Consider the following 56452-nt stretch of genomic DNA (forward strand, 5'->3'; position numbering starts at 1 on the left):
ACAGCCCCTCGCCTTCCAGAACGCCACCGGCGATGCGCACCCGATCTTGTTTCGAGACCGCCTCGTACTCCTCCGCCGTCAAGCGCGCGACGGCCAGGGAGCGCTCGAACATGCGCCCGGCGATGAGCGCGCCGAGGGTGAGAACGTCCTCCTCCTCCCTGAACAGCAGGGCGGCGGGCGCATGGCCCTTGAGCGCCAGTTCCAGGAGCACGCCGCTGCCCGTGCAGGAGCCACGGCTGGTCGGCATCAAGACCACCTGTCCGGCCAGCGAACGGCCGTGCTGGTCATGATGGGCGTCGATCACCCGGCCGGTTTCGGGATCGACGCCGCCCCAGAAGGACAGCCCCTCCTCACAAACCAGGACGGGGCCTTCGACGGCCGCGGGAACGACGAGAGCGCCCATGACGGGACCTTCGCTACGCTAGGGTTGCTGGCCGGTCGCGCCTCACGCGCCAAGCGCCACGGGGCGCGCGGCGCTCTGCCCGGTGGAGGCCCAGGAGGCGTACCAGCCCTTGAACAGCCGGTACTGCTCTTCGATATAGCGGCGCTGGCTGTCGGTCAGCGCATCCGTCTCGTTGAAGTGCAGGCGGTAGGCTTCGTCGCCCTGCAGGACCATGAGGTGCTTGTAGAACAGCACCAGGTCCGGCCCCTCGTCGAAGGAGGACAGCACGGCCATGGCCCGGTCGAGCTCCTGTGCCCGGCGCCGCGCTTCGGGATCGCCCTTGGCGGCCTGTTCGCTGAGCGCGACCAGATGCAGCACCTCCTTGGGAAGAGCGTTGCCGACCCCGGTGATCGCGCCGCGCGCACCGCAGTTGACGAAGCCGTGGACGACCTGGGTGTCCACGCCCACCAGAAGAATCAGATCGTCGTCCTTGGAGGTGATGTTCTCCGCGGCGTAGCGCAGATCGGCCGCCCCGCCGAACTCCTTGAAGCCAACCAGGTTGGGATGACGCGCCCGCAATTCGAAGAACAGGTCGGCGCGAGTCGCAAAGCCATAGTAGGGGCTGTTGTAGATGATCGCAGGCAGCTCGGCGGCGGCGTTCAGAATGCCCTCGAAATGCGCGCGCTGCGCTGCCGGGGAAGGACCGCGCGACAGAACCCGCGGGATGACCATCAGGCCCTGCGCCCCGACCTTGGCGGCATGGGCCGCGTGGTCCACCGCGCTCGCCGTGTTCACAGCACCGGTGCCGACGATGGTGGGAATGCCCGCTTCGACCAGATGCCTGACGCCTTCCTGCCGCTGGGCGTCGGTCAGCAGCGGCCAATCGCCCATGGAGCCGCAGTAGACCACCGCCGACATGCCTTCGGCGATCAGCTCTTGCCCGCGCTTCACCAGGGCGGCGAAGTCCGGCGTCCGGTCTTCCCGGCAAGGCGTCATCAGGGCCGGAATGCAGCCCGTGAAAATCTCGTTGTTCATCTTGGACTCCTTTTCTTCTTTCAACTGCGCCCTGTGACGAGGGCCGCATTCAGGGGGGTCGCGCCGCCGCTATCTGATCTTCGAGAGGAAGCGGCGGGTGTTCTCGGATTCCGCGTTCCCGAAAATCTGGCTAGGCGGGCCGATCTCCTCCATCAGGCCTTGATGGAAGTAGGCGACGCGGTCGGACACATCGCGGGCAAAACCCATCTCGTGGGTCACGCAGATCATCGTCATGCCCTCCTCGGCGAGCAGGCGCATGGTGTCGAGCACCTCGCCGACCAACTCGGGATCGAGAGCCGAGGTCGCCTCGTCGAACAGCATGTAGTTCGGCTCCATCGCCAGAGCGCGGGCAATCGCCAGGCGCTGCTGCTGCCCGCCGGAAAGGGCCGCGGGATAGCTCTTGATCTTGTCGCCCAGGCCGACATGCTCGAGCTGCTTGGTCGCCAACTCCTGCGCGTCTTTCTTGGAGAGACCGCGCACGATCCGGGGCGCGAGGGCCACGTTTTCGAGAACCGTCAGGTGTGGAAAGCTGTTCCACTGCTGGAACACCATGCCGAGCTTCTGGCGCAGCTTGTTCAGGTCCGTGCCCTTGGCGTGGACCTCCACGCCGTCCACCTTGACGGAACCCTTCTGGATCGGCTCCAGCCCGTTGATGCAGTAAAGCAGCGTGGACTTCCCGGAGCCCGAGGCGCCGATGACCGAGAGAACCTCGCCCTTCTTGACTTCCAGGTTGATGCCCTTGAGCACCTCCAGGTCGCCAAAGCTTTTGTAAAGGTCGACGATTTCGATCATTGAGCCCACCGTTTTTCGAGCTTCTCGGCATAGAGCGAGAGTGGATAGGAAAGGGCGAAGTAGAACGCGCCCGCGAAGGCCAGGATCAGGAAGGGCTCCTGCGTGCGGGTGATCAGAATCTGGCTGGCCTTCAAGAGCTCGACATAGCCGAGGACCGAGACCAGCGCGCTGTCCTTCATGACGCCCAGGGCTACGCCGACCCAGGAGGGGAAGACCGCCCGCCCGCCGATCGGAAAGACGATGTAGCGAAGGTCCTGCCAATAGGTCATGCCCAGACTGCGCGCCGCACGGCGCATGGGCTCGCCGACCGCCTCGATACCGCCCCGCGCGACGTTCGCGACCAGGGCCGCCGTGTAGATCGAAAGGACGATGACGCCCGAGATGAAGGGATCGAGGTTGAGGCCGATGATCGGAGCGAAGTTGTAGAACAGCACCAGTTGGATGATCAGCGGGACGGAGCGGAAGACGTCGAGGATTGGCGCCAGAAACACCGTCGCCCAGATCCGTCCCTCATAGAGCAGCCATCCGCAAACCACCCCGAAGACCGTCCCGATCCCAATCGAGCAGAGGGAGATCAGCAGGGTGCGCCAGGCCGCCTCGCCCAGAAAGATGAAGTCGTGCGCCGTGAAGCCGCTGAAGAACTGCACTGTCGGTTCCATGGCTGCCCCCTCAGTACCTGAAAAGCTTCATGGCCAGGAGCCGCGAGGCGAGGAGAATGATCTTCACGATCACGTAGTAGATGACGGCGGTGACCGCGAAATACTCGAAAATCCGGTAAGTCCTGGAAGCGAAGAACTGCGTTTCGCCCGACAGCTCCCGGAAGCCGACCAGCATGCCGAGCGAGGAGATGAGGACCGCCCAGACCATCTGGTTGGTGATCGGGTAGTAGACGAGGCGCAGGACCTGCGGGATGACGATGCGGCCATAGGCTTGCGCCGCCGTCATGCCGAGCGAGCGCGCCGCGCGGATCTGTGTCTCCGGGATCGCCTGGAAACCACCGCGGAAGTTCTCCGCCAGATAGCCCGCGCAGTTGAATGTCAGCGCGGAGAGCACGATGGTGTAGGGCGTCAGGTGAATGCCGAAGGCGCCCAGGCCGAAGCCGAAGAAGAACAACTGAAACAGGGCCGGCGTGTTGCGCGCCAGTTCGATCCAGCTCGCCGCGAACCAGCGCAGCGGCCCCTTGCCGTGAAGGCCGATCAGGGCGAGCGCCATCCCAACCAGGATTCCCAGGACCATGGCCAGGGACGCGACCTCCAGAGTCACCAAGCCCGCCTCGAGCAGGTCGGGCAGGTTCTTCATGACCGGTCGCCAGTGGAAATTATATTCGAACATCGCGCGCGTCCGCCGCAACCGCCCCGCCCGCGATGGGCGGGGCGATCGGGCTGGTGGTTAGTACATCACGCCGGGGATGCGCAACTCCGGCGCTTCACCGCCGACGTAGCTGCCCCAGAGCTCCTGATAGCGTCCGGAGCGGACCTGGTGGGTGATGAAGAGATTGAGGTAGTTGAGCCAGCTCACGTCCTTGCGGTTGGCGACGACGGAGGTGTAGTCGGTCGTCCAGGGCATGCGCGGGCCCGCGATGATGGTGTCGTACTGCTCGGTGATCGGCTTCACGGCGGTGTTGGTGGTGATGCCGATGTCAGCCTTGCCCTGGGCGACGGCCAGGAACACTTCGTTCTCCGACTGATAACCCTGATAGAGGTTCTCCTCGCCCCATTCCGCGGCGATCTTCAGCCACTCCTGCTCGGGCACGGTGCCGACGGCGGCGGCGACGCGCTTGCCGCGGATGTCCTCAAAGGTCTCGATCCCGCTGTCCTTGCCGACCACGCCCTGGGCGTAATAGATCGCATAGGGGATGGTGAAGCCGACGGTGCGCGCACGCGCCAGAGAGTCGGAGGTGGCGCCGAAGACCACATCGGCGCGGCCCGTCACGATGACCGGCAGACGCTCCGCCCAGGTGAGCGGCAGGATCTCATATTCGACCTCAAGGGCGGCAGCCAGATCCGCGCAGTAGTCCACGTCGAAGCCGGCCGGCTCGTTATTGGCGTCGCGGTACCCGATCGGCGGGAAATCCAGGACCACGCCGCAGCGCAGCGTGCCGCGGTCGACCACGTCGTCCAAGGTGTCGGCGGAGGCCACACCGCTCGCCATCAGCAGCGCGGCGGTCATGGCAAATAGCTTTGTGAATCGCATTGAACCCTCCCGGTTTGTTGGATCGTCACAAAAGACCGGAACAAGTCTGAGACAGATTGGATCCAATAAGCAATATAAAAGATGCATTCCTATCGGGACGGGGATCCTGTAGATTCTACGCGAAGGGGGATCGGTGGATATGAAACTAAACCCGATTGACATCTCCAAGACGGCATCGGCCTCTTCGATCGTCTTCGAGGAGCTGAGGCGGGCCATAATCAAGGGCGACCTGGAGGTCGGCGAGGCGCTGCGTCAGGACGAGATCGCCAAGCTGTTCAACGTCAGCCGCATTCCTGTCCGCGAGGCGCTCTCGCGCCTGGAGGAGCAGGGCCTTGTCCGCATGCAGCGCTACAAGGGCGCGGTCGTCTCAGGGCTGTCCGAGGAAGAGGCGACCGAGCTCTTCGACTTCCGCCTGCTCGTGGAGCCGGAGGTCATTCGCCGCGCGGTGCCCCTGCTCTCCCCGGAAATCCTGGGCCGCATCCGCAGGCACTGCACCGCCTTCTCCCACTCCGAGGACCCCATGAGCTGGGGTGATCTCAACCGCGACTTCCATTCGGAGATCTACAACGCCAGCAAGCTGAAGTTCCACCTGGAGCTGATCGACAAGGCCATGAACCGCCTGGACCGTTACCTGCGCGCGCAGCTCGTGCTCAGCAACGGCATGGAGCAGGCGAACCGGGAGCATTTCGGCATCCTCGAAGCCTGCGAAGCGGGCGACGCGGAGAAGGCCTCCGAGCTGACGGCCCGCCACATCGAAGGGGTCAAGGCCTCCTTCCTGAAGCACCTCAACATCCTTCAAGCCTGACCGGCAGCCGCGCCCAGGCGCGGACTAGAGCGCCCGGCAGGCCGCGTCCAGCGCGCGCAGCGTATCTTCGAGCTCGTGCTCGCCGTGCGCCGTCGAGAAGAAGCGCCTGACGCCGGGCAGGGCGTAGATCCCGCGCTTCATGCACTCCGCGTCGAGCCTGCGCATGGCGGCGGCGTCGCTGGCCATCATGTCCGCTTGCGTCCTCGGCGGCTTGCGCATGAAGAGGATCTGCCAGAGCGATCCTGTCTGGGCTGCGATCGCCGGAAGCCCGTGCCGGTCCAGCACCTGCTGGCAGGCACGGCAGGCCAGGGCCGCGAAGTCGTTGAGGGCCTCGTGGGTGCCGGGTTTCTTCAGTTCATCCAGCAGCGCCAGGGTCGCCGCGGCGGCGGCCGGATTTCCATGCAGCGTGCCGTTGAAGTAGACGTAGTCCGGCGCGCCCTTTCTGGAGGGGTCGCAGAGATCGAGGATCTCCGCCCGCCCGGCGACCGCCGCCAAGGGCCCGCCGGCGCCCACGACCTTGCCGAAGCTGGCGAGGTCCGGGACCACGCCGTAGTGGCCCTGCGCACCCTGGTAGGACAGGCGGAAGCCGGTCACCACCTCGTCCATGATGAGGAGAACGCCTGTCTCGTCGCAGAGTGTGCGCAAGCCTTGCAGGAACTCCGGCTCGGCCGGAATGATGCGCTGAACCCCCTCCACGATGATCGCCGCCAGTTCCTCCTTGCGGTCCTTTACGATGCGCTCGACCGCCTCCAGGTCGTTGAAGGGCGCCACGCAGATGGTCGCGCGCGTGCCCGCCGGACGGCCCGCGGTGTCGTCCTGTCCCAGCGGGTCGTTGCCCAGGCTCTTGGGGAAGGTCGAGGTCAGCGCGTAGTCGTGGTTGCCGTGGTAGGCCCCCTCGAACTTCAGGATCATGTCCTTGCCGGTGAAGGCGCGCGCCAGCCGCATGGCATAGGCCGTCGCCTCCGAGCCGGTGGTCGCGTAGACCACCTTCTCGGCGCAGGGGATGTCCTCCACCAGCCGCTGGGCCAGACGGATCGCAGGCTCATTCAACGTGCCGAACATGTGCAGGCCCTTGGCCGCCTGCTCCTGGATCGCTCGCACGACGGCTGGATGGGAATGCCCGGCAATCAGCGCGCCGGCCCCGCCCACGTAGTCGATGTACTCCCGCCCATCCACGTCCTTGATGCGCGCGCCCTTGCCTTCGGCGAAGACAAAGCGCAGCTCCTCCGGCAAGGCGTAGCCGCCCAGACCGGCACCCGGCAGAACCCGTTCTGCGATCTCGTAAAGCTCCCGGTTTCGGGTCAACTCCAAGGTGGTCATGCCAGTATTCCTTTTCGGTGATAAACGGCCTGCAGGGTCGCGGAAGGGCTACTCATCGCTCGCTTCCCGGACCCAGTCGTGGAGCGCGGCGATGGAGTGTTCGGAATCGATACCGCCGGCGGCATTGATCACCAGGGGACCGGGATTGTAGCCGCGCGAGCCCAGGCCCCGCTGGATGCGCTTCACCAGCCGCAGATCCTCGGCGAAGGTCGTGTCCCGGTCCAGGTCGATCACCCGCTGCAGGGAATCGTCCACCACCCCGTCCTTGGAGTACCAGGTGCGGTGGACGGTCGTGTCGGCGACGCCGCCGGGCCGCCAGTGGTAGCTGTTGACCAAACCCGAGGGGTAGAGCTGCAAACTGAACGCTGGCCAGAGAAAGAAGGAGGCGTAGTCCGACCCGGAGGTGTCGTACCAGGCGGACTTCCCGGACTGCGCCTTGGCCGTATGGTGCAGGCAGGAGACGCCCGGCGCGAAGACCGCGATGTCGTAGCTCTGGGGGTCCACGACCCCGGCGGAGAAGGTCGGGTGCGCAACGCGGCAGTGATAGCACTCGTTGTAGTTCTCCACCGCGATCAGCCAGTTGCAGTGTTCCTCGGCCTCATGCTCATGGGCGAAGACGCGGTCCTTCGTGTCCGGCAGGAACTTGAGGATCGCCTCCTCCACGCCGGGGAAAGTCTCGGCGAGCGGGACCGCGCCAGGGTCGAGGTTGGCGAAGAGGAAACCGGCCAGACTTTCCAGCCTGACCTCGGTCAGACAGATCTTGGAGCGGTCGAAGCCCTCCTGATCCTTCGTCCCATGCGCGCCCTTCAACTTTCCGTCCAGACCGTAGGACCAGGCGTGATAGGGGCAGACGATGAGCCGGGCCCGGCCTTCCTGCTCCACCAGGGGATGCCCCCTGTGCTGGCAGACGTTGTAGAAACACCGCAGGGAGCCATCCTTCTGACGCACGACGAAAAGGTCCTGATCCAGAATGGAGAAGGCGTAGTAGTCGCCCGTCTCGGGCACCCGGCTTTCATGGCAGGCGAACTGCCAGGTCTTGAAGAAAAGCTGCTCGCGCTGGCGCGCGAAGACCGACGGATCGGTGTAGTAGCGCGCCGCCAGGGCCCGCTTGCCCATAGAGACCATGTCGTCCATGACCGCTTATCCCCTATCAAAGCAAACCTGGGCGCCGGGCCTCAGCCCAGCGCGCCCAGGCGCGGGTTTTCCTCATAGATACCGGCCGCCAGCCGTTGTTCGTGAAAGGCTTCGATGCGCAGGCGCGCCGCTTCGCCCGCCCGGCCCACCAGAACCGCGATCAGCGTCTCCAGCAGCGCGGTGACCGCGGCCTGACTCTGGAAGAACTGCGGCGTGCTGGTCGGGCAAACGAGCACCTCGTCCGCCTCGCGCGCGAGCGGCGAGGTGATGCTGTCGGTGATGCCGATGACCTTTGCGCCCCGGCGCTTGGCGAGCCTTACCGCCGCCATGGTCTCCACCCGGTAGGGCTGGAAGGTGAGCGCGATCAGCAGGTCCTCGGCGCCGACGTGGGCCAGATCGTCGATCGGCTGGGAGCCTTCGCGCGGCACCGGCAGCATGTTGTCGAAGGCCATGCGGGCGACGTACCAGAACTGGTGCGCCAGACTGTATGCCGAGCCGACACCGGCGATGTAGACCAGACGCGCGCCCAGGATCGCATCGCAGACGGCTTCCAGGTGCTTGGGGTCCTGCTTCACGAAACCGCGCTCCAGGTTGTCGCTCACGGCGCCGGCCATCTCGCTCAGGATTCCCGCGGTGCCGCCCTCGGCAGCGAGCTGCTGCAGCCAGCGCGCGCGGTCGCCGAAGCCGCCCAGGTCGTCGGAGACGAGGAAGTCGCGGAAGCGCTCGCGCAGATCGTCGTAGCCCTCGAACCCGATCAGGCGCGCAAGGCGCACGAAGGCGTTGGGATGGACCGATGCCTTGGCCGCCAGGCTGCGCATGGACTGCAAGCCGACCTCGCGCGGGTTGTCGATGATGAAGCGGGCGGCGGCCTGCAAGGCCGGAGGCAGGTCGGGGAAGACCTGCGTCAGCGCCTCCGTCACCTGCTTGGCGGTCTTGAGGTTTTGATCCATTCTGTATCATTCCTATTGACACTGATACATCTGTATCATTATCTACGCCCATCGCAGCGGCTTTGCAAGGGACAAGAAAAGGCCATGGAGATGCAGGCGAAGGTCGTGATCATCGGCGGCGGCGTCATGGGCTGCTCCCTCGCCTACCACCTTTGCAAGGAGGGTTGGACGGACCTGATCCTGCTGGAGAAGGCGGAGCTCACCTCGGGCTCGACCTGGCACGCCGCGGGGCAGATCACCCATTCGGTTTCCCACTACGGTCTCGCCAAGATGGCGGCCTACGGCACCGAGCTCTATCCCAGGCTGGAGGCCGAGACGGGCCAGAACGCCACCTGGCACGGCTGCGGATCGCTGCGCGTCGCCTATGACGATGCCGAAGTGGACTGGCTGAAGTTCACCCTGTCGGTGGGACGCGGTCTCGGCCATCAGATGGAGATCGTCGGGCCGGAGCGCATCCGTGAGCTGCACCCCTTCTATAACCTGGACGGCATACAGTGCGCGCTGCACACGCCGCACGACGGGCATGTCGATCCCGCGGGCGTCTCCTTCGGTCTGGCCGCCGGTGCGCGCCAGATGGGCGGCAAGGTGATCCGCCACAACCGCGCGACCGGACTGACCCGAAGCGCGGACGGCTGGACCGTTCATACCGAGCAAGGCGACATCCGCTGCGAGATCGTGGTCAACGCGGGCGGCACCTATGCGCGCCAGATCGGCAAGTGGGCGGGCCTCGACCTGCCCATCGCCAACCTGCTGCACCACTATCTGATCACCGAGCCCGTGCCCGAGTTCAAGGACCTGGAGCGGGAGTTGCCGGTCGTGCGCGACGACCGCCAGGTCTCCGGCTATATCCGCATGGAGCAGAAGTCAGGGCTGATCGGCATCTACGAGAAGGCGAACGCCGCCACGGTCTGGGACGAAGGCACGCCTTGGGAGGCCGAGAACGAGCTCTTCGAGCCGGACTACGACCGCATCATGCCGTGGCTGGAGAATTCGATGGAGCGCATGCCCATCTTCGCCGAGCTGGGCATCAAGCGGGTGGTGCATGGCGCGATCACACATCCGCCCGACGGCAACATGATGCTCGGCCCCTCGGGCGTGGAGAACTTCTGGCTCTGCTGCGGCTCGCAGGTCGGCATCGCCTGGGGACCGGGTGCGGGCAAGTACCTCGCGCAATGGATGGTGCACGGCTCGGCGGACATCTCCATGGCGAGCTTCGATCCCCGGCGCTTCGGGGCGAAGATCGACGAGACCTACCGGATCGAAAAGGCGAAGGAGGACTACCTGCTGCGCCACGAGATCCCCTTCCCCCACCTGGACCGGCCCGCCTGCCGTCCGTCGAATTCGAAGACCACGCCGCTCTATGAGACCCTGAAGGCGAAGGGTGCGGTTTACCAGGACGTCTACGGCTGGGAGCGGCCCTACTGGTATGCCCTGAACGGCACGCCGCAGGCGCACATCCACGCCTTCCGCCGGTCGGAGCTGCACGACATCATCGGGGCCGAGGTCGCCGGGCTGAGAGAGACCGCGGGCATCGCCGACCTCTCCGCCTTCTCGAAGATCGAGATTTCGGGACGGGATGCAGAGGCCTACCTCTCGCGCATATCCTCCAACCGCCTGCCCAAGAAGCCGGGGTCAGTGTCGCTCACCTATCTGGTGAACCCCAATGGCCGGCTGGAGGGCGAGACGACCCTGCTGCGCCTGTCGGAGGACCGCTTCTACGCCGTCTACGCAGCCGCCAAGGAAGCAGCGCTGCTCGACTGGATGAAGGGTCAGGTCCGCATGGGCGAGGAGGTCGCCTTCGATAACCTTTCCGAGCGCTACGGCGTCATCATGCTGGCCGGCCCGAAGGCGCGGGAGATCTTGAAGGCCGCGACACAGGCGCCACTCGACAACCAGGCCTTCCGCTGGCTTTCCGCACAGGAGATCACGGTGGCGGGCGTCGAAGGCGTGCGGGCGCTGCGCGTGACCTACACCGGGGAGCTGGGCTGGGAGCTGCATGCCCCCATGGCGGGCATGGCGAAGATCTACGAGGCGCTCGTCGCCGCGGGCGAGCCCCTGGGTCTGGTCCACGTCGGCTCCGCCGCGCTCAACGCCCTGCGCATGGAAAAGGCCTATAAGTCCGGCCACGAGATCACCAACGAGGTGACGCTGGCGGAAGCCGGTCTGGAACGCTTCACCCGGACCGAGGGTTTCCAGGGCTCCGAGATCTCGCTGAAGGAGCCCCAAAGATGGGTCGTCGCCTATGTGAAGCTGGAGGAGCCGCAGGGCGAACAGCCCCTGGCCGACCCGCTCGGCTCGGAATCGGTCTGGCAGGAGGGACGCTGCATCGGTTCGATCTCTTCTGGCGGCTATGGCTATGCCGAAGGGGCCTGGCTCGGCTGGGCCTACGTGAGGCCCGAGGCGGCAAGGCCGGGCTCAAGCCTGGAGGTCATGACGCTCGGCTCGCTCCGGCGGGCAACGGTGCTCGACGCCCCGGTGTTCGACCCGGAGAACGCCCGCCCCCGCGCGTGAGCGTCCAAGCCCAATGGTCAAGGACCGTTCGGAAAGCGACGGCGAGGACGGGATCCTCATGACCAAGCCGTGAGCGGCGCCTTTCCGAATCAAGGACATACGGTTTCCCGCCAGGACATAAGCGGTCATAGTGGCCGGACTGTACGTTCGGACCGAGAACCACGAGACCAGCGGGGCGAAGATGACGATTCCTGAGACGATGAGCGGCGTTCAGCTGACCGGTCACGGCGGGCCGGAGAAGCTCGTCTGGAACGAGGCCATCCCAACGCCCTCGCCCGGCCCAGGCGAAGTGTTGGTCAAGGTCCTGGCCGCCGGGGTCAACAACACCGACATCAACACGCGGCTCGGCTGGTATTCGAAGTCGGTCAGCGGCGCGACGGACGCGGTGGACTCAGAGGCTTCGGTCGAAGAGGGCGGATGGTCGGGCGCCCTCCATTTCCCCCGGATTCAAGGGGCTGACCTCTGCGGACGGGTCGTCGCCCTGGGAGAGGGCGTGATGGGCTTTGCGGAAGGCGCGCGCGTCACCTGCCCGACCAACCAGCCGATCCCCACCGAAGAAGAGCCGACCCGCTTCCAGGCGATCGGGTCGGAACTGGACGGCGCCTTCGCGCAATACTGCGTCGTGGCCGCCGAGCATCTCTACGACGTCAGCGCCTCGCCGCTTTCCGACGCCGAGATCGCCGCGGTTCCCTGCAACTACGGTACCGCCCTCAACCTCCTGACCAGGGCCGGCGTCTCCGCGGGCGACCGCGTCCTGATAACCGGGGCTTCCGGCGGCGTCGGCCTCGCCGCCGTGGCGCTGGCGAAGCTCAAAGGGGCCGAGGTGACGGGCGTGGCGGGCAAGGCCAAGCAGGAGGCCGTGCTGGACTTCGGCGCGGACGCGGTTCTGGACCGCGATGAGACCCCGGCGGAGAACAGCGTTACCTGCGTCATCGACGTCGTCGGCGGCGAACACTGGGGCTCGCTGATGGAGGCCCTTTCTGCGGGCGGCCGCTACGCCGTCTCCGGCGCGATCGCGGGCCCCATCGTGGAGGCCGACCTACGGACCCTCTATCTGAAGGACCTGACCATCTTCGGCTGCACCTACACGCCCGCGAAGGTGTTCGAGGAACTGGCGGGCTATGTGACGGCGGGCAGCATCAAGCCGCTGATCGCGAAAAGCTATCCGCTGCAGGAGATCCATCGGGCGCAGGAAGAGTTCGCCGCGAAAAAGACCGTGGGCAAAATCGTCCTGATCCCACCGCAATAGGGGCGGCTGAGCCCGATGTCGCCCCGGTCAATCTATGGGAGGTTATCGTGTTGAAGGTCTTGGCGACGGTAATGGCAGGCGTTCTTCTGGCGCCCCCGGCAATGGCGAGCGAAGACATCCCGGACCAGTATCCGGCCTCCGCGCTTTATTCAAAGCCTGTCGAGTTCATCCCGAACGTCTTCTCGGCCATCGGCGCGACGGCGCCGCCGACCTATGAGAACGGCGGACACAACAACAATCTGAGTTTCATCATCACCGGCGACGGCGTTGTCGTGGTGAACGGCGGGGCCTCCTGGCAGTTGGCCGAAGCCTTGCACGCGGAGATAAAGCAGGTGACGGATCAGCCGGTGCGGCTGGTGGTCAACGAGAACGGTCAGGGCCATGCCATGTTGGGGAACTCCTACTGGCGCGCGCAGGGCGTCAAGATCGTCGCCCAGGAGGACGCGGCCGCCTCGTTCGAGGCCCATGGCTTCCAGAGCTTGGAGGCAGCGCGCAGAATTCAGAAGGAGAAAGCCGACAAGACCGAGATCGTGTCGCCCGACGAGACCTTCACTGACAGCTACTCGGTCGATTTCGGCGACCTGGAAATCCAGGTCCTGAACTTGGGGCCTGCCCACTCACCCGGCGACGTCGTCGTCTGGTTGCCCGAGGAGAGCTTGGTCATTTCCGGCGACATGGCCTTCCACGAACGCCTCCTGCCCATCTTCGAGGAGACCGACACCGCCGCATGGCTGGAGAGTTGGGACGCGGGCTTCGAGCCCTTGGAGGCGACCTACGTGATCCCCGGGCACGGCCATCCGACGAACATGGCGCAGGTTCGCCGCTACACGAAGGACTACCTAATCTACATCCGCGGCAAGATCCGTGAGCATCTGGATTCCGGGGGCGATCTTTCCGAGGCTTATTACGTGGACCAGTCTCCCTACAAGCATCTGGACACCTTCGAGGAGCTGGCGACGCGAAACGCGGGTCAGGTCTTCCGCAAGATGGAATGGGAGTGAGCGCCGCGCTCGATAGGAACGCCGGACGCCGTCTGGAAAGTACGCAGACCACTCCTTTCCAGTTCGCCTGGAACCCTTCCGGCGCGAGGCCCGCGAAGGCGTCGTCGGACCGCAAGCTGAGCCGTCAGTCATCCCAGAGCCGGAGACCGCGATAGGCCCTCGCCCCTTGCATGCCCCTGTGGGCGGACCCCGGCCAAGGGCTCACTGCTGCCGGTCTTCGCGATGAAATCTTCGACAGCCGCGCAGGTGCCGCCGATGTCCTCGTTCAGGATTCCGTGCCGGCCGGAGGGTATCCATCGCAGGGTCTTCTTGTCGGCCTGGAGCCTGTCGAAGATCTGCTGGGCGCTCGAAGGATCGACGACAGGATCGTCATCCCCCTGCAGGACCAAGGTCTCAGCCTTTATCTCCGGCAAGCGCTTCTGCAATTCCGCGGTCATGGCCCTGAGCTGGTGCAGCGCATAGATCGGCACGTTGTGATAGTTGATATCGGGGTGTTCGGCCTCGTACTCCACGAAGGTCGTGGCGCTGTCGACATTGGGTATCCAGCCCGCCAGCCTATTTATTCCCTGCACCAGCGGCACCAGCGCCAGCTTCCGGTTCCGGTAGGCCAGCGGCGCCGACACGGAGGCGACCCCGGCGAGCTTGGCGGGCCGCTCCGCCGCAAGGATCAGGGACAGGGCGGCGCCCGCGGAGAACCCGACGACGACGATCGTGTCGGCAAAGGCGGAAAGGATCCGATAGCCGCCGCGAACCGAGGCGAGCCACTCGCCCCAGTCCCGGTTCTTGAGGTCCCAGGGCGAGGTGCCGTGGCCCGCGATGCGAACGCCCATCACCGCGTAGCCCTGCTCCTTCAGGTGCTGGCCGAACTGGGCGAGCTCGGCCGGCGACGCCAAGAGGCCGTGCACCAGAAGAACGCCTTTCGCCCTGCGCTGCTCGCAGCCCAAGAGGAAGGGGGCGCCGCTTTCGGTTGCCGTCTCCGTCTCGTTGACCGCGCGGTACCGCTCCGCCGAAAAGTGCTGGCGATTCCATTCGTGGGCCCGAAGCTCGTCGTCGAACAGATAAGCCGCCAGATTCTGCTCGGTGATCTCGCCGATCCTCTTCAACGCCCTTTCGGCTCCAACGCGCACGGCGGGAATGGGGGCCGCTTCGTTCGTGTAGACCAGGATCGGGTTTTCGAGGCGGACCTCATGAAATCCCTGCGGATGACGAAGTTTCTCGAGAAACTCGTAAGCCTCTCCGGCTTTCCGCAACAGACCCGCAGCGCTGCAGGTCTCCAGGAACCGCTCCAAGTCGCGGCATTCGCCGTCGAGCAGCCCTCGGTAGCGGTCGGGCCAACTCAGGCTGCGATGCAGGTGCACGCCCTCTATCGCCTGCAGCTCCTTCAGCGCCACGTAGAGCGCCCTATGGAAGTCGGCGACGCCTATCGCCATGTGCCCCTGCGCCAGCCTGGAGGTGATCAACTGCGACGCCAGGTGGCTGAGGTTGATGGAGGTTCCCACGTAGAGGGCGCGCATGGTCAGATCGCGCAAGCGGGTCGCCTCGGCCGAGAGGCTCTTTACCAGCACCCTTTCGGTGAAGGTCTCCGCGTGATCGCGCAGGCTAAAGAACTGTTCGAGCGAGTCGACCTTCAGGAAGTACCTGTTGAGCAGCCATTTCTCCCAGAACGACCATTTGCGGTCCGGGCTGATCGGCGGGTTCAGCCGGATGTCCATGTCCGTGTCGCGGAGCACGAGGTTGCCCTCGATGAGGAGCTCTTCCGCCGCCTTCTGAGGCAAGTCCTTGGCCAGAAGCGAGGCCATGCGGCTGAGGGCGTTCTCTTGAATGCCAAGCGGGTAGAAGGTGATGGTCGAGGGGACGATCAAGGTCGGCTCCCGCGCCCTGGTGAGCAGCTGCTGCTCGTCTTCCAGGCCGAGCGCTTCCACCCAGCGGCCAAGGCGGGCCGTATCACCCTGCTTGTGGAGCTCCAGGATACGTTTCTTGAAGATATCCAGCGTCAGGGCCAGAACGGCAGCGCCCCGATGGTGGCCGCGAGGCTGCGCTGCGCTTGGGAACTGAATGCCGTACTTGTCTTCGCCGATCAGGACCCTCCGGTCCTTGACCATGCCCCCTTCCGGGAATACCGAAACCTTCCGGCCCCGAAGCACTTCCGCGGCGAGGAACGCGAGCAGGCCGGGTTGATTGTTCGGAACCACGCCGAGCCCGCGCAGCAGCTTATCCAGCCACTCGTTGGCCGTGAACAGCCGATGATCGGCGATCGAGCGGGTAAAGGTCCCGGTGTGGCGATAGAGCAGGTAGGGAGGAAAGACGGTCTCGAAGCGGGCGAAATGATTGAACAGGAATATGTGGCCCTGCTGCAGCAACTCGGTGTCCGGATGAACCTTGATGTTCAGTCCAAGCCGGTCCCTCAGGGCTTCATAAAGCCAGCTGCACCATTTGTAGTACTCTTCCCTGATCTCGAACTGGCCAGATTCAGTGTCGAACACCACAGCACCCTCATATCGGCACCCGAAACACAACCTTAGCTTACACTAATATTGTGTCGCCCCTGTCACTTATTCGACAGGTTTCTTGGGATGCAAAGGCGGACCACCGGAATGCGCGGCAGCGCCGCCACAAAGAGGCCGCAGAGGGTCCGTCAAACCGCCCGCGAATGGCGCGTCTGGCTTTCGGCGAGGTAGGCGTCGAAGGCGGCAGCGATGTGCCGAAGGAACCGCCGCGCCTCTCCTGAAATGCTCAGCTTGCGCCCCTGTCTGGTCAGCAGACCGGCAGCCTCCAGCTCCGCCGTCTTGCCAAGAGAGGCGTCCAGGAAGTCTTCGGGAAAGCCCCACTCCCGGCAGAGGGCGGCCACATCCACTTGCCTGGCGGACATGACCCGCTCGATCACCGCCTGGCGGAGCTTGTCTTCCCGGCTGACCGGCAGCCCCCGCCGGCAGGGCAAGCGTCCCGCCTCCAAAGTCTTGATGTACCCGCCGATGTCGGGTTCGTTCTGGACGAAACCCTGGGGCAGGAAGCCGATGGCGGAAGCGCCGATTGGCAGCAGCAGATCCGCGGAGTCCGTCGTGTAGCCCTGAAAGTTGCGGCGCAGCCGCCCTTCCCGCCACGCCTCGGCCATGGGATCGCCGGGCCGCGCGAAGTGGTCCAGGCCGATGGGCAGGTAGCCCGCCGCCTTCAGCAGCTCCGCCGCCAGCTCGGCCTGGGCCAGACGCTCGGTCTCGCCGGGCAGCGCCGCCTCGGGGATCAGCCGCTGGTGCTTTTTCATCCAGGGAACATGGGCATAGCCGAACACGGCCAGACGGTCCGGCTCCATCGCGACCGCGAGCTCCACCGTGCGCCGTAGCTCCGCCTCGCCCTGATAGGGCAGGCCGTACATCAGGTCGAAGTTGATTCCCGATACGCCGGCGGTGCGCAGGCGGCGCAACGCCCCGGCGACCAGTTCAGGGCTCTGTACGCGGTGGATCGCCTCCTGCACGCGGGGCGAAAAGTCCTGTACGCCGAAGGAGGCGCGGTTGATGCCGGTGGCGCCCAGCGCTTCGACCAGATCGTCGGAGAGCTGGCGCGGATCGATCTCAATGGCGAGTTCCGCGCCCGGCGCGACCTCGAAGGCATCGCGAACCGACCCCATGATCGCCGCGAAATCTTCCCCCGACAGGATCGAGGGCGTGCCGCCGCCCCAGTGCAGATGCGTGAGACGGGGCCGCTCCAAGAGCCGTTCGCGCAGGAGCGCCAGCTCCCGCTTCATGGCGGTCACGTAAGGGCGCAGGCGCTCGTACCGGTTCTCCACCTTCATGTGGCAGCCGCAGTACCAGCAGAGGCTGCGGCAGTAGGGCACGTGCAGATAGAGGGAGTGGTCCAGACCCGGCGGAATCGCGCCCAGCCAGGCCTCATAGTCCTCCGCCGCAAGCGGCTTGAAGTGGGGCGCTGTGGGATAGCTCGTGTAGCGCGGCAGGTTCCGCGCCGCCAGCGAGATGAGGGTCTGCGTGTCTTGGGTCCGGGCGTTCATAGCCCTCTTCTAGACCGGATCGCACGCCTCCGGCCTTGAGCCAAGTCAAATAGAGCAGTCCTTCATTTCTTCGTCTGAAGGCAAAACCGTCACTTGATCCAGGTCATGGAGCCCGCGCGCCGGCCGGGGACAATAAGAAGGATCAGCGACAAGCTGGATGCCAGGCCAACCGGCCAGCATCCTTCGGAAGGGAGGCGAGAGGAAGATGCCAAAGCTTGAATGGTCAGAACGGTTGAGCGTAGGCGTCCCCGAACTCGACGAGGACCACAGAACGCTCATTCAGATCATCAACAACTTGCGGGGCTACAAGGAAGGCGAGATGCGGCCCAAGGACATCGACCGCTGCCTGAAGGCGCTGGTGCGCTACGCCGAATGGCACTTCGCGCGCGAAGAGCGCGTCATGGCGGCCTGCGGCTACACGTCCCTGCCCGGGCATCACGAGGAGCATGAGCGCTTCGTTGCGGAGTTGGCGGAGGTCGCCCGCAAGTTCCGGGCCGACCCCGAAGGCGCCAGCGATCTGGTGGGAGAGGAACTGCAGGGCTTCCTGGAGAACTGGCTGATCAAGCACATCCTGGTCGTGGACATGGACTACAAGCCAGTGGTGGCGGGCAAGCGCGCCGCCAGCGACGCCGCCAAGTCGCTCAAGGGCTCGGAAGTGCAGCGCATCACCATCTGAAGCGCTACTTTCCGGTCTTGTTTCACTTCGGTCCGCGCTGATCGATAAGGAGAACGCGATGACAAAGCCACTGAACGAGTTACAGCTCGACCACGCCAACTTCATGAAGCTGCTCGCCGTCCTGGAGCAGGAGCTGTCGGTGTTCGAGCGGGGAGACCATCCCGATTACGAGATCATCCTGAAGATCGCCGACTACTTCGCCGACTATTCCGAGCGCTTTCACCACCCGCTGGAGAACGCCATCTTCGCGCAGCTGAAGGAACGCGACCGGAAAGCATCGGAGAAGGTCGGCGATCTGGAGCGCGAACACGAGCAGGCCACCGAGGAAGTCTCCGCCTTCAAGGAGGCCGCCGAGGCGGTCCTGCGGGAAGCGGAGATGCCCAGGGAGACGTTCGAGCAGCGCGTGAGGCGCTTCATCGACAAGGAGCGCGCGCACATCGCCATGGAAGAGCAGGTCTTCTTCCCCCAAGCGCGCACGCTGCTTCGAGATGAGGACTGGGACAGCATCACCTCCGGATTCAGCATGGGCAAGGATCCGCTCTTCTCAAGCGCGAGGAAGGCCGAGTTCCGCGATCTGGCTGACCTTATCCAGCAGTGGGAGCGCGAGGCGCAGGAGGCGAGAGCGGGCGCCCTCGGCTAGAGAAGACCAGCTCCCTCCCCTCCCAGCTCCGTCTTTTCGGGACGGCCTTGTCGGGGCTCTAGGCCTTCAGGTGAACGCCGATGCGCGGGAGCCCCCTGTTTGCTCCCGCTTGGCCCGCGGTCAGGGGCCGTGCGATGCTGCCCCCTAAGAAGCCTGGAATACCGTGGGAGACAGAAGATGATACGAAAAACCCTGATCTATATCTTCGTTCTAGCCGCAGCTTTTCATGTCGCGCCCGCTCAGGCCCAAAAGGCGGATGACGGGATGCAGGACCTGCTGCGCGATCTCGATGCCCTGATCGAGCGCGGAGAACGGGAGGGCTTGGCCGATCCGTGGTTCCTCGACGACCTGCGCTCGCTCTCGGCACGCTACGGCCAGACCTGGCCGGTCGTGCTCCTCGATCACCGCTTCGATTCCCAGGGCTCTTCGCCCAAGGCGCCCTGGGCGGTCCGCCAAGGCAATATGAAGATGGATTGGTCCCGTGGCCTGCGCTCACAGGTCGAGCGTTCCTCGGGCAACGCGCAGAAGAGCGACGAGGAGCTGGTGGGCGAGATCGTCGGCGGACTTCTGGGCCAGGCCCTGGGCACGCAATCGAACCAGACAAACAATGCGGATCCGAGCGAACCCGCGCTCGCGCTCGCCGAGCTCGGCGTCACCAACGCGTTCCAGATTGAAACCACGATGAGCGCGCGCCCCCTGGCCGGTACAGACGGCGGGGGCATGGATATCGGCGTCTACCAGGGGGCGAACGCCGGCTACCGCCTGGCGCTGGAGCCCTCGCAGGGCGGGGGCGGGAGAGTTGCCCTGCTCGCGGTCTCCTCGCGCGGTTCAGTGCGCAGCCTCGCCTCGGCGAACCTCGAACGCGACCTGCTCACCGATGAGCCCTTCGTGGTTCAGTGGTCGCGCCGGCCCGACGGAAGCATGAGCGTAGAACTGGCCGGTGAGCCCCTGCTGGCTGTCCGCGACAACTCCTTCCGCGATCCTTTCGACGGTCTGCTCATCGGCAATCGCGGCGGGGACTATGCCGTTCGGCAGATGACCGTGCGGGGCAGGTAGGTTGCCGATCCAGGGACCTAGCCGCGTCCTCGATAGGCGGGCACGCCTCGGTCGGGGATCCATAGGCCCTCAGGGGGCTCGCCGGTCTGATAAAAGACGTCGATGGGCATGCCGCCGCGCGGGTACCAGTATCCGCCAATGCGCAGCCATTTCGGTTCGATGGCCTCGATCAGCCGATTTGCGATCATGACGGTGCAGGCCTCGTGAAACGCGCCGTGGTTTCGGAAGGAGCCGAGGAAGAGCTTCAGCGACTTGCTCTCCACCAGCCACCGGTTCGGCAGATAGTCGATCACGAAATGGGCGAAGTCCGGCTGCCCGGTCATGGGGCAAAGCGAGGTGAACTCCGGTGCGGTGAAGCGCACGAGGAAATCCGTTCCGGCGTCCAAGTTCTCGACGCGTTCGAGCCGCGCGGCCTCCGGCGAGGCGGGCAGCTCGCTGCTGCCGCCAAGCTGGGTAAGCCCGCTGTAGATATCCTTATCCGTCATGCAGCCGGACCCCTGGATGCTCTCCTGTCCGCATCCAGGAACGCCGCCTTGGCATGCGCTATGTCCCACGGACGTTCGGAATGCGTCTCCGGGTCCCACTCCAGGCGGGGCGTGGGCGGGTCGAAGAAATCTCCGCCGTAGACGTGAAGCGCGCAGGACCTTTTGCCTGTCGGGTTCACAACCGAATGGATGATGTCCTTGCCGAGCGTGGCGACTTCTCCCACGCCCAGCGATTTGGCCCCGGCCGCCTCGATGCCGTCTTCGCTGCGCCGCCAGAAGATGTTGTCCTCCCGGCCCGAATAGAGGCCGACCACGGAGAACATCTCGTGGTTATGGGGAAAGAGCGTCATGTGGGGCGCCCAAACGAAGGAGATCACGGTCAGGTCCGGTGAGCGGTAGAGCGCCTCTATCCCCGCTTTCGTCGGCTCTCCAAGCTCAGCGAAGATGGCAGAGGGGTCATCAAGGGCTTCCAGGACCTGTTCACGGATCGCCTTCTGTCCCTCCAGGCGGGCCGCTCGGCACTTCTCGATGAAACGTTCCTTGGTGAACTTCATGGCGAACCTCCTGCTCCGGGAGAGGGGGCATGATGATATCCTCAAGAGGCGCGGTCCCGGTAGCTGGAATGATTGGAAGCGTCCGCTTCTATCAGGGCATGACCACCAAAAGCCGAGGACTTTGATGTCGTCCTCTTGCCCCAGATCAATGCGCGCTGCCGGGCGCCCGTGAGACAAACGGGCGAATGTCACAGTCAGAAGGAGCGGCGTCATGTCTATAGCGAGAAGCCTCGCAACCATCGGGACGATGCTTCTGGGGTTCAGGGCCTCTGAGGCACTTGCCCAGCCGACCCAAGCACCCTTCTACGGGCCGCATATGGGGGACGGGCCGTGGCACGCTTGGTTCCTCGGCCCCCTCTTCATGATCGGATTCTTCTTCCTCGCCGCCCTGATCGTCGTGCTTCTCGTCCGCTGGCTTGTCGGGGGGCATGCCAGCGGGGGACAGGGGCACGGCGCGGCCGATAGCCACCGCAAAACCCCGGTTGATATCCTCAAGGAGCGGTTTGCCAAGGGCGAGATCGACAAGGAGGAGTTCGAGGAGCGGCGACGCGTTCTAGAAGACTGACGCGACCGAGGCAGATCAACCCCGACAGCCCTCCGGGCGACCATCGCGGCGAAGCCCTGGAGCGCCGAGGTTGCGGCTCTGTGCCCGCCACCGAACTCTAGTTCTGCATGCGCACGCCGTCGTCCCAGCGGAAGCCGATTCCTCCGCTCTGCCACACCCCTTGCGTGGATGGGCGGGGGCCATGGATGTTCAGATGGAGCGGCAAGCCAAAGTCGGGCGCCAGGTCTTGCACGCCGCGAACCGTGCTGCGGTGCATGATACGCAAGCCCTGCTCTTCCGGCGGCAAATGGGCCTCGGGCGAGGCGCGATGCGCAACGGCCAGATTGTCGATGAAGACGCAATCGTTCTCCTGGTACTCGTAGCCGATGGCGTAGCCGTCCTCCAAGCCGGCGTTGAGGATGTCGTTGTACTGGTGGCAGAGCTGCTTCAGTTCCGTAGCGTCCAGAAGCCGGAACTCATCCTTATCCGGCATCTTCTCAATCACGGCCCCCGTCATTCCGAGGTGCAGCCAGATGCACTTCTCCTGGGATAGGGGATGCCGGTGGACGACCGGATGGACGACGCCGGTGGAGGAGTTCACCGACGACAGGCGGCTCCAGAACTCCTTTCGCTCATCCGGCAAGGCCCTGTAGGCCGCCCCCTGATGGGCAAAATAGGTTCCCCCTCCTCTCTCTGCCGGCCGGACGATGTGGTAACCGGAGTGGGAGAAGGTGTCCGAATTGAAGCTGCCGTCATTGTGCCACTGCGGTCCAACCCCCGGGATGCCGTGGCGGCGATCGTTGGACAGGCGGAAGATATGGCGGTTGCCGCCTGGCGTCGCGGGATGGACGCCGTGGGTGCTGTGCAATTCCTTGCCGCCCCACCAACAACTCGCGCGCAGGAAGTCCTCGGCCTCCAGTTGTTTGTCGCTCTTGAAAACCAGGAAACCGCGGAAAGCCATCTCCTGTTCCAATGCTTCGAGGAGCTCGGCGGGGGGCTCCGTCTGAGACGTCAGATCAACGCCCCGAACCTCTGCCCCTACAGGGTCGATGGCAGAGATTTCGGCACCGAACTTCTCGATGATGGCAACGCGCGTCGGATCCAATGGCGGAAGCTTCGACGTGTAGCTGTTCAAGGCTGACCTCCTTCCCTTGAGTCCAATGTAGGAAGGACCGCAGTCTCGTGAAAGTGCCCCCCCAGACACGGCGGGCTATGGTCCCGCTCCATGAAGACTGGAAGGACATGCATTGCCCGCAGGCGAAAACCATCCCATCTCTTCGGCTATGACGGACGACCTGATCAGACCTAGATCCTTGGACAGAAGGCGCCTGCTTGCGGGCGCGGGATCGCTTGCAAGCTGCGCCTTCCTGCCCGCCTCGCCCAAGACAGCGCGTGCCGCGACGACAGCGCCAGCCCTGCGCAGGATTCCCTCCAGCGGCGCACAGATCCCAGCGGTAGGCATGGGCACCTGGATTACCTTCAACGTGGGTGATGACCCGGTCCTGCGGGACGCCCGGACGGAGGTGATGCAGGCTTTCTTCAAGGCCGGCGGGCGGATGATAGACTCCTCACCGATGTATGGCTCCTCCCAACCGGTGATCGGTCACGGCCTGGAGTCCCTGGGGCGTCCGGCGGACTTTTTCGCCGCCGACAAGGTCTGGACCTCATCGCCCGATGAGGGGCCCGAGCAGATCGAACGGTCACGCAAACTCTGGGGCGTGCCGCAGTTTCAGTTGCTGCAGGTCCATAACCTTGTGGCCTGGGAAGCGCATCTTGAGACCCTTGAGGCGATGAAGGAAGAGGGCCGCCTCCGCTATCTCGGCATCACGACCTCGCACGGCAGGCGTCATTCGGACTTCGCGCGAATCATGGATCGGAAGGAACTGGACTTTGTTCAGTTCACCTACAACCCGGTCGACAGAGAAGCTGAGCAACGCCTGCTGCCCTTGGCCCGCGAAAAGGGCATGGCCGTGATCGTCAACCGGCCCTTCCAGCGCGGAGCGCTCACTCGCCGTTTAAGAAGCGAGCCTTTACCCGATTGGGCGGAAGCGATCGGCGCGGAGAGCTGGGCCCAGATCATCTTGAAGTTCATCCTCTCGCATGAAGCCGTGACCCTCCCCATACCGGCCACGACCAAGCCCGAACATGCAGAAGAGAACTTGCGGGCGAGCGCTGGCCCCTTGCCGGATGGAGCCTTGCGCAGACGCATTGCCGAGACCATTGGGGCGCTGTGATCAATAGGCGTCATGGACCAGATCTGGACCTACAGACCGGAAGATTTCTTGCTCTTTTCGCCGGATGTCTATAGCCGGCTTTTTCTGCTGCACAACGCTGACTTTTGGTGGATCGCGGCTGTCCCCTTGGTCTTCACCGCGATCTTGGGGAGCCTGCTTGGGAGAAGCGGTAAAGAGCGCTCCCCAGCAACGATGCTCGCGCTGGCTCTCGGAACCGGTTGGATCGCCGTGGGCGCGGCCTTCTTTCTGGTCAGCTACCGAAGCATCAACTGGACGGCCCCCTATGTCTTGCCGCTCTTTCTCGCCGCAGGCCTGCTGCTGATGGCAGCCGCCCTTCGAGGGCGGTTTACAGGCAGGGTGTCCCCGGTCAGGCGGGCTGCCGGAGGGGCCCTGCTCCTCTATGGCTTCGTCTTCCACCCCCTGCTGTTGCTGCTCTTGGGCAGGCCCCCCGCCCAGCTCGAATTCGCCTTCTTGGCGCCCGACCCGACAGCCATCGCAAGCTTGGGCCTGTTGCTCTTCGGGACCGGTTGGCTCTGCCGGTCGGCATTTCTGCTGGCGCTGATCTGGTGCGGCCTATCCTGGCTTACCCTGAACACCCTTGGATTGGCGGAGGCGCTCTTGCCGGCCGGCGCGGCCCTTCTCGCCATGGCGTCGGCCGCCTTGGGGCGGCAGGGTTCGTGAGTGGCAAAAAAAGGTGAAACTTTTGCCCTTGGCCCAAGGCTCCCTCTCGAAGGGACCTAAGCCGGCCGCAAATCTGCTAGAGTGGGAGCCGTGCATAAATCCAGGTCCACCGAGGTCTAGAAATTCCATGCGGCTGAGTGCTCTGCGCCTCTTCGCTTTGCGTCTTTATCGCTCAATATGGTTCCTACCAAGCGCTTATGCCGCGGCATCGGTGCTTGTCCTGGCGCTTGCCCCGGTCTTCGGGGAGTTGATGCCCAGGGGGGCCGAACGGCTGCTCACAGCCGAAGCGCTTGAGACAATCCTGAGCATCCTGGCGTCCAGCATGCTGGCCGTGGCGATTTTCTCGCTGGGGACAATGGTGTCTTCCTTGGAGGCAGCGGCAAGTGCCGCAACACCGCGTGCGAGGGTGCTCCTGACCCAGGACCGCACGGCGCAAAGAGCCATCTCCACTTTCATCGGCGCCTTCATTTTCAGCATCCTTGGGATCATCGGTTTGTCCACGGGCATCTACGATGCCCCCAGCGCAGCCTGTATCTTCATCGCCACGATCCTCATGATCATCATCGTGATCGTGATGCTGATTTCCTGGATCAAGCGCCTGTCGGAGATCGGCGGCGTGGGCGAAGTGGTCAAACTCGTGGAAAAGGCAACCAAGGCAAGCCTTGCCGACCTCGCCAACGACCCCTTGTATGGCGGGGTCCCTTGCCGTAAAGCGCCGGAAGAAAGCCATGCGGTGCCCCTCAAAAGACCGGGATACGTCCAATACATCAACGCCGAGTCTCTCACCGCCTTAGCCGAGAAGGAGGCTATCGACCTATATCTGGTGGGCAGGCCGGGCGACTACTACGCGGAAGAGAGCCCGATACTCCATTCGAGCAAACCGCTGGAGGAGGAGGTTCTCGAACGGGCGCGCGCATGCTTCGTGATTGGGGACGAACGCACCTTCGAAGCGGATCCACGCTTTGGTCTACTGACCCTCTCCGAAATCGCCTCTCGGGCGCTTTCCCCGGCGGTGAACGACCCTGGCACCGCCATCCATAGTCTGGATGCGACTGTGCGCGTCTTCCGTAAGTTGGTTCAGTCGACAGATCAAAGGGACGAGAAGGCCGCTCGGCGCTCGGAGCGCCTGCATGTTGTCCCCGCCGACAGCGCAGCCTTCATTCACGATGGTTTCCGCGCGATCGCCCGCGATGGAGCCGCGCATAGAGAGGTTTGCATTCACTTGCAAAAGAGCCTCGCCGAGGTGAAGTCCCTCGACACCAAGACATTCGGCGAGATAGCGGAAGATATGAGCCGGGAGGCGATGAAGCGTGCGGAGCACGGGGGTCTGTTCGCTGAAGATTTGGACGCCTTGGCGAACACCCGCAAGGAGTTGGGGCTGAAGGATTGACGGCGATCCGCCTTTCCTTCGCTGGGCGCCGCTCTGTCGTTGGCCCGGTTCAGCCAAGGCACGCCATTCATTCGGCCATTTCCTTCGGGCTGTGCATGCCTTCCTTCACCCCAAAGCGTATCAGCAGGACGTTGACTGGATAGGCGGCCAACAGACCCAAGCTCAGGGATACCGCCATTGAGGTCCAAAAAAGCACCTGGTCCATGGTCGCCCCCTTGGACAACCAGATGTCACTGCCGATCGCAACCACTTCCATCATCGTTATGCTTGCCGTCTCGCTGGCAAAAGCATCCCAAAGAGCGGTCTTCAAGGGCACGCCGTCTTGCATCAGCGGCCCCACGGTAAGGGCGTAGCCGAAAGCATAAGCCAGGACGAAAGTGACCCCGGCCACCCACCAAGTCGTCAGGCTCAGCATGCCGACCGTGATCATGATCCCGACGACCTCACCCAGACCGCAGCCCGAGTAGCAATGCGCGGTCGAGCGCGCGCCGCGGCGCCAGATGCTGTCGCGTCTGATCTGCTTGCGGCCGGTGGTCCAGTAGAGCGCCAGTCCCAAAGGGCCTGAATAGAAGACCGTCAAGAACCAAACAAGGCGCATCAGCCCCATGATCTCAGGGTTTCTGACCCTCAGGTCGTAAAGCAGCACAGCAAGGCAAACGGCCGTCAACGCCACCCATGCGATCAGCAGCGCTGGATTCGAGAGTGGAGCTGTCAGCGTCTCGTGCATGGAGTAGTTCCTTCCCAAAGACATCTTCAACGGTGGACGGCGAGCACGGCAATGCGTTGGCCCATGGACACTGGCGCAGCCTCCGAACGGCAACCCTCCTAGGCACCCAGAAAGCGCTTACGCCTGATCCCTAGGATAAACGCTCGACAAGTGACGCCTTAGGCAGGCGCCGAAATATCGACTTGTTTTCCAGGGAGGATGAGCCGCTTCTTGTCGTACATGGGCGTCTCGCACAGCATTCCTGAATGAAGCTGCCCGTCGGTGCATTCGACTTCAACCTTGGCGCCAGGCGCCTGTTCGGCAGAGTTCATCCAAACAAAGGCCACCCCGCACTCCAAGAAGGGCAACCAAGCGGTTGTCGTAGAGGCCGAACTCAGGGTCGAAGGGGAGTTCCTGATAGACCAGGGGATGCGGCATCATGGTGCGCATCAACTCCACGCGGTTCGGTCCCTCGGGTGACACCGCCTTCACGGCGAATCGGACTTCCTCGGGGGCGCTGCATGCTTTCTTCCTCCAGACGTTTCCTTTTTCCGTCTCACGATGGGAGGAAGATTTTCCGTCTCCACTCCATCGGGAGACCTGTCTCTCTTAAGGACTCATGTGGAGGCTTAGAGGGCTTGTTGAAACCCCTTCTGGCAGCACCCCGGGGCGCAGCCGCCAATCAAGCCGGCAGGACGGCGACCCCGACCGTATCCCGATCGGGGCCATCCTTGATAAGGAAGGCGAAGGCGATCCTGCAAAGCATCGATCGCCTTCCTTGCCGTCTTGTCGATCAACTTCGCCGCTGGCTCTGCCTCTCAAGGATGGTTCATCCAGAGGGCTCCAATCCGGCGGCAAAGCCTGCTTCCCAGAATTTTGGCGGACTCGCGAATGAGGGAGCGAGGATTGCAGGGTTCAGGAAACGTCTCCGCTGCCGGCGGCGCGCTTGCGTCCTGAGAACATGGCGGCCACGAGATTCTCCCGATGCCTGATGCTGGCGAGGAGCACGCCGCTCAGGTGCAGCAACACAAAGACCAAAAGCAGGTTCGCCAGGGCTTCGTGGCTTTCTTCGAGCCATCCCGCCCCCCAGAAAGCATCGGTCGTGTATAGCCAACCCGTGACGGATACCGCCAGAAGCGTCGCCAGCATCAGGAGGATCATGGCGCTGCCGGCCGGATTGTGGCCCAGAAAGCGCTTCTCACGGCCGCGCAGAACGTCACCCAGATAGCTGAGGACCGCTCCCGGCCGCCTGACGAACTGGCCGAACCGCGCATAGCGTGACCCGACCAATCCCCATAGCAGCCGGAACACGACAAGCCCGGCTGCGGCGTATCCCGCCCAAATATGCAGGCTTTCGATGTCCTCAGCAGTAACCCAGGCCACCAGGAAGCTGGCGGCCAGGGACCAGTGGAAACCCCTTACCAAAGGGTCCCACACCTTTACGGTTTCGGTCATGGAGCGCCCCGTCAGTCTTCCTGCACCACGGTGAAGGTCTTGGGATCGAAGTAGATCTCGGCGCGGCGGCCGTCGGCAGTGCGCCCATAAACCTCGTAGCAGCCATCGTCGACCTTGATCCGCTTTACTTCCTGCCAGCCTTCATCGACCAGCTTCTGGCGGAGCGCCTCTTGGGGCTGCCACTCGGACTGAGGGACGGAGCACTTTTCGCTCGCCAGCACTTCGCCGGATAGGGACGCGCCGGCGATCAAGGCACTTGTGGCGGCCACAGCGGCCAGCAACGCGTAAACTTTGGTTCTGTGAGAGTGCGGAGCCTTCATGGGTCATCCTTCCTTTCCTGTGGAACGTTGTTCGAGACATTGGCAAGAGCTCCGTTTGGAGCGCACACTCGGCTTTCTAGGCGCCCAGCCTGACGAGAGACTGAAGCGAGTCGCGATTCTTCGTCAGCTTGGCGTAAGGCAATGCGGCTAGAATCGAAGTTTCGAGCTGAAACGCTCGCGACGGCGAACGAGGGGTGATGCGCATTCTATTGGTGGAAGACGAGCCGGGACTCGGCTGGGGTGTGCAGGATCACCTGAGCCGCCAGGGCAACGCCGTCGACTGGGTAAAGAGGCTGGACGAGGCGGAATTGGCTTCGCGGGCGGTCGAGTATGGCGTGATCCTGCTCGACCTTCATCTGCCTGACGGACTGGGCCTCTCCTTCCTGCGCACCCTGCGCGAGCGCGGGGACAAGACCCCGGTGGTCATTCTCACCGCGCGCGATCAGGTGCGCGACCGCATCGAAGGGCTCAACGCCGGCGCCGACGACTATCTGGTCAAGCCCTTCGACCTGGACGAACTGACCGCGCGCATAGCCTCCGTGTCCCGGCGCTACGCGGAGAATCCAAGCCCCTTTGTGCAGATCGGTCCCCTCAAGATCGACCAAACGAGCCGCCGGGTCCTGCACGGTGAAGACTCCATCACCCTGACCGCGCGGGAGTGGGCCGTGCTCGAACTGCTGATGCAGAGCCGAGGCGCCGCGGTTCCGAAGGCGCGGATCGAAGAGGCGCTCTACGCCTTCGGCGCCGAAATCGAGAGCAACGCCGTCGAAGTCTACGTAAGCCGCTTGAGGCGCAAGCTGGGAGCCGACTGTATCACGACGCTTCGCGGCATCGGCTACCGCTTGGACGGCGCCTGAAGACCATGGCGCGTTGGAGCATCACCCGGCGATTGATCGGCTTTCTCGCCATTGGTCTTGGCACGCTGTGGCTGATCGCGGTCTCCGCCTCCCTGCTGACGGTCCGGCATGAGATCGACGAGGTATTCGACAGCGCGTTGCAGGAAACCGGCCAGCGGCTGCTCCAACTGGCGTCGCTCCAACTGGCGGAGGACCCGGCGAACCTGCGCGCAGTCGGTGGGGAGCCCGCACGCTTCGCGGAGCATGACGAGTACATCCTCTATCAGATCCTGAGCCCCTCCGGCGAAATCCTGATCCGCTCCCACGACGCGCCCCGTGAACCCCTGTCCGGCCTGGAGGCCGCCGGCTTCTCCGACATCGAGGGTTACCGGCTCTATAGTCTGACGACCGTTGACGGAGCGCTGACGATCCATGTCGCCGAGGACACAGAAGAGCGCAATGAACTGATCTTGGAGAGCCTTGTCTGGCTCGTGACCCCGCTTCTGGCGCTTCTGCCGCTGGCAAGCCTGCTGGTCTGGGGAGCGGCGCGCCGCGCCGCGCGACCGCTGGCCAATGTCCAGCGGGAGATCGGCGTCCGCGACGGGCTCAACCTGACCCCTGTCCCCGATCAGGACCTGCCGCGCGAACTAGCCCCGCTGGTGCAGGACGTGAACCGGCTGCTCGAACGGCTGGAGCACACGCTGCAGGCCGAGCGGAGCCTCGCCGCCAACAGCGCGCATGAACTGCGTACGCCGATCGCCGACGCGTTGGTGCAGGCGGAAGGCCTTCTAAGCTTCATCACGGACGAGAACGCACGCAAACGCGGCCTGCGGCTCCACGACGCCCTCAAGCGCCTTTCACGCCTCGTTGAAAAGCTGCTCCAGCTCTCGAGAGCGGAAGCGGGCATCGGGTTCTCAGCGGAGGCGATGGACGCCATGCCGGTGATAGAGTTGGTCGTGGATGAACGTGCGCGGCGGGTCGATGCGGGCGGGCGGATCGTCTTCGATCGATCCGGACGGACGAGCTTCCCCTTGAAGGCCGACGTCGACGCCCTGGGCATCGCCCTCGGCAACCTGATAGAAAACGCCATGGTCCACGGCGATCCTTCGCTGCCGGTCAAGATCAGCTTGCCGGACCCTGGGCATATTAGGGTCGTCAATGCCGGACCGGCGGTCCCCCGAGACCGGCTGGAAGCACTGAGGCGGCCCTTCGAGAGAGGGCGCGAGAGTGGCCCTGGCACCGGTCTGGGGCTGGCGATCGTGGAAACGATCATGGGTCAATCAGAAGGGCGCCTCACCCTAACTTCGCCTGCCCAAGGCCGGGACGACGGCTTCCAAGCCGATCTGTTCTTCGAGGTTCCCTGAGGGCATCTATAGACGCCGAGTTAGCCTCCCGCACTTTCTCGACCTTGTTCAGCTTGCTGTCAGTTTGGCGCGTTAGCTTCCAATCATTGGAGGGCGTGGCGGTCGCGTTGCGCATTTGCCTTCCCCCCCTTCGCGCGCCGCCCGCCGCTCCAAACTGACAACAGAGGATACCCCTCGCCATGAGACCCAGGACGATCAAACCGCAGTTTCTCCCGCTGTCGGCCGCTCTGCTCGCCGCGTCGGCGGGACTCTTCCTTCTACAGCCTATGGCCCCCGGCTTGGCGGCCGGAGTGCCCAGTTCCCAGGAGTTGAACTTCACCATCCTGCGCGACGGCGACGAAGTCGGAAGTCATGTGATCCGCTTCGATGGGCAGGCGGACAATCTTGAGGTCGACATCGCAACCGATGTGGCCGTGAAGCTGCCCCTGGTCGGCATTACGGTCTATCACTTCAAGCATCGGGGACATGAGCTTTGGACCGATGGAGCCCTCCAGGAGCTTGACTCGACAACCGACGACGACGGCACGGAACACGCGCTCTCGGTGGAGCGGCGCTCCAACGACCTGATCGTCAAGAGCGACGTCACCGACGCCACCTACGAAGGCTCGATCGTGCCCGCCAGCCTCTGGAACGATGCGCTGCTTCAGCGCGCTTCCCTTCTGAATACCCTGGACGGGAGCGAGATGGCGGTCACCGTGTCCGACCTGGGCATGGACAAGATCCAGCGTCATGGAAGGACGGTCGAGGCTCACCACTACAAGATCGATGGCGAGCTGAACCGCGAGGTCTGGTATGACCCCGAGGGTGTCCTGGTGCAGGTGCGGTTCGCGGCCAAGGACGACTCGGAAATCCAGTACGTTCTTGAATGAGCGGCATCCCCTCCACAGCGCCGGCTGCCGTTTCCTCGAAGCTCCTGCGCGTCGAGCAGGTCGGCCCGGACCACCCGCTCCGGCAAGAGGTCGAGGCGATGGTGCGTTCGGTCTATGCCGCCTCCTACGCCGCCAACGTCAGCAGTTTCCCGCACCGGATGCTGGCCGTGCTCTCGCCCTGCGGTCAGCCGCTTTGTGCTGCGGGAATCCGTGACTGTCAGAGCGGATTCTTCTCGGAATGCTATCTGAGCGACAGCGTCGAGACGGAGATATCCAGGCGGCTCTGCCGCCCGGTCGCCAGAGAGCAGGTCATGGAGGTGACGACGCTGGCCGCATGGCGGCCGGGTTTCGCCTTCGGCCTGATCGACTGCGCCATACAGTTGGGGCGCTCGGAAGGCATCCTCTGGGGCCTCTGCACGGCCACCGCCCCCCTTCGGCGCAGCATGGCGCGGATTGGCGCGCCGCTGCTCGAACTCGCCGATGCGCAGCCTGAGAAGGTCAGCGAACCCTGGCTTTGGGGATCCTATTACGACTTGAACCCAAGGGTCTGCTTGCTGCAAGACCCACAGTTGCGGCCTCCCTTCCGGCCAACTCTTCCCGCCCTGGTGGCGGGCAACGACGAACTGCGGGGCCAAGAAGATGCATGAGCTCTTCAATGCCCTGGATCGTCATGCCCGCAGGCATCCTGAAAAGACCGCGTTCGAGGACGATAGCAAGCGCCTGGGCTACGGAGCCCTCGCTTCCGAAGTAACCGCCCTCGCCCGGCTGCTCCCGCCTGGAGCCCGCACCGTGGGGATCGCCGGACTGGCGGGCCTGGAATGGGTCGTTGCCGATCTGGCCACAACCCTCACAGGCCGCAGGGTGGTTCCCCTGCCGCCCTTCTTCTCTCCGGCCCAGACGCGGCATCTCTGCGCCGACGCCGGGGTCGACCTGCTGCTCCTCTGCGGCGAAAGGGAGCCCCCGGGCGCGCCGCCGGAAATCCCGCGTCTGCCGGTGACACTTGGCAGAGCGGGCGGCGGCTTGCGCATGCCCCGCTATCCCGGCGGCGCAGACCGCGTCATCTACACATCCGGCACCACCGGCGCGCCGAAAGGCGTGGTTCATGGCGACCGCCAACTCAGCCATGCCATGAATGCGTTGGCCGCCGCGTCAGGCGCCTCGGAAGCGGACAGACACTGCAGCGCCCTTCCCTATGCCCTGCTGCTGGAGCAGATTGCCGGCGTTTTCCTTCCGATGCTGGTCGGGGGACATGCCTTTGTGTCCGCCCGGGCCATAGGCGCCGCCCTCGCGGGCGACTGCTCGCCGCTTCTCGCTGCTTTGAATCTGCGTCAGGCGACAAGCACGGTGCTGGTTCCCCAGTTGCTCACCGGCCTCCTCGCCACTCTCGCCGCGCAAGGCGGCAAGGCGCCGGCCAGTCTGCGTCTGGCCGCCTTGGGCGGCGCCCCGGCCATGCCCTCGCTGCTCAAGAAGGCCCGCGCCCATGGCTTTCCCCTGCGCTATGGCTACGGTCTTTCCGAAGCCTGCTCGGTTGTCGCGCTTCAAGAGGAAGGGGCGGAAGACGATGGGTCGGTGGGACCGCCGCTTCCCGGCGTTCGGGTGACCGTGGAGGATGGCGAGATCGTCGTTGCTGGGGATGGTGTCATGCAGGGCTACCTGGGCCAGCCGCCGCTTTCGGTTCCCCGTCATCCGACTGGAGACACCGGCTGGATCGACTCGGAAGGCCGCCTCTGGGTCAGCGGCCGCAAGGACCGTGTCATGGTCTTGTCGAACGGTCGGAACCTGTCACCCGAATGGCTTGAGGCGGCGGCTCTCACGGACCCCCTGTTCGCCACCGCGCGCGCGAGCGGCCACGGACAGCACCGCCCCCGTTTGATGCTGGTCGTGCGGCCACAGGTCCTTGGCCGCCTGCACGAAGCCCCTCCGCACAGCCTCCACAGGCGCATCGAGGCTTGCTTCGTTGATCTTCCGGCCTACGCAAGGCCCGGGGAAGTGGAGCTCCGCTGCGACCCGAACGGCCCCAGCATGATGACATTGCGGTTCGACCCTGCCGAAACCCCGCGGGTGCGCGCGGCTTCCTGAAGAGCCTTCCCGCGACCCGCCGAAGACGAGGAAATCATGAGAGAAACCGAAACACCCTATTCCCGGCTGCTGCGCGACACGGCGGCGGCGCGCGCCGATTTTCTGGAAATACCGCTCATCGGACGGACGCTGCGCGGTGAGAGCGACCGAGAACTCTACCTTCGCTTTCTGGAGCAGGCCTATCACCACGTCCGACACACCTGCCCTCTCATGGGGGCGGCCCTGGCCCGCTGCCGGCCTGGCGACGAGCGGCTGCGGGCAGCCTTGATCGAGTATCTGGATGAAGAAAAGGGCCATGAGGTTTGGATCCTGGACGACATCGAAGCCCTGGGCGGCGACAGAGAGGCCGCCAAGCGTTCGGGCGGCGACATTCCGGTCCGGGTCCTCGTCGGCTACGCCTACTATGCGGTCGAGCACATCAGCCCCTACAGCCTTCTCGGCATGGTCCACGTCCTGGAAGGGATGTCGGCCCGCCTCGCGGAGCCGGCGGCCCGCGCCATAGCCGCGGCGATCGGCGCCGGCGAAGAAAGCGGGACGCGGCCGGCTGGCTTCTCCTACCTGAGATCGCACGGCGCGCTCGACAAGGCCCACGTCGCCTTCTTCGAAAGGCTGATAAACGGCATAGACCGGCCGGGCGCCCAGGACGAGATCGTCGACATGGCTCGGATCGTCTACCGCCTCTATGGCGATGTTTTCCGGTCGCTGGACAGGAAAGACGCGGAGGGGCTGCGCCATGCGTCTTGACGGGAAACTGGCACTTATCACCGGAGCGGGCAGCGGGATCGGCCGGGCGCTCGCCCTTGAAGCGGCGGGGCGCGGCATGCGCCTGATCCTCACGGGCCGGCAAAAGCAGCCGCTTGAGGAGACCGCGACCCTTGCCGGTCCCGGCAGCAGGATTGAAATCCATCCTGCGGACGTCAGTGATGGCGCCCAGCGCCACGGCCTGGCGGAGCGGGCGGAGGCCGGCGGCGGACTCGACGTCCTGGTGAACAACGCCGGGCAGCTCTGCGTGGGACCGTTCGAAAGCGAGAGCGACGAGGCGCTGGCGCGGATGATCTCGGTCAATCTCACGGCGCCCATCCTGCTGACGAAGGAAGTGCTTCCGCAGCTATCCCAGGCGAAGGGAGCGGTCCTGAACGTGGGGTCCATGTTTGGCGACATCGCCTTTCCTTGCTTTGCCGCCTATTCGGCCACGAAGTTCGGTCTGCGCGGCTTTTCAGAAGCCTTGCGGCGCGAACTCTCGGACAGCGGCGTGCAGGTCACCTACGGCGCGCCGAGAGCGACCCGGACGGAAGCGGCCGACCGCTTCGCGCATCTCGTGGACCCTTTCCAGATGAAGATGGACTCGCCTGAGCGTGTCGCCGCCTGGCTCTGGGACGCCGTCGAGCAGGGCAGGAACAGAGCCTATCCCGGCGTTGCGGAACGCCTGGCCACGATTGCCCAGAAACTGGTCCCCGGGCTCGTGGACGGAGTCCTGACCCGTCAGGCGAGGGCGGCGGTGCGGAGCGCACCCAAAGCCGAGAGGACGACGGTTTGACCAGCATTTCCGAAAGGGTCGTCGACTCACGGAAATCAGGGGAAGCCATCTGGCTTCCTTCCACCCTGGCCGCCGGGGCGCTCTTTACCGTGCTCGCCGTGCTGGGGGTCTATCTGCGGCCCCTGCTGCCGGTGGATGAAACCCGCTACCTCTCTGTGGCCTGGGAGATGTGGCGTGACCACAGCCTGCTCGTCCCGCACCTCAATGGCGCCGTCTACAGCCAGAAGCCGCCGCTGCTTTTCTGGCTCGTCGATCTGCTCTGGTCGATAACCGGGGTATCGGGATTCGGGGCCCGGCTGATCGCGCCCTTCTTCGGACTTTTGAGCATCTTCTTGACCGCGCTGCTCGCCCGCCGCCTGTGGCCGGACGAACCACAAGCTGCGGCGCGCGCCGCCTGGATCCTCGCCACGACCGGACTGTTCCTTGTCTTCGGCTCACTCACCATGTTCGACAGCCTCCTCATGGCGGCCACGCTGCTGGCGATCATCGGCTTGATCGAGCAGAGCCGGAACGGTGGTCTGCTGGGTTGGCCGCTTGTCGCCGTCGCGGTCGCCCTCGGCGTGCTCGCAAAGGGACCGGCGATCGTGGTGCATGTCGTGCCCCTGGCCTTGCTGCCATTCTTGTGGAACCCGGGGCGCTCCAAGCAAGCCCTCATCAAATGGTACCGCGGGTTCTTCCTCGCCATGCTCGCTGCTGGCGGACTTGTCGCTTTCTGGTTTCTGCCAGCCGTGCTGACCCAGGGTGAAAGCTACCTGGAAGCGGTCGTTTGGAACCAGGGGGCGGGTCGCGTCGTCTCATCCTTCGCGCATCACAAACCCTTCTGGTTCTTCATTGCGCTGGTGCCGCTCTTCCTGTGGCCCTGGGGTTGGAGCGGCAGGGCTCTCAAGGCCATTGGTCCCGGAAACCTCTGGAGGGATCAGGGCGGCCGGATCTGCGCCATCTGGATCGCTGCCGCCTTTGTCATCCACAGCGTCTTCAGCGGCAAGCAGTTGCACTATCTGCTGCCGGAGTTGCCAGCGCTGGCGCTGGTCTTCGCACGGCTCGACTGGTCCTGTGCCGGCCTGGAGGGCGCCAAGGGCTGGCGCATTCTCCCATTGGCGCCTCTCTTGCTGGCTGTCCCAGTCGCCTGGGCGGCCCATTTCGGGATGATCCCGCAGCTTGAGCAACTGTTCGCTCCGCTTCCGCTTTGGCTCCTGCTATCGGGATCGCTGGGATCGCTCTTGCTCGCCTACCTGCTGTTGATTCTGCCTCACGCGGGTCAGGTCGCCGCCCTCTCCTCGGTTGGCACCCTTGTGATCTTCTACCTGATCGGAACCCCTTTGCTGCAGGCCAACTACAGCGGCGCCAGGATCGGCGAGGCGCTGGCGGAGCACGAGAGCCTCGGCATCGCCCAATATGGCGCCAAGTACAGCGGTGAATTCACTTTCCTGGGACGATTGACGCAGCATCTGGAGGAGTTGAACACGCCAGATGACCTGCGCGATTGGGTCAAATCCCACCCAGGGGGCGCCGTGATAGCGAAATACGAGGTAGACACTCTTCCTTGGCGCCCCGAGATCGAGGTGCCCTATCGGGGTAAGAGCTACCTGATCTGGCAGGTGCCGGCCGGAGCCGGCAATCAATAGACAAGCTTCGCTGATGGCTCGCACCGCAGAGTGTCCAAGGCGCCGAACCCCATGACGCCGAAACGGGTTCGACGGTCCAGAGCGCGTTCTGCTCTCAAGCATCCGGCCGTAGTGCGAGACGCCGACCGATCCGATTTCCGACTTGGGGCTATAACGAACTCGACTGCACAAGTTCTCTGTTGATTACCGCGGGCAGAACGATTGCAGTCCCCAGGGAAATGGCGCCACCGAACAGAAAAACGGCTTCTTGGCCGATCGCACCGGCCATGAAACCCGCCGCCACTGGACTGACCGCATTGCCCAGAGCCATCGCCACGAGGGCGGCCGTGAGGCTCAGGGAGGGCAGGCTCGGAAACAGCGACATACTCCAGAAAGACAAGGTGGCGCTGAACGTCATGACACAGACGCCCTGTAGAGCGGCCGATAGAATAGCCGCGCTCATCGCCCCCGGGGCGACACCGACCAGGATCATGGAAACGGATGAACAGAGGAAAACGATCGTCAAGAGCCTCGTCACGCCGATTTTCGCAGCGATATCCGCTGCTGCAAGGCCGCTAATCCCAGCGACACCAAACGCCGCGTACATGAGTGGTCCAATCGCCAAATCGGGAAGTCCCTCAAGGTCGCCCGCAGCCTTGACCGTGTCGAAGGCGAAAGAGAGATAAACCGCGCCCGTGATGCCGAAGGACAAAGCCGCGAGAACAAGCGGGACCGAGGTTCGGGAAAAGAGAACCGTCACGCTTGAGCCATCTCTATGGGGCGCGCTTACGGAATGCCCCGCGATCGTCGGTGTTCTGAAGAGAGCATAGCCGTTTACGAGGAGCATGACTCCACCGGACAGGGCGAATAGGAACCAGGCGACACGCCAGGGGAAATCATAGAGCGCTACGGTCAAGGCTAGCAGGCCAGCGAGAGCGACGCCGACGGTAGTGCCTGTGGTAACAGTCGACAGAACGCGTCCCGTCTTGTTCGCGGGCACAGCGTTCTCCACGGCAAAGTTATAGGGCGTCCAGGCAAATCCAGCAGAGGCCGCCGCCAGAATCACACCCGACGCCAAGGAAAGGCTGTTGGAGGCCAAGCAAACCAAGCCCATTCCCATCAGCGAGCAAACTCCGCCGACCATAATGGGTGTGGCGGGGCCAATCCTCGACAACAAAGACCCTGCAATCAAAAGGCTGGCCAGGAACGCCAGAAAGGCGGCGCTCGCGATGCTCCCTGCCATCTCGGTGGATAGGGCGAACTCATCGCGGAATGCCGGCAAGAAAAGACCGTAGCCAATCCTCGCAGGGCCAAAGGCCACGGCAGTCGCGATAAATCCCGCCATTGCCAGTAGTCTGCTGTTCGTCATTGAGCCCCTTTGCCGGCCAAGAACCCTGCCGTTTGCGGCAGCGCCTCTGGCAACCTAGATCATGGGGGAAGTATCCCACTGTCAGAAAAGTGAGTTTTTATTTATCTATAGAATGTAAAATCCATTTAATATTTTTATATACTCTGAAATTTTCCTAGGATAATAAAAATACACGCCCTGAATTTCAAAAAATGGATATTCTATATTGTTCAGTGAAGAGGGATTTCGGGCGGTTGAGCGCCCCTAAGACGCATGTTGCCCGTCACTCCTCCGCGCTGTTGGCTTCGAGCAGGCTGATTATTTCCAATATGCGAGAGTGGGGAAGTGGTCGACCGTCACTCATAAAAGCTTCGTCGCTGTTGAACCAACCAAAAGCCTCGCGGAGTTCTTCAACCGAAGCGCCAGTAGCCTGAAGTTCCGCCACAAGGATGTCCTCCACAGGCCCCAGTACGGAAACAATATCATCTCGCGTCATCTGCACTGCTTTTCCCTCCATTACCTTAGAATTTGGACGTCTGAGCAATGAGGATAACTCGCTCCTCTTGATGCGCTTGAGAGCGGAGAAGTGCTATCCGATAGCTTCAATATTGTGCCTGGACCATTCTGTAACAAGGATATCACTTTCTCAGCGCGAACTTGTTGGCGCCGGCCATGTGATTGCGTGGGAGGGAATGTCCGCTTCTGACCAATTGCGGACGGGGCGGACCTGCTTGAGCGAAGATCAGCTGCACTCCTCCAGAACGAGCATCCTCTGAATTCCAGAAGGTTTCTCCAGCCTAGGACAGGCTGTCCAAAAGTGCCGCTCCACGCTGGAGGTCGGCACTCCCTTCGCCCTCGGTGAAGCTCTCCAGCAGCGGCTCTAGCAAGGCGCGCGCCTCTGCCTCGCGGCCCCCGCTTCGCATCTGCTCGCTCAGAGACATCGCGGCGCGCAGTTGCCAAGACTTGGCGCCTTGGCCCTCCGCGATCTCTAGGGCTTGTCGGAACAGATTCTCCGCATCGTCGGCGTGGCCAGCCCCGGCAGGAAGCAACATGGCGCCGCGCAGGCGAAGGGTTTCCGCGTGCATGTAGCGATCACCCGTCCGCTGGCAATGTTCGATGGTCAAGGCATTGAGCTTGAGCGCCTCCTCCTCACGGCCAAGACCGTGAAGCCCGGCGACAATCCAGCTTCGAAACATGGCGTTGCACACGCGCCCGCCGCTGGCATTCCAGAAGTCGTTGCCTTTCTTGGCGTAGGCATAGCCGCTCTCGAAGTTGCCTTTCTGAATCTCGGCGCCGCCCCGCCATTGCAGCACGTTGACGTTCTCTGAGAAGGGTCCCAAGGCCTCTTCAGCCGCGATGGTGGCCGCCTCGTTGCACAGCTCCAGTAGGCGATCGGGCAGATCGAGGTAGATCAAGCTCGTCGCTCCCGCCGTCAGCGCGAACACAAGATTGAAAGGGTGGCCGATCTTGCGCGCCAGATGGAGCGCCTCTTCCATCCTCTCCAGGGAGCGATCCGGGTAACCGCGAATCCAATCCGCCAGACTCCCCGCCCAGTGCTGGGCAAAGACCAAGGGGTCATGGTTGGTGAGAGCCACGAAACGCTGATGGCGTTGGGGCACATAAATGTTCCTTAGGGCGTCCGTGTGGCGGATTGCCCCCTCATAATCGGCCTCCCAAAAAAGCTGACAGCCCGCCGACATGTCGTGGACGACCCTCAAGTCCTCTAGCGAGGGATCTTGAGAAACGGACTTCAGCTCTTCGAGCCATTGATGAGCGCGCGCAAACTCGGTCCGTGTCTGATAGTGAACCCAAAGGCCCCATAGGATGGAGCCCAGCGCCTCCTCGTCACGGAACTGCTTGGCGATGGGAAAGGCGGGCTCGAAGGCGTCCGCCACGGAGGGGTGCGCCCAACCGAAGTTCGCCATGCGTGACGCCCCCAAGGAGACCCGGATGCCCAATTCGCGTCGATCGCGCTCCGGGGATTCGGGGAGCTGGGCCAAAGCCTCCATCGAGAGTTCCAAAGCGCCGATCGCCTCGGGCAAGGCGCTCGCCTGAAGGGACCGCCGCCCCGCCTCGAAGTAGAGCGTTGCCGCCTTTTCATAGTTGCCGGCATTGAGGAAGTGACGCCCGAGGTCCAGAAGGTCCGGGTCTTCCCTCGCCTCGAGCGCCTGGGCCAAACGCTCGTGGAGCTTTCGCCGCGCGCTGAGAAGCAAGGACGAGTAGGCCGCATCCTGCACGAGGGCGTGCTTGAAGGTGTACCGAGGCTCTCCCCTGCCGCCGCGGCGAAAGATGAGCTGCGCGGATATCAGCTGTTCCAGAGCGAGCTCCAGCTCCGCCGGCTCCATGGAGAGCGCCGATGCCAGCAGGGAGAGATCGAACTCTCGTCCGATGCACGAAGCCGCCTGGATCACCCGCTTGACCGGGGCCAAGCGGTCGAGCCTCGCCATGAGCGAATCCTGAAGGGTCGTGGGTATGTCATGGTCGGGCAGCGGCCCCTTCAGCTCGTAGTGATCCTCGTGTTCTTCGAGAATCTCCTCCTCCAGGATCGACTTGGTGAGTTCCTCGACGAAGAGCGGGATGCCATCGGTCTGCTTGATGATGTGGTCGAGCAGTTCCTTTGGCAGCGCCTTGTTGCCTGCGATCCGTTCGGCTATCGAGCGGCCGTCGGAGCGGCTGAGGCGATTGAGTGAGTGCAGCGTGACGTGACCATAGCCTGCCCAGGGCGCCTGGAACTCCGGGCGGTGCGTCATGACGATGAGCAAGGTGAGATCCTGCGCCCGTTCCACCAGCGCCTCCAAGACCTCCAGCGTGGAAGGGTCGACCCAGTGGATGTCCTCGACCAGCAGCAGGAGCGGACCCGCCTTTGATAGCTGCACGATGCGGTCGGTCAGAATCTCCAAGATGCGCTGCTTGCGGCGTTGCGGGGTCATGGTGAGGGCCGGATAGCGGTCGCCCGGAAGCGAGAGCAGGGCGGCGAACAGCGCCCTTGTTTCAGGCTTATCACTGTCGCGCACCTGGGCAAGGTGGGCTTCCAGCTTGTCCAGCCTCGTCTCAGCGGTATCTTCGGTTTCAAATCCGGCGGCGCTCTCCACCTCGGAGATGAGCGGTTGCAGTGCGGCGTTCACCTCGTGGGGCGAACATTGGTAACGGAGGATCTGGCAGCCCGCATCCTTCACGCGCTTCGTGCATTCAAACAGAATACGGCTCTTCCCGATGCCGGCCTCGCCGGAAAGCAGGACCACTTGCCCTTCGCCCCTGGAGGCATGTTCCCAACGGTCGATCAGCAGGTCTATTTCCTGGGTCCTGCCCACGAAGGGGATCAAGACCTCGCCATGCTGCATCTCAAAACGGCTGTAGGTTCGCCGGCTGCTCTGCACCTTCCAGACCCTGACCGGCTCTTCGAAGCCCTTGACGCTTTTGAGGCCGACTTCGGCCAGGTCGAAAGCATTCCTGGTCAGCAGGCGCGTTGACTCGCTGATCACCACCTCGCCGGGCTCAGCCAGGTCCTGCAATCTGGCAGCCAGGTTGGGCGTTTGGCCGACGACGCCCCCCTGCTCGCTCGTGGTCTTGCCCATCATCGTGCCGATCACGACCGGGCCGGTCGCTATCCCCACTCTCGCCGCCAGCGGCTGTCCCGCTGCTTCCAGGGCGGCGACCGATTTCGTAGCGGCCAAGGCTGCGCGGATGGCCATCTCGGCCTGCGCCTCGTGGGCGTTGGGCCACCCAAAGTAGGCGAGCACTCCATCGCCCAGGAACTTGGCGACATGGCCTTCGTAGTGGATCACCGCGTCGGCCACGACGTCGTTGTAGCGTTGCAGGACATCGCGCAGGTCTTCCGGGTCCAGTTTCTGCGACAGTTCGGTGGAGGCCACCAGGTCGCAGAACAGCACCGATATCTGGCGGCGTTCGAGCTTCTCTTCGCCATCGGTAGTGAGGGCGGACGCTGGGGCGGGCGCTGGGGCGGGCCGGTCCTCGGGCTCCTCCTTGTCCGCTCTGACAGCGGCCATGAGCTTTCGGCGGTGGCCCAGGGAAAGGCCCAGTTCCTTCAAATCATCATCCGAGAGAAACGGCAGCACCTCCAGGTCGATATCGTTGTCGGCCATGGACCCGGCATACTGGCCAAGTCCTAGGCCCTCCAGGAATTCCGCCAGTTCGCTGGAGCCTCGGTTGTTGTTTGGCATGAGTGACCCTTTGCTCCGCAGTGCTAGCTGAAGTCTACGCAAGCGAGCGATCTCTTGGAACAGTTCTCCTGGGCGGTTGAGGCGCTTAGAAAGCGCGGGCCGCTACCGGCTCGAAGCGGGCGGCTGCTTGAGCTCTCTCCAGTCTGCGCCAAGGGGGCCTTCGGTCAATCGCGCGGCAGGCCGACGGTGGGTAAACGTTCGATCTCCGAACCCCAGCAAGCGCCGATGAAGCTTCCGCCGAACAGCGCCTCAATGGACGGCAGCGAGAGGGCTGGGAAGATCTTGCGGGCCTCTAGGACGCGTTCTTCGGCGGCTCTTTCGTCCCCTCTACGCACCTCCGCCAGGGCGATGAAGATGCTGGGCCACCATGATGCCCCCGGCTCGGTTGCCGAGCGGTCCAACTCCGCTATGGCCTGAGCCAGATCCGAGGCTTCGTCCCGCATGAGGATGGCCAAACCCCTGTAGAAGAGATGGCCGGCCCGAAACGCCGACGAGGGGGCCAACCGCAGAGTGATCTCCGCTTGATTGAGGAGATCTTGCGCCTGCTTTAGCGGGTCCGTTACCCATTCGGGAGGCGCGAAAGCGAGCGCGACGGTGCGGCCGTGAGGCCCTCCCCAGGCATTTGGATTGAGTTTCTCCAGCCGGTCGGCTGCATCCAGCGCTCGTCCCGTCTCACCCAGCAGGGCGTAGATGGCGGAGGCCACGCCGTAAGCTTCTGCGTTTCTGGGATCATGCTTGAGCGCTTCTTGCACCGCATCCATCCCGAGCAGCAGCTGCTCGCGCGGCGGCCAGGCTCCGGAACAAGCCTTCCGGTAGGCGATCAGGGCCTTTTGGGTGAGCGCTCCGACATTCTTCGGCTCTAGCGCTATCGCCCGCTCGATCACCGATTGAGCCTCGTCAAGCGCCTCGAGGCGTCCCGTCGAGAGTATGGCGTTCGCCCGAAGACCCAACTCCCGTGCGTTCAGCGTGTTGATAGGGCGTTCTTCGACCAGGGACTTCTCTTGCGCGTCGATTGCGGGAGAGACGCTCGCCACCACCGCCGAGGCCAACTCGTCCTGCACGTCGAAGACGTCTTCCACGGTGCGGTCCCATTTATCGGACCAGAGCCGCCGGCCGTTCGAAGAATAGGTAAGGTGCACGGTCAAGCGCACACGATTCCCCGCGCCGCGGACGGAGCCCCCCAGGAGATAGCGGGCAGACGACTGGTCGCCGCGCTGCTTCACTTCAAGCCAGCGGAAGCGCGAGAGTTCGGTCTCCAGGTCCTCGGATATGCCATCGGCAAGAGACTGATGATCCGCGCTGTCTCCCGCGGCGGCGAAAGGGATGATCGCGATGGAGGCCAGGCCCGCCGCATTGGGGTCCCCCTGCGCCGGCCCCTTGTCCGGGTCGGGAGACTCTCCCCAAGCCCAGACCCGGACCGGTCTTGGGATGTTCTTGAGGGTCAGCGGCCCCCTATCCGAGAAGCGGGCCCGAAGCGTGCCGTCCAGGCTCGACCAAACGGTATCCGAGATGGCAAGGCCGCCCGGTGCGGCAAGAGCCTCCAGACGAGCGGCGACGTTCACGCCATCACCGAAGATGTCTGCGTCTTCGAAGGTCACATCGCCGAGATGCACCCCTACCCGCAGGGTGAGGGACGCCTCGCCGCCCAGGTCGTCCTGGAGGCTCAATGCGCAGCGCACGGCTTCAGCGGCGCTGTCGAAGGACACGAGCCACCCATCGCCGAGGCCCTTTACGATGACACCGCCATGATTGGCGACCGTCGGGTTGATGACCTGGTCGCGCAGCCGCCTCAAGGCGTCCAGCGTGCGCGCCTCGTCCTCACCCATCAACTTTGAAAAGCCAACAACATCAGCAGCGAGGATCGCCGCCAGCCGCCGGACCGACTTCGTGTTCATGGTCGGAAGACTAGCCAATCGGACCTCGATGATTCCATCGTTCATTCACGGGAAAAGAGGACGCTTAGGAGGAAACGTGCCGTGCGCTCTGGCCTAGAAGCACAGAGTCTGGCCTGGAAGCACAGAGTCGGCCCGCGCTGTGCGATGGGCAAGGTCAAGACGGCTCAGCTGTGTAGTCGGCTTCCGAAACAGGCTCCTGCCAATCCGTCTCCGTACCCTTATCGTCCGACTCTGACATGGCGATATGGCACATCATTTGATCCGGAGCAGCGCCATGCCAATGGCGGGCATTGGGCGGGATCACTACCGTATCCCCAGCCCTAATTTGCTGCACTGGCTCTCCTTCCAACTGATAGCGCCCAACGCCCGACACAACATAGAGAATCTGACCAACCGGGTGCGCATGCCAGTTGGTCCGGCCTCCAGGCGTGAACGTGACACGAGACGCGCGAAGCCTGGAAGGTTGTTCAGGAACGAAGATTTGCTCATGCATAACAGAGCCGACAAATCGATCGGATGGGGCAGTCTTTGTCGTGATGTCGTTGGATCGGATGATACGCGGCTTCATGCTCAATTCCTGTCTGCGAACTTGAAAGATAGGTGTCCCGCATTCTTTAACACGAAACATGCTGACAAGGGGCCGCTGTTGGCTAAAAGCGGACCTTCACGCTGAGCGAGACGTCAGGCGGTCAGGGATCCGCAGAAGGCATAGGTCGATACAGCTGCAAATGCGCCTAGGGTTAGGAGAAACAGCCCCCATCCCAAAAGCGCGGCACGGCGGTCTTCTACGCGGCGCACCCAAAATTGCGCAGAGACGGATAGTAGCCCAACCCCGATCATCAACCCCGTCGTGCCTATGATTGCGATCGTGAACCCGGTCTCGAGCAGGCTGAACAGGATGACGCAAAGCACGAAGAACCCAAAAACCGGGGCCAAGGGAAGCATGAAAAGCTCGATGACGGATGTCATGGAGCCGGGACAGATGGGCGAAGTGAAGTATACCCACGCGCCAGCGGCCGTTAGCGTCATGTAGACAGTAAGGAGCGCCAGTAACCAGTCGCGCCATCCCCGTCCGGCAAGGCCCAAAGTCAACATGGTCTGGGTGGCTCCTGGAATTGCCGATAGGAAGGATGAGTTTCCATCATTGCTATCAAGAACCTCTCCTGTCATGGCCGCGAGAAGCAGACTCCGTGCGTGCGCGGGCTTTTCATGAATCAGAACTAGCTCCGCGCATCCCCATGATTGGTCGCAATCACCTGAGTCAAACACAGCACTGACATAACCACCCCCTTCGATGGAGCCGAATGTGATCGTGCCGAGACCGATAACAGTGCCGTGCCACCTTGCCGCCGCCCTATGCGCCAAGCGCAAGGGCAGATCTACTGTCGCGACCTGCGTGGTTGGCCCAGGCACGCCGAATATTTTCATCCAGAAGCCCAGCCGCAAAGAGCCAACCATGGTTATCGAGAACCATGCGACGCTCCAAACAGTGGACGTTTCCGGCCCCCTTTTTGGATTGCGCGATCAAGTATGCAGACCCCCTTCCGTGATTGTCGGTCGGGTAACCGGAGCGGTTGCAGTCTCCCGAGTGGAGCATGGATCAGCTGAGGGGCCATCGATTCAATGCTTTGGTCCGCTGCTGGCTGTTGGCGGACCGGCAGGACGAAACGGTCATGAACGGCCACTTGAGAGCGCAGGCCTTAGATTTCTCGTAGTCGGCAGCCTTCGAGGAGCAACTCCGTATCCGCGGCGCCGCAAAGCTTGGTGGCCTCACTCATGACGGCTGCCGCCGATGCCGCGACCCCTCTCCGCAGCGCTGTTTCTACGCACTCTTTCCCCGCGATGCTGAGAACGAAAGCAGCCATGAAACTATCCCCTGCCCCTGTCTTGCTTCGCGCGGGCACGGGGGGCGCCTGGCAGAAAAGTTGCTTTGATTTGGAAACCAGCAGGGATCCTTCAGCGTCGAAGCCGATCGCTACAAACTTCGCAGCGCCCCTGGCGACCAAGCCGGTCCCAAAGTCTGCGGCATCTTGGATTTTCGCAAACCGCCCGCCGGCGATTTCTTCAGCCTCTGATCGGTTCAGCCGCAGAAAGAATGGCCGCGCGTCCTCCGCGTCGACCAGGTTCTTCAGGGGTGCGCCCGAGGTGTCCACAAAGAGCCGAACGCCCGCCTCGTTCAGCCGTGCGCACAAGCGAGCCGGAAACGTTTCCGCGATGCCTGGAGCTTGACTGCCGCTCAGCACCACGATCCCTCGGTCCTGTGCGAGACCGACAATCCTATCCATCGCCGCCTTGGCCTCCTCCGGACTGATTTCAGGCCCCGGAAGGATGAAACGAAATTGGTCGGAGATGCTCTCATCGAACACCGCAAGACTGATGCGCGTCATGCCTTTGACCTTCAGCACTTCGGTCTCGATGCCTTCCGCCTCCAAAGCGGAGAGCAGCAAGTCTCCAAAAGGGCCGCCGGCTAGGAGGAACGCCCTGCTGGACCCTTTCAGTTTCTTGATGGCGCGGGACACATTCACGCCGCCCCCGCCCGGATCAAACACTGGGTCGCTGCACCTTAGTTTCGGGCCCGGCGACACCGCTGCCGTCTCAGTGGCAATATCAAGCGCCGGATTCAGTGTGACGGTGAGAATATCGTCCATTGCAGCTTCCAAGTGGCCTCAACTGTAACCCTTCCGCGCGCGCCTGGCTTATGGCGGGAAGCGAACAATCTTGGGCCTTCCTCCCAACGAGCGACACAGCTCGAGATAATCCATCGGCGCATCTGAATGAATCGAGCCTCGTTCGAGACGGGCTCTCTTGAGCGATGATCCCTCTAAGCACCGCTTTGCGATGCTCTTCCGTCCTTTGGTGCGGCGCTCACTTCATAGGCCCAGACAAGGAACGACTTCATTGAGTGTGGGCCAAACGAATTGATCAACGGCACGTCTACCGCATCACGGCCCCGCGCGACCACTATCCGGCCAAGTCGTGGAACGTTGTTTCGTGGATCGAAGGTATACCAGCGTCGACCGAGAAACACCTCTATCCAGGCACTGAAATCCATCGGGTCCTGGATCGGCACTCCAATGTCGCCAAGATATCCATTCACGTATCGCGCGGGAATGTTCATGCAGCGGCAGAATGTAAGTGCCAGATGCGCGAAATCGCGACAAACACCGACCTGTTCCTGATAGGCCTCAAAGGCGGATCGGGTCGCTCTGGCATTCTCATAGCCGAAGGTGATGTGCTGATGAACGAAATCGCAGATGGCTTGGACGCGCGCCCAGCCTGGCGCCGCGCTCCCGAAGAGGTCCCACGCAGCCTGGCTGAGCTTGTCAGTCTCGCAGTAGCGGCTGCCCAGAAGATAGACCAGCACTGAATCGGGCAGTTCCGCCAATGGGACCTCCTCTGCCTCGGGGACAAAGGGATCAAATTGCCCGTCATCGTCAATCACACCGTCCCCCCGCAGCGAGAAATCACCCTCCGGCGCTACGAACCGTCGGCAGGTGTTTCCATAGAGGTCCTTGTAGGTGAGGCTTCTCACATTCGGCTCGGTGACGAATTTCTCAGGCGCGCGTAGATCGCTCAGCCGTTCGTCGTGCACTGAAAGAAGGCACACCATCGGCGTCTCTTGAGCGCAGGAGATGGTGATCTCGTATCCGAAACGAATCTGCATCAAATCTCCAAAGGCCGAGAGATGTCGGGTAAGGCTAGTATCCGTGCTTTTCATGGGGAGAGCAAAACTGTCAGACGTATGGGTCGTTTGATTTCCAGCTCAACCAACTCCATGAAGCCGCATCCATTCTTGTGCTTGATCTACCTCATTGCAGGTTAAGCTGGCTGGCATAGCGTTGCGCTTTCGATGTGGAGAGCAAAAGTGCTAGCGACCGGGCAGATGCATGCCAAACAGGCCCTGACGGCGCGCGGCCTGACCAAGATCTACGAAATGGGCGACGTCAGGGTGGAGGCCTTGCGTGGCGTGGATCTGGCTTTGGCGGAGGGGGAGATGGCGGTCCTGCTCGGCCCTTCGGGCAGCGGAAAGTCCACCTTGCTCAACATCCTGGGTGGCCTCGACCTGCCGAGTTCGGGCTCCCTCGCGTTTCAGGATCACGACCTGACTATGGCCACCGAGGCTGAGTTGACCCGCTACCGCCGCGACCACGTGGGCTTCGTGTTCCAGTTCTACAATCTCATCCCCAGCTTGACGGCGCGGGAGAACGTTGCGCTGGTGACGGAGATCGCAAAGCGCCCGCTTGCCCCGGAAGAAGCGCTTGGGATAGTCGGTCTCGGCCAGCGGCTCGATCACTTTCCAGCTCAGCTTTCCGGCGGCGAACAGCAGCGTGTCGCCATCGCTCGCGCCATCGCCAAGCGGCCCGACCTGCTGCTTTGCGACGAACCGACCGGCGCCTTGGACAGCACCACCGGCATCCTGGTCCTGGAAGCCATCGAGCGGGTGAACAGGGAGTTGGGCACGACCACGGCGCTGATCACCCATAACGCCGTGATAGCCGGGATCGCCGACCGCGTGCTTCTTTTCGCCGATGGCCGCATCGTGGAGGAGCGGCGGAATGAAGCACGTCTCTCGCCGGCGGACCTTTCATGGTGATCAGACTTTCCCCCTTGGACCGCAAGTTGCTGCGCGACCTGGAGCGGCTCTGGGCGCAGGCTCTGGCCATCGCCCTGGTCATCGCTTCGGGCGTCGCCCTTCTGGTCATGGCGCTCACCACCGTCGAGGCGCTGGAAGACACCACCGCTGCTTACTATGAGCGCTACGGCTTCGCCGAGGTCTTCGCTGAAGTGACCCGCGCGCCCGAACGCCTGACAGAGACAGTGGCCCAGCTTGAAGGGGTGAGGACGGTCGAGACGCGGATCAGCCGCTTGGCGACCCTCGACCTGCCGGGGTTCGATGAGCCGGCCACCGCGCGTGTCGTTTCCCTGCCGGAGCGGGGCGAACTCAGGCTCAATCGCTTGGTGCTGCGCGCCGGGCGTTTGCCGGAGGCGGGGCGCGCGCAAGAAGCGATCCTATTGGAGAACTTTGCCCAGGCGCATGGATTGGGACCCGGGGACCACCTCTCGGTAATCCTCAACGGCGTCCGCCGTGATCTCAGGATCGTGGGCCTCGCGCTGGCCCCTGAATTCGTCTATGTCATCGCGCCAGGCGGCCTGATGCCTGACGAAACCCGGTTTGGCGTGGTTTGGATGGGCCGCGAGGCACTGGCCGCGGCCTTCGATATGGAACAGGCCTTCAACGAGATTCACCTGTCGCTGTTGCGCGGCATTGATCCGCAGAGTGTGATAGCGCCGCTCGATGATCTTCTCGCCGAATATGGCGGGGTAGGCGCCTACGGGCGCGAGGATCAACTCTCCAACTGGTTTCTTCAGAACGAGATCGCCCAGCAAAAGAACATGGCGAGCTTGCTGCCCGCTATCTTCCTGGCGGTCTCCGCGTTCCTGACTCAGATGGTCATGAGCCGGATCGTCGCCACAGAGCGGGGCGAGATCGGACTGCTGAAAGCCTTTGGCTACAGCAGCATCGCGGTCGGGTGGCACTACGCGAAGCTGGTTCTGGCCATCGCCCTTCTGGGTGTCGTCATAGGCTTCGTTGCGGGAAGTTGGCTGGGTCATTTCAATACGCGGCTCTATGGAGAATTCTACCGCTTCCCGTTTCTACTCTATAGGCCGGGGGCCGAGAGTTACGCCATCGCCGCCTTGGCGAGCCTCGTCGCCGCCTTGGGAGGCAGCCTTGGGGCCATGCGCAGGGCCGCGGCCTTGCCGCCCGCCGAGGCGATGCGCCCGCCCGCACCGCCGGTGTTCCGTCGCACTCGCTTGTCCGGCACGGCGGCGGCGCTCTTTCTGGACGAACCTTCGCGCATGATCGCGCGGCGGATCATACGTTGGCCGCTGCGCGCCTTGGCCTCCTCCTTTGGCGTCGCGCTTTCGTTTGCCGTGCTCTTTCTGGCGCTACAGTGGACCGACGCCATCGACGAGATCATTGAGCAGACTTTCTTCAACGCACAGCATCAGGACGCCACGCTGGCCCTGGTCGAAAAGCGCGCGGCCCGAAGCCGCTACGACTTGGCCGCGCTACCCGGGGTTCTGTCCGTGGAGACCGCGCTCAGCGTTTCAGGCCGGGTCAGCAAAGGGCCGGTAAGCCGGCGGCAAGCGGTCATGGGGGTTGCATCCGACGCCAGCCTTAGTCCGATCCATGACATCAAACGAGGGGCGATCGCCCCGCCGCCCGACGGGCTTCTCATCTCCACCACCCTGGCCGGCGTGCTCGATGTGGAGCCTGGCGAGACGGTTTTTCTGGAAGTGCTTGAAGGGCGCCGGCCCGCGGCTCAGGTGACCGTGGCCGGACTGTTCGATTCCTATATCGACGCGCCTCTCTACATGGAAGCCGGGGTGCTTTCGCGCTTCTTGGGCGAGAGCCCCCAGGTGAACCTCGCACAGGTGCGGATCGATCCCGCCAACAAGAAGCAATTCTTCCAGGCGGTGAAGAAGACTCCGGCGATCAGCGCCGTGAACTTCCGCTCCGCCAACATCACCAGCTTCAGGCAAACCGTGGGCGAGACCATCTACATCTTCGTTTCCTTCTTCACGGTCTTCGCCTGCACCCTGGCTTTCGGGGTCGTCTACAACTCGGTGCGCATTGCACTTTCGGAGCGGGCGCGCGAACTGGCGACCTTGCGCGTTCTCGGGTTCACCCGTCTGGAAATAGCGTACGTACTATTGGGCGAAATCGGCGTGCTGACGTTCGTCGCGCTGCCCTTGGGCGGCGCCATAGGTATCGCGCTGGCTTGGTACCTCTCCCGGCAGTTCGCGACGGAGCTCTTCCGGGTTCCCCTGGTCGTCGAAGAGTCCACGCTTGGTCTTGCGGCGGTCATCATCATCGCCACTGCCCTTGCCTGCGCCCTCCTGGTGCGACGCCGACTGGACCGCCTGGACCTGATCGCGGTTCTTAAGACGAGGGAATGAAGATGAGCGGGATGGAACGAGAATGAGGAGAGCGTCATGACGACAGCAGGCCGCCGTCTTTTGATCTGGGGCTTCATCGTGTTGCTTGTTGCCGCCGGCCTTGCCTATGCCTTCCGCCCGCAGGCGATCCCGGTCGACCTCGCCAGCATCGAAGAGCGGAGGCTTCGGGTGACCGTCGAGGAGGAGGGCAAGGCCGAGGTGCGTGAGGTCTATACGCTTTCCGCGCCGGTGGGCGGACGCCTGCTGAGGATCAGCGCGGAGGAGGGCGACCCCGTGATCGCGGGTGATACGGCGCTGGCGCGGATCGAGCCTGCCGTCCCCACCTTCCTCGACCTGCGCAGCGAGGGTGAGGCGCGGGCGAACGTGGAAGCTGCGCGTTCGGCCCGTGAACTGGCCCAAGCCGAACTGACCTCCAGCCAAGCCGAGCTGGCCTTCGCCGAGAGCGAGTTGGAGCGGGCGCGCTCCCTCTTCGCCAGGGGCACCGTCGCCAAGCGCGTTCTGGATCAGGCGGAGCGGGCGCATCGGATCGCCGCTGCCGGGCTTTTAACCGCGCAAGCGGCTCTGGACATGCGCAGCCATGAACTGGAGGTGGCGGAGGCCCGGCTTACGTCGCCGTCACTTGGACAGGAGCAGTCTGGCGACTGCGAATGCCTGACCTTGCGCGCGCCCGTCGATGGGGAGGTGCTGCGCGTCCTGCAGGAAAGTGAAACCGTCGTGCAGCCGGGACAGCCGCTGGTCGATATCGGAGATCCACGGGACCTGCAGGTCGTCGTCGATCTGCTTTCAGAGGACGCAGTCAAGGTGGAGCCCGGCCAGCAAGTCATCGTATCCGGCTGGGGTGGCCCAGACCTCAATGGTGTGGTTCGACGGGTTGAGCCCTATGGCTACACGAAGGTGTCGGCCTTGGGCATCGAAGAGCAGCGGGTGGACGTGCTCATCGACTTCATCGAGACGCAGGACCGCCTGTCCAGGCTGGGGCACGGTTACCGGGTCAATGTCGATGTGATCTTGCAAGATACGCACGTGCTCTCTTTACCGATCGGCGCGCTCTTCAGTGAAGACGGCCAATGGAAGGTGTTCAGGGTCCAGGAAGGGCGCGCCGTCAGCGTAGCGGTCGAGATAGGCCTCCGAAACCAAACCCACGCAGAACTGCGCGACGGCCTGAACAAAGGCGATCAGGTTGTGCTCTACCCAACCGACCGCGTGGTTGAGGGTAGCTTGATAGAGCCGCGCCAATAGGCCGTGCGCCAATTCATCAACAGCTCGGGAACATGGGGCAATCAGGCTTGGCGAGTTTCAAGGACGGGCCCTCGTAGCCCGTTCCTAGACAAGAGCCGAGGTGCATCACAAGAGAAGGTTCGCCGGGATCCCGAGGAACCTGTAGTCGCAGCGGCCTGCGCGGAAACTACATCATGCCCTCTACAACGGTAAGGCCCAGGGAATGCCAGGCTTGCATCCCTCCTCTGTAGTACATGATCTTTTCTGCGGGGTAGCCCTCGCGAAGCATTGCTTTGATGGCCATTGGTGATTGTCCGCACCATGGGCCATTACAGAACAGCAAGACTTCCTCGGCATTTCGGCAATCCCAGGCGCCATCCCGCTTCTCACAACCTATTTCATCGAGACGGCCAGCCATCTCCGTGTATGGCATATTGATCGCTCCCGGGATGGTGCCTTCTAAGTGCCATTCGATCGTACGACCATCGATCAGCTTCCCCCCTTTCTCCGCGAAGGCGAGCAGCTCCATCTCACCGACTGTTCTCACGCCGGGCGCAACTTGCATTGGCTGAATGCAGAAGGGAGGACATGGTCTGGACGTCTTGGCGTAAGCAGGATCGATCGTTGCGTCGACGTCCTGATTTCGCATGATCTCTACGGGTCCATCCGGCGTCTGGACCGTCACGCTTGGAGTATCTCCATTCAGCTTGACTTGCAGCTCTTCGGCAAATCCGCCGTCAGGCCTGGTAAGGAGCAGCATTGCTAAAGCAACCAGTCCGACAAATCTCATCGATTCCTCCATCGCCATCGAGTCATTCGAGCAGGATGGAAATCATAATCATAAATTCGAATGTGTTCAAAATATAAGCCGGCTCGGCGCCGAGCGCCCTTCTGGTCACATCGGCTCTGAACCAATAGCGGGCCCTCGGTTGGAGCCCTATGGCATCTCTACTAGGTTCTGATGTCTCTGCGAGTCGATATGGCGGACTCTTCCGCTCTTATGCGAACCCATAGGATTGCCCCATTGAGAAGGCTGAAGATCAGAGCCGTCTTCCAGAGCCCGAAGGCAATGGGAAGCAATGCGATCTCGCCAACCACCACTGCGTAGTTGGGATGACGGAGGAATCGGTAGGGGCCTCTCTTCACGAGGGGTTCGCCGGGCAGGGTGATTATGCGTGTCGTCCAGTATTCCCCCAGGCTGAGCACAACCCAGACACGGATGGTCTGGAGCACCAGGAAGGCGCCGAGAGCCAACCAGAGCACTCCCCCGTCGGGGTCACCAAGGAGAAACACTGAGAGCAACCAGGCGCTGTGCAAGGCAATGATAACCGGGTAGTGCCTACGACCAACCTCCTGGCCGCCGCGTGCCAGAAGACGTTTGGTGTTTCGCCGAGCGACCCATAGCTCGATAAGCCGCTGAACGGCGACCAGGATAACCAGGATTTGCGGCAATCCGACATTCATGCCCTATGGCCCGGCTCCAGAAGCTGCTGCGCGCAGGTGAAGCCGGGGCCGAGAGCCAATGAAAAGGTGGGGCCCTTCAACTCCCAATCCTCCGCCTCCAATAGATGGGAAAGAACGAAGAGCGCGGTCGGCGATGACATGTTCCCGAACTTGCGCAGCACCTCCCTTTCATGCTGCAGGTCGCCTTGCTGGCGCTGCAGAACGGCCTCCAACGCAGAAACGACCTTGGCGCCTCCGGGGTGGCAAGCGGTGTGGACAATGTCATGGGAGGTCATGCCGCGGTCTTCGAGGAATTTTTCGACAACCGACCGGGCATCGGACCGAATGATGGCTGGAATATCCCTTGAGAAGATGACCCCAAGGCCGTCCTCTTCGATGCTCCAACCCATCACCCCTCGGCTTTCCGGCCAGCGATGTTGCGCGGAGGCCGTCAACCGCGGCGCCGCATCCGGACCGTCGCAGGAAACCAGGGCCGCCGCCGCGCCATCTCCAAACAGCACCGTGGCGATCACGTTTCCTTTTGTCAGGTCATCTTCGCGAAAGTTCAGCGAGCAGAGTTCGAGCGCCAGCAGCAACACCCGCTTGCCGGGCTGCGCCTCTGCAAGGCCCGCAGCCTGCCCCAGACCAATCACTCCACCCGCGCACCCAAGGCCGAAAACCGGCAATCGCTGCACGTCCTCTCGGAACGGCAATCTGTCCATCAGCAGGGCGTCGAGCGACGGCGTGGCGACACCGGTGCTGCTGATAAACAGGAGCGAGTCCACGTCTGATGCCTCCATTCCGGCAGCGGTCAGGCAATCGCGTGCGGCGGCTTCCATCAGGTCCAACCCAATCCTGCTGTAGATATCCGAACGCTCGATCCAGCCATGTGGCTGGCCATACCATTCCGGCGGCATGGCCGCCCATCGTTCCTCTACTCCCGCATTGTCGTAGGCGGACAACAAGGCCGTTATGGGAAAGCCACGGCTGCCGAAATGCCGATGCGCCCAATCGCGAACCCACTCCTGCGATAGTCGGTGTTCCGGCAAGGCAGTCGCCATCGACAAAAGCTTCGCAGTTCCCGGCATCGTCAACCCTCATTCTTCAGGGTCGATCTTGCGCCTTTCGATCGACCATAAAAAGGGGCGGCCGAAGAAACAGAGATCTGCGCGGGAGTTGTGGCTGGTCGTCAGCTGGTCGCTGCGCGGATCTCCAAGGCTTCAAGGTTTCCGCCTTCCATGAGGGGCGCTGCTCTCCAGCGACCGCCGGTTTCAGGGCGATACTTGCCCTGCAAGCAAAGTGATTGCTGGAACCGGAAAAGCGGCGCAACAATCTCCTGTCGAACAGCTGTCATTTGTGGGGGCAAAGCTATGGTATCGGCAGAAGACGGCATAGACCTGCAACGCTATCCAATTCACCAACCCGGCTCTGCGGAATTCAATCGCCTGCTGGAGAGTATCCACGAAAACTTAGAGCGTCAGGGCTGCGCCAAACTGGACGGATTCGTGAAACCGGCGGCCGCCCGAGCGCTCAAGGAGGAGGGCGACCGCGTCGCCTGTTTTGCGCATCGTTCCTTCAACCGGGTGAATCCCTACTTCACCTCGGATGACGAAGAGCTTCCGCCGGACCACCCGCGCCGCCGCTTCAATGAGCGGTCCAACGCCTTTGTACCCGCCGATAACTTTGGCCATGAGAGCCTGCTTCGGGCGATCTACGAGTGGCCGAGATTCACGGACTTCATAAGACGTTCGCTAAAGGAGAAAGAAGGATCCTTCTACCGCTATGACGATCCCCTGGCGGACGTCATTATCAATGTGGTTGATCCCGGTGGCGGTTTCCCATGGCACTTCGATACCAACACCTACACGGTGACACTGGGCATTCAGCCAGCGGAACGGGGCGGCCTGTTCCAGTACTGCCCCCAGTTGCGATCCGCGGAGTCTGAGAACTACGACCAAGTGGCTGCGGTTATGGATGGCGATCAAACCAAGGTGCGCTCCCTCGAACTTCAACCGGGTGATCTACAGATTTTCCTTGGCCGCTACTCCTTGCACCAGGTCACCGCTGTCGAAGGGTCGCTGCCGCGCTACGTTGGGATTTTCTCCTACGCCAACGAACCGGGCATGTGTGGCCGTGTTGAGCGGACGCGCCAACTCTATGGGCGGGTTCTGCCGGTTCATCTGGAGCGGGACAAGAAGCGGCGCGCTGACGCACTGCAAGACTGACGGGGATTGGCGGACACCTATTCCCAAGCCTGTTCGATGGTGGTTGACCATCATTGGATATGAAGCAGGTTTACTGGACCCTCTCCAATCACCTGATAAGCGATCTTTAGGCCATCACAATCTGCATAACGATTGTTTGGTCTTTGCATCCACGGCGCCTTTTAGAGCTACGAGGATGGCCGAGAGATCATGGGGCCTCATTATCGAAAAGAAATTCCCTGATCCTCGATTCTATTTCCCTGTTTGGCTCATTAGGGAAATCATCCAATTTTGACTGCAAAATCAGGTGCTTGGCATTACTAAGATGAGCGTGTCCGCGCCAAGATCTTGGAATTTCCCTGTATTTTCCAGGTTAGCAGGGAATTTTGCTCAGAGATGAGTTCGCTCCAGACTGCCTCCGCCACCACTCCTCCTCCAGATCTCCCTCTAGTTTGAGAGGGTCGCCAGAGACGCCAGCATTCGCCGGGGTCGCGCTCCTCGCTTTTTCGGGGAAAGCCGTCCTCTAGAAGCATCACCTGGGCGGGTCTCCGCTTCCAGGGGCGAAGCGATCTGCCGTTGTGTCGTCTGGCGATCCCCGCTAGAGGGTCAAATGCACTCCCCACCGTCGATGACGAGGGCATGCCCGGTCATGAAGGAGGATCTTTCAGAGGCCAGGAAGACAACACCATCGGCGATTTCTTCCACCGTGCCGAAGCGGCCCATCGGAATGGCGTTTGCGATATAGGATTCCAGCTTGTCGCGCCCGCCCATCTGAACCTCGAACCCCCTGTTGAAGGG

General features: G+C 63.2%; 53 protein-coding genes (1 of these 53 cut by a window edge). 23 read left to right on the top strand and 30 right to left on the bottom strand.

What is annotated here, in order from left to right; genetic code table 11:
* The 6 genes from P8X75_06495 to P8X75_06520 form a co-directional block, all read right to left on the bottom strand.
* On the bottom strand, window positions 1-403 hold a 403-nt coding region (locus P8X75_06495; protein MEJ1994849.1), incomplete at its 3' end, for a DUF126 domain-containing protein.
* 42 nt (window positions 404-445) lie between these two features.
* Window positions 446-1417 (bottom strand): dihydrodipicolinate synthase family protein, encoded by a 972-nt coding sequence (locus P8X75_06500; protein ID MEJ1994850.1) that lies wholly within the window; start codon window positions 1415-1417, stop codon window positions 446-448.
* 69 nt (window positions 1418-1486) lie between these two features.
* Complete coding sequence (locus P8X75_06505; protein ID MEJ1994851.1) at window positions 1487-2209, bottom strand: amino acid ABC transporter ATP-binding protein; 723 nt, start codon at window positions 2207-2209, stop codon at window positions 1487-1489.
* Window positions 2206-2868, bottom strand: coding sequence for an amino acid ABC transporter permease (locus P8X75_06510; protein ID MEJ1994852.1), 663 nt, complete (start codon window positions 2866-2868; stop codon window positions 2206-2208). Before P8X75_06510 ends, P8X75_06505 begins: the two co-directional genes overlap by 4 nt.
* A 10-nt stretch (window positions 2869-2878) precedes the next feature.
* Complete coding sequence (locus P8X75_06515) at window positions 2879-3541, bottom strand: amino acid ABC transporter permease (GenBank protein MEJ1994853.1); 663 nt, start codon at window positions 3539-3541, stop codon at window positions 2879-2881.
* A gap of 57 nt (window positions 3542-3598) precedes the next feature.
* Complete coding sequence (locus P8X75_06520) at window positions 3599-4402, bottom strand: transporter substrate-binding domain-containing protein (protein MEJ1994854.1); 804 nt, start codon at window positions 4400-4402, stop codon at window positions 3599-3601.
* 139 nt (window positions 4403-4541) lie between these two features.
* On the opposite strand from P8X75_06520, the gene P8X75_06525 reads away from it, so the two are divergent.
* Window positions 4542-5207 carry a GntR family transcriptional regulator gene (locus P8X75_06525; protein ID MEJ1994855.1) on the top strand — a complete coding sequence of 222 codons (666 nt, stop codon included), beginning with the start codon at window positions 4542-4544 and terminating at the stop codon, window positions 5205-5207.
* Between the two features lie 24 nt (window positions 5208-5231).
* On the opposite strand, the gene P8X75_06530 is transcribed toward P8X75_06525, so the two are convergent.
* The 3 genes from P8X75_06530 to P8X75_06540 are packed head-to-tail and all read right to left on the bottom strand — an operon-like array spanning window position 5232 to window position 8611.
* Complete coding sequence (locus P8X75_06530) at window positions 5232-6527, bottom strand: aspartate aminotransferase family protein (GenBank protein ID MEJ1994856.1); 1296 nt, start codon at window positions 6525-6527, stop codon at window positions 5232-5234.
* 48 nt (window positions 6528-6575) lie between these two features.
* Entirely contained in the window at window positions 6576-7661 is a 1086-nt protein-coding gene (locus P8X75_06535; protein MEJ1994857.1) for an aromatic ring-hydroxylating dioxygenase subunit alpha, read from the bottom strand.
* Between the two features lie 41 nt (window positions 7662-7702).
* Entirely contained in the window at window positions 7703-8611 is a 909-nt protein-coding gene (locus P8X75_06540; protein ID MEJ1994858.1) for a MurR/RpiR family transcriptional regulator, read from the bottom strand.
* An 84-nt stretch (window positions 8612-8695) separates the two neighbouring features.
* On the opposite strand from P8X75_06540, the gene P8X75_06545 reads away from it, so the two are divergent.
* The 3 genes from P8X75_06545 (at window position 8696) to P8X75_06555 (ending at window position 13372) form a co-directional block, all read left to right on the top strand.
* Entirely contained in the window at window positions 8696-11122 is a 2427-nt protein-coding gene (locus P8X75_06545) for an FAD-dependent oxidoreductase (protein MEJ1994859.1), read from the top strand.
* A 181-nt stretch (window positions 11123-11303) separates the two neighbouring features.
* A complete protein-coding gene (locus tag P8X75_06550) occupies window positions 11304-12371 on the top strand; it encodes an alcohol dehydrogenase family protein (GenBank protein MEJ1994860.1) in 1068 nt (355 codons plus the stop codon).
* Between the two features lie 47 nt (window positions 12372-12418).
* Window positions 12419-13372 (top strand): MBL fold metallo-hydrolase, encoded by a 954-nt coding sequence (locus P8X75_06555; GenBank protein MEJ1994861.1) that lies wholly within the window; start codon window positions 12419-12421, stop codon window positions 13370-13372.
* A 128-nt stretch (window positions 13373-13500) separates the two neighbouring features.
* Here the strand turns inward: P8X75_06555 and P8X75_06560 are convergent, their stop codons facing one another.
* Together P8X75_06560 and hemN are read right to left on the bottom strand one after the other, a co-directional pair.
* Window positions 13501-15855, bottom strand: a complete 2355-nt coding sequence (locus P8X75_06560) for an alpha/beta fold hydrolase (protein ID MEJ1994862.1) — start codon at window positions 15853-15855, stop codon at window positions 13501-13503.
* Between the two features lie 152 nt (window positions 15856-16007).
* Window positions 16008-17372, bottom strand: coding sequence for an oxygen-independent coproporphyrinogen III oxidase (hemN, locus tag P8X75_06565; GenBank protein MEJ1994863.1), 1365 nt, complete (start codon window positions 17370-17372; stop codon window positions 16008-16010).
* A 205-nt stretch (window positions 17373-17577) separates the two neighbouring features.
* Between hemN and P8X75_06570 the strand changes: the two genes are divergently transcribed.
* The 3 genes from P8X75_06570 (at window position 17578) to P8X75_06580 (ending at window position 19744) form a co-directional block, all read left to right on the top strand.
* Window positions 17578-18048: a hemerythrin family protein gene (locus tag P8X75_06570; GenBank protein MEJ1994864.1), complete on the top strand. Its 471-nt coding sequence runs from the start codon at window positions 17578-17580 to the stop codon at window positions 18046-18048.
* Window positions 18049-18106: 58 nt separating this feature from the next.
* A complete protein-coding gene (locus tag P8X75_06575) occupies window positions 18107-18688 on the top strand; it encodes a hemerythrin domain-containing protein (GenBank protein MEJ1994865.1) in 582 nt (193 codons plus the stop codon).
* A gap of 177 nt (window positions 18689-18865) precedes the next feature.
* Window positions 18866-19744 (top strand): hypothetical protein, encoded by an 879-nt coding sequence (locus P8X75_06580; protein ID MEJ1994866.1) that lies wholly within the window; start codon window positions 18866-18868, stop codon window positions 19742-19744.
* A gap of 17 nt (window positions 19745-19761) precedes the next feature.
* Here the strand turns inward: P8X75_06580 and queF are convergent, their stop codons facing one another.
* On the bottom strand, window positions 19762-20229 hold the full coding sequence (gene queF, locus P8X75_06585) for a preQ(1) synthase (GenBank protein ID MEJ1994867.1): 468 nt from the start codon (window positions 20227-20229) through the stop codon (window positions 19762-19764).
* On the bottom strand, window positions 20226-20783 hold the full coding sequence (locus tag P8X75_06590; GenBank protein MEJ1994868.1) for a cysteine dioxygenase family protein: 558 nt from the start codon (window positions 20781-20783) through the stop codon (window positions 20226-20228). The genes queF and P8X75_06590 overlap by 4 nt, the downstream gene beginning before the upstream one ends.
* Window positions 20784-20994: 211 nt before the next feature.
* On the opposite strand from P8X75_06590, the gene P8X75_06595 reads away from it, so the two are divergent.
* The gene (locus P8X75_06595; GenBank protein MEJ1994869.1) at window positions 20995-21348 is read left to right on the top strand and encodes an SHOCT domain-containing protein; all 354 of its coding nucleotides are present in this window, start codon (window positions 20995-20997) and stop codon (window positions 21346-21348) included.
* 97 nt (window positions 21349-21445) lie between these two features.
* Here P8X75_06595 and P8X75_06600 read toward each other — a convergent pair whose 3' ends face one another.
* Window positions 21446-22462 carry a TauD/TfdA family dioxygenase gene (locus tag P8X75_06600; protein MEJ1994870.1) on the bottom strand — a complete coding sequence of 339 codons (1017 nt, stop codon included), beginning with the start codon at window positions 22460-22462 and terminating at the stop codon, window positions 21446-21448.
* A gap of 148 nt (window positions 22463-22610) precedes the next feature.
* On the opposite strand from P8X75_06600, the gene P8X75_06605 reads away from it, so the two are divergent.
* The 3 genes from P8X75_06605 (at window position 22611) to P8X75_06615 (ending at window position 25632) form a co-directional block, all read left to right on the top strand.
* A complete protein-coding gene (locus tag P8X75_06605) occupies window positions 22611-23561 on the top strand; it encodes an aldo/keto reductase (protein MEJ1994871.1) in 951 nt (316 codons plus the stop codon).
* A gap of 12 nt (window positions 23562-23573) precedes the next feature.
* Entirely contained in the window at window positions 23574-24242 is a 669-nt protein-coding gene (locus P8X75_06610; protein MEJ1994872.1) for a DUF6064 family protein, read from the top strand.
* Window positions 24243-24369: 127 nt separating this feature from the next.
* Window positions 24370-25632: a DUF2254 domain-containing protein gene (locus tag P8X75_06615; GenBank protein MEJ1994873.1), complete on the top strand. Its 1263-nt coding sequence runs from the start codon at window positions 24370-24372 to the stop codon at window positions 25630-25632.
* A 67-nt stretch (window positions 25633-25699) separates the two neighbouring features.
* Here the strand turns inward: P8X75_06615 and P8X75_06620 are convergent, their stop codons facing one another.
* From P8X75_06620 to P8X75_06635, 4 genes are all read right to left on the bottom strand, one after another.
* Window positions 25700-26359, bottom strand: a complete 660-nt coding sequence (locus tag P8X75_06620) for a DUF4396 domain-containing protein (protein MEJ1994874.1) — start codon at window positions 26357-26359, stop codon at window positions 25700-25702.
* 273 nt (window positions 26360-26632) lie between these two features.
* Entirely contained in the window at window positions 26633-26830 is a 198-nt protein-coding gene (locus P8X75_06625) for a hypothetical protein (protein MEJ1994875.1), read from the bottom strand.
* A gap of 423 nt (window positions 26831-27253) precedes the next feature.
* Complete coding sequence (locus P8X75_06630; protein ID MEJ1994876.1) at window positions 27254-27793, bottom strand: cytochrome b/b6 domain-containing protein; 540 nt, start codon at window positions 27791-27793, stop codon at window positions 27254-27256.
* An 11-nt stretch (window positions 27794-27804) separates the two neighbouring features.
* Window positions 27805-28062 (bottom strand): PepSY domain-containing protein, encoded by a 258-nt coding sequence (locus P8X75_06635; GenBank protein MEJ1994877.1) that lies wholly within the window; start codon window positions 28060-28062, stop codon window positions 27805-27807.
* Between the two features lie 248 nt (window positions 28063-28310).
* Between P8X75_06635 and P8X75_06640 the strand changes: the two genes are divergently transcribed.
* The 8 genes from P8X75_06640 to P8X75_06675 all read left to right on the top strand — a co-directional run bounded on the left by P8X75_06640 (window position 28311) and on the right by P8X75_06675 (window position 36423).
* Window positions 28311-28970, top strand: coding sequence for a response regulator transcription factor (locus P8X75_06640; protein MEJ1994878.1), 660 nt, complete (start codon window positions 28311-28313; stop codon window positions 28968-28970).
* A 5-nt stretch (window positions 28971-28975) separates the two neighbouring features.
* Window positions 28976-30313, top strand: coding sequence for a sensor histidine kinase N-terminal domain-containing protein (locus P8X75_06645; GenBank protein ID MEJ1994879.1), 1338 nt, complete (start codon window positions 28976-28978; stop codon window positions 30311-30313).
* A 179-nt stretch (window positions 30314-30492) separates the two neighbouring features.
* Window positions 30493-31182, top strand: coding sequence for a DUF6134 family protein (locus tag P8X75_06650; GenBank protein MEJ1994880.1), 690 nt, complete (start codon window positions 30493-30495; stop codon window positions 31180-31182).
* Window positions 31179-31829 (top strand): thermostable hemolysin, encoded by a 651-nt coding sequence (locus P8X75_06655; protein MEJ1994881.1) that lies wholly within the window; start codon window positions 31179-31181, stop codon window positions 31827-31829. Before P8X75_06650 ends, P8X75_06655 begins: the two co-directional genes overlap by 4 nt.
* Window positions 31822-33261 (top strand): AMP-binding protein, encoded by a 1440-nt coding sequence (locus P8X75_06660; protein ID MEJ1994882.1) that lies wholly within the window; start codon window positions 31822-31824, stop codon window positions 33259-33261. Before P8X75_06655 ends, P8X75_06660 begins: the two co-directional genes overlap by 8 nt.
* 36 nt (window positions 33262-33297) lie before the next feature.
* On the top strand, window positions 33298-34005 hold the full coding sequence (locus P8X75_06665; GenBank protein ID MEJ1994883.1) for an iron-containing redox enzyme family protein: 708 nt from the start codon (window positions 33298-33300) through the stop codon (window positions 34003-34005).
* The gene (locus tag P8X75_06670; protein ID MEJ1994884.1) at window positions 33995-34798 is read left to right on the top strand and encodes an SDR family NAD(P)-dependent oxidoreductase; all 804 of its coding nucleotides are present in this window, start codon (window positions 33995-33997) and stop codon (window positions 34796-34798) included. Before P8X75_06665 ends, P8X75_06670 begins: the two co-directional genes overlap by 11 nt.
* Window positions 34795-36423, top strand: coding sequence for a glycosyltransferase family 39 protein (locus P8X75_06675; protein ID MEJ1994885.1), 1629 nt, complete (start codon window positions 34795-34797; stop codon window positions 36421-36423). The genes P8X75_06670 and P8X75_06675 overlap by 4 nt, the downstream gene beginning before the upstream one ends.
* A gap of 148 nt (window positions 36424-36571) precedes the next feature.
* On the opposite strand, the gene P8X75_06680 is transcribed toward P8X75_06675, so the two are convergent.
* The 8 genes from P8X75_06680 to P8X75_06715 form a co-directional block, all read right to left on the bottom strand.
* The gene (locus tag P8X75_06680) at window positions 36572-37771 is read right to left on the bottom strand and encodes an MFS transporter (protein ID MEJ1994886.1); all 1200 of its coding nucleotides are present in this window, start codon (window positions 37769-37771) and stop codon (window positions 36572-36574) included.
* Between the two features lie 262 nt (window positions 37772-38033).
* A complete protein-coding gene (locus tag P8X75_06685) occupies window positions 38034-38246 on the bottom strand; it encodes a hypothetical protein (GenBank protein ID MEJ1994887.1) in 213 nt (70 codons plus the stop codon).
* A 301-nt stretch (window positions 38247-38547) separates the two neighbouring features.
* Window positions 38548-41931 (bottom strand): adenylate/guanylate cyclase domain-containing protein, encoded by a 3384-nt coding sequence (locus P8X75_06690; protein MEJ1994888.1) that lies wholly within the window; start codon window positions 41929-41931, stop codon window positions 38548-38550.
* Window positions 41932-42095: 164 nt separating this feature from the next.
* On the bottom strand, window positions 42096-43844 hold the full coding sequence (locus tag P8X75_06695) for an adenylate/guanylate cyclase domain-containing protein (protein MEJ1994889.1): 1749 nt from the start codon (window positions 43842-43844) through the stop codon (window positions 42096-42098).
* Window positions 43845-43980: 136 nt separating this feature from the next.
* Window positions 43981-44394 (bottom strand): cupin domain-containing protein, encoded by a 414-nt coding sequence (locus P8X75_06700; GenBank protein MEJ1994890.1) that lies wholly within the window; start codon window positions 44392-44394, stop codon window positions 43981-43983.
* 113 nt (window positions 44395-44507) lie between these two features.
* Complete coding sequence (locus tag P8X75_06705) at window positions 44508-45284, bottom strand: hypothetical protein (GenBank protein MEJ1994891.1); 777 nt, start codon at window positions 45282-45284, stop codon at window positions 44508-44510.
* Window positions 45285-45526: 242 nt separating this feature from the next.
* Window positions 45527-46474 (bottom strand): 1-phosphofructokinase family hexose kinase, encoded by a 948-nt coding sequence (locus P8X75_06710; GenBank protein MEJ1994892.1) that lies wholly within the window; start codon window positions 46472-46474, stop codon window positions 45527-45529.
* 173 nt (window positions 46475-46647) lie between these two features.
* The gene (locus P8X75_06715; GenBank protein ID MEJ1994893.1) at window positions 46648-47490 is read right to left on the bottom strand and encodes a transglutaminase family protein; all 843 of its coding nucleotides are present in this window, start codon (window positions 47488-47490) and stop codon (window positions 46648-46650) included.
* A gap of 219 nt (window positions 47491-47709) precedes the next feature.
* Here P8X75_06715 and P8X75_06720 point away from each other — a divergent pair, with 219 nt between their 5' ends.
* From P8X75_06720 to P8X75_06730, 3 genes are read left to right on the top strand one after another with little or no spacing between them, the layout of a single operon-like run.
* On the top strand, window positions 47710-48420 hold the full coding sequence (locus tag P8X75_06720; protein MEJ1994894.1) for an ABC transporter ATP-binding protein: 711 nt from the start codon (window positions 47710-47712) through the stop codon (window positions 48418-48420).
* On the top strand, window positions 48414-50789 hold the full coding sequence (locus tag P8X75_06725; GenBank protein MEJ1994895.1) for an ABC transporter permease: 2376 nt from the start codon (window positions 48414-48416) through the stop codon (window positions 50787-50789). Before P8X75_06720 ends, P8X75_06725 begins: the two co-directional genes overlap by 7 nt.
* 36 nt (window positions 50790-50825) lie before the next feature.
* On the top strand, window positions 50826-52028 hold the full coding sequence (locus tag P8X75_06730; GenBank protein MEJ1994896.1) for an HlyD family efflux transporter periplasmic adaptor subunit: 1203 nt from the start codon (window positions 50826-50828) through the stop codon (window positions 52026-52028).
* A 166-nt stretch (window positions 52029-52194) separates the two neighbouring features.
* On the opposite strand, the gene P8X75_06735 is transcribed toward P8X75_06730, so the two are convergent.
* The 3 genes from P8X75_06735 to P8X75_06745 all read right to left on the bottom strand — a co-directional run bounded on the left by P8X75_06735 (window position 52195) and on the right by P8X75_06745 (window position 54538).
* Entirely contained in the window at window positions 52195-52815 is a 621-nt protein-coding gene (locus P8X75_06735) for a rhodanese-like domain-containing protein (GenBank protein MEJ1994897.1), read from the bottom strand.
* Window positions 52816-52958: 143 nt separating this feature from the next.
* Window positions 52959-53471, bottom strand: coding sequence for an isoprenylcysteine carboxylmethyltransferase family protein (locus P8X75_06740; protein ID MEJ1994898.1), 513 nt, complete (start codon window positions 53469-53471; stop codon window positions 52959-52961).
* Complete coding sequence (locus P8X75_06745) at window positions 53468-54538, bottom strand: type III polyketide synthase (GenBank protein ID MEJ1994899.1); 1071 nt, start codon at window positions 54536-54538, stop codon at window positions 53468-53470. Before P8X75_06745 ends, P8X75_06740 begins: the two co-directional genes overlap by 4 nt.
* 282 nt (window positions 54539-54820) lie before the next feature.
* Here P8X75_06745 and P8X75_06750 point away from each other — a divergent pair, with 282 nt between their 5' ends.
* Entirely contained in the window at window positions 54821-55675 is an 855-nt protein-coding gene (locus P8X75_06750) for a hypothetical protein (protein ID MEJ1994900.1), read from the top strand.
* 585 nt (window positions 55676-56260) lie between these two features.
* On the opposite strand, the gene P8X75_06755 is transcribed toward P8X75_06750, so the two are convergent.
* On the bottom strand, window positions 56261-56452 hold the end of the coding sequence (locus P8X75_06755) for an SDR family NAD(P)-dependent oxidoreductase (GenBank protein MEJ1994901.1). It continues 567 nt past the right edge of the window; the window shows 192 of its 759 coding nt (coding positions 568-759); the start codon falls outside the window, past its right edge; its stop codon occupies window positions 56261-56263.

This window comes from Limibacillus sp. (assembly GCA_037379885.1).
Classification (GTDB): domain Bacteria; phylum Pseudomonadota; class Alphaproteobacteria; order Kiloniellales; family CECT-8803; genus JARRJC01.

What these genes read in the sequence shown, in the direction of transcription:
- P8X75_06550 (MEJ1994860.1), top strand. Translation starts at nt 11,304, where the DNA reads ATGACGATTCCTGAGACGATGAGCGGCGTTCAGCTGACCGGTCACGGC.
- P8X75_06725 (MEJ1994895.1), top strand. Translation starts at nt 48,414, where the DNA reads ATGGTGATCAGACTTTCCCCCTTGGACCGCAAGTTGCTGCGCGACCTG.
- P8X75_06520 (MEJ1994854.1), bottom strand. Translation starts at nt 4,402, where the DNA reads ATGCGATTCACAAAGCTATTTGCCATGACCGCCGCGCTGCTGATGGCG.
- P8X75_06540 (MEJ1994858.1), bottom strand. Translation starts at nt 8,611, where the DNA reads ATGGATCAAAACCTCAAGACCGCCAAGCAGGTGACGGAGGCGCTGACG.
- P8X75_06620 (MEJ1994874.1), bottom strand. Translation starts at nt 26,359, where the DNA reads ATGCACGAGACGCTGACAGCTCCACTCTCGAATCCAGCGCTGCTGATC.
- P8X75_06605 (MEJ1994871.1), top strand. Translation starts at nt 22,611, where the DNA reads ATGACGGACGACCTGATCAGACCTAGATCCTTGGACAGAAGGCGCCTG.
- P8X75_06645 (MEJ1994879.1), top strand. Translation starts at nt 28,976, where the DNA reads ATGGCGCGTTGGAGCATCACCCGGCGATTGATCGGCTTTCTCGCCATT.
- P8X75_06700 (MEJ1994890.1), bottom strand. Translation starts at nt 44,394, where the DNA reads ATGAAGCCGCGTATCATCCGATCCAACGACATCACGACAAAGACTGCC.
- P8X75_06535 (MEJ1994857.1), bottom strand. Translation starts at nt 7,661, where the DNA reads ATGGACGACATGGTCTCTATGGGCAAGCGGGCCCTGGCGGCGCGCTAC.
- P8X75_06575 (MEJ1994865.1), top strand. Translation starts at nt 18,107, where the DNA reads ATGACAAAGCCACTGAACGAGTTACAGCTCGACCACGCCAACTTCATG.
- P8X75_06610 (MEJ1994872.1), top strand. Translation starts at nt 23,574, where the DNA reads ATGGACCAGATCTGGACCTACAGACCGGAAGATTTCTTGCTCTTTTCG.
- P8X75_06685 (MEJ1994887.1), bottom strand. Translation starts at nt 38,246, where the DNA reads ATGACGCGAGATGATATTGTTTCCGTACTGGGGCCTGTGGAGGACATC.
- P8X75_06680 (MEJ1994886.1), bottom strand. Translation starts at nt 37,771, where the DNA reads ATGACGAACAGCAGACTACTGGCAATGGCGGGATTTATCGCGACTGCC.
- P8X75_06510 (MEJ1994852.1), bottom strand. Translation starts at nt 2,868, where the DNA reads ATGGAACCGACAGTGCAGTTCTTCAGCGGCTTCACGGCGCACGACTTC.
- queF (MEJ1994867.1), bottom strand. Translation starts at nt 20,229, where the DNA reads ATGACGGATAAGGATATCTACAGCGGGCTTACCCAGCTTGGCGGCAGC.
- P8X75_06710 (MEJ1994892.1), bottom strand. Translation starts at nt 46,474, where the DNA reads ATGGACGATATTCTCACCGTCACACTGAATCCGGCGCTTGATATTGCC.
- P8X75_06720 (MEJ1994894.1), top strand. Translation starts at nt 47,710, where the DNA reads ATGCATGCCAAACAGGCCCTGACGGCGCGCGGCCTGACCAAGATCTAC.
- P8X75_06615 (MEJ1994873.1), top strand. Translation starts at nt 24,370, where the DNA reads ATGCGGCTGAGTGCTCTGCGCCTCTTCGCTTTGCGTCTTTATCGCTCA.
- P8X75_06650 (MEJ1994880.1), top strand. Translation starts at nt 30,493, where the DNA reads ATGAGACCCAGGACGATCAAACCGCAGTTTCTCCCGCTGTCGGCCGCT.
- P8X75_06500 (MEJ1994850.1), bottom strand. Translation starts at nt 1,417, where the DNA reads ATGAACAACGAGATTTTCACGGGCTGCATTCCGGCCCTGATGACGCCT.
- P8X75_06660 (MEJ1994882.1), top strand. Translation starts at nt 31,822, where the DNA reads ATGCATGAGCTCTTCAATGCCCTGGATCGTCATGCCCGCAGGCATCCT.
- P8X75_06525 (MEJ1994855.1), top strand. Translation starts at nt 4,542, where the DNA reads ATGAAACTAAACCCGATTGACATCTCCAAGACGGCATCGGCCTCTTCG.
- P8X75_06740 (MEJ1994898.1), bottom strand. Translation starts at nt 53,471, where the DNA reads ATGAATGTCGGATTGCCGCAAATCCTGGTTATCCTGGTCGCCGTTCAG.
- P8X75_06730 (MEJ1994896.1), top strand. Translation starts at nt 50,826, where the DNA reads ATGACGACAGCAGGCCGCCGTCTTTTGATCTGGGGCTTCATCGTGTTG.
- P8X75_06715 (MEJ1994893.1), bottom strand. Translation starts at nt 47,490, where the DNA reads ATGCAGATTCGTTTCGGATACGAGATCACCATCTCCTGCGCTCAAGAG.
- P8X75_06750 (MEJ1994900.1), top strand. Translation starts at nt 54,821, where the DNA reads ATGGTATCGGCAGAAGACGGCATAGACCTGCAACGCTATCCAATTCAC.
- P8X75_06665 (MEJ1994883.1), top strand. Translation starts at nt 33,298, where the DNA reads ATGAGAGAAACCGAAACACCCTATTCCCGGCTGCTGCGCGACACGGCG.
- P8X75_06690 (MEJ1994888.1), bottom strand. Translation starts at nt 41,931, where the DNA reads ATGCCAAACAACAACCGAGGCTCCAGCGAACTGGCGGAATTCCTGGAG.
- P8X75_06630 (MEJ1994876.1), bottom strand. Translation starts at nt 27,793, where the DNA reads ATGACCGAAACCGTAAAGGTGTGGGACCCTTTGGTAAGGGGTTTCCAC.
- hemN (MEJ1994863.1), bottom strand. Translation starts at nt 17,372, where the DNA reads ATGAACGCCCGGACCCAAGACACGCAGACCCTCATCTCGCTGGCGGCG.
- P8X75_06640 (MEJ1994878.1), top strand. Translation starts at nt 28,311, where the DNA reads ATGCGCATTCTATTGGTGGAAGACGAGCCGGGACTCGGCTGGGGTGTG.
- P8X75_06530 (MEJ1994856.1), bottom strand. Translation starts at nt 6,527, where the DNA reads ATGACCACCTTGGAGTTGACCCGAAACCGGGAGCTTTACGAGATCGCA.
- P8X75_06735 (MEJ1994897.1), bottom strand. Translation starts at nt 52,815, where the DNA reads ATGGCGATGGAGGAATCGATGAGATTTGTCGGACTGGTTGCTTTAGCA.
- P8X75_06705 (MEJ1994891.1), bottom strand. Translation starts at nt 45,284, where the DNA reads ATGGTTGGCTCTTTGCGGCTGGGCTTCTGGATGAAAATATTCGGCGTG.
- P8X75_06745 (MEJ1994899.1), bottom strand. Translation starts at nt 54,538, where the DNA reads ATGCCGGGAACTGCGAAGCTTTTGTCGATGGCGACTGCCTTGCCGGAA.
- P8X75_06505 (MEJ1994851.1), bottom strand. Translation starts at nt 2,209, where the DNA reads ATGATCGAAATCGTCGACCTTTACAAAAGCTTTGGCGACCTGGAGGTG.
- P8X75_06545 (MEJ1994859.1), top strand. Translation starts at nt 8,696, where the DNA reads ATGGAGATGCAGGCGAAGGTCGTGATCATCGGCGGCGGCGTCATGGGC.
- P8X75_06590 (MEJ1994868.1), bottom strand. Translation starts at nt 20,783, where the DNA reads ATGAAGTTCACCAAGGAACGTTTCATCGAGAAGTGCCGAGCGGCCCGC.
- P8X75_06595 (MEJ1994869.1), top strand. Translation starts at nt 20,995, where the DNA reads ATGTCTATAGCGAGAAGCCTCGCAACCATCGGGACGATGCTTCTGGGG.
- P8X75_06570 (MEJ1994864.1), top strand. Translation starts at nt 17,578, where the DNA reads ATGCCAAAGCTTGAATGGTCAGAACGGTTGAGCGTAGGCGTCCCCGAA.
- P8X75_06655 (MEJ1994881.1), top strand. Translation starts at nt 31,179, where the DNA reads ATGAGCGGCATCCCCTCCACAGCGCCGGCTGCCGTTTCCTCGAAGCTC.
- P8X75_06670 (MEJ1994884.1), top strand. Translation starts at nt 33,995, where the DNA reads ATGCGTCTTGACGGGAAACTGGCACTTATCACCGGAGCGGGCAGCGGG.
- P8X75_06515 (MEJ1994853.1), bottom strand. Translation starts at nt 3,541, where the DNA reads ATGTTCGAATATAATTTCCACTGGCGACCGGTCATGAAGAACCTGCCC.
- P8X75_06580 (MEJ1994866.1), top strand. Translation starts at nt 18,866, where the DNA reads ATGATACGAAAAACCCTGATCTATATCTTCGTTCTAGCCGCAGCTTTT.